The sequence below is a fragment of the Pseudomonas sp. GW821-FHT11G12 genome (genome assembly GCF_058808055.1).
In genome coordinates this window covers 1-57,671 of sequence record NZ_JBXARH010000006.1, presented here as the reverse complement: position 1 = coordinate 57,671, position 57,671 = coordinate 1, and the positions used below count along the sequence as shown (strand labels likewise).

Sequence of the window (57,671 nt, the reverse complement as noted above, 5' to 3'; positions counted from 1 at the left end):
CTGGATGACGAGTTCTGAAACGCAATTACACACGGTTGGTCATGGGTGTTTAAGGACACGCGGTGATACGTCCCGAAGCCCACAAAACCTTGCGCCGTTGCCTACGGCTACGCCAGAATCCGCCGGCTTGTGCGCCTTGGTCTGGCTGCGTAGTTTGATTGCGTCACTGATTTCCAGTGACCGGGCTTAGCGGCTCGGCAAGCATTTCACGGTTGTACAAGTACGATCCAGTCAGGCACTCGCCTGCACTTGATGGTGGCTGTGCGCATGGCATCTTCGGATGCGCCGGGTTGAGATGCTTACCGGACCGCTAACTTGCGCACAGCTGCCTCCCTTTTGCTTAGCGGTAAAATGGACGCGGCCTCATCCGAGGTAAGCATCAATGTTCAAGGTAACGCCAAACCCACCGCTCACCGAACCCACAATCATCCCTGATCCGGCATCCCCCTACGAATGCCCCGGCTCGAAACGCTTCAACGAAGCCGCCGAACGCGCCCTCGATTATCACCTGGGCCCACTCAGCGCCCACATCATGGCCGCGCCCTACAGACCCAACACCCTCTATCAGGCTCACCCCGAAGCCGACACCGAATCCCTGCTGGTGGACGCCAGCGAATCCCTCGGCTCCGCCACCGTCATGCTCAACAATCATGTGGCACTGGTCGAGGGCAGCCACCGCAAAACCCTGCAAGGCATCGCCCAAATCGTGATGATCGCTGAAATGGCCGTTAACCGAGCGCTGGACAAGGTCGTGCCGACGGACTGATGCGGGAGGTGGCGAGTGCGGTGCACTCGCCATTTTTTTGCTGATCCGAAAACCATCCCTCCCTCTTCCACAGTGTGGTGAGGGAAGGAAATGCAGCTAGGTCAAATCACTCACCGCGTCCCCCGCTGCCGCAACGCCGACGGCATGAAATACGAATCCTCCGGCACCGGTTGCGAGAAGTCGACGGTCGAGGCCTCTTCGTTATCCAGGTTCTGCACGTAGTACCGACGGGCCTGCAAGTCGTGGAAGACGTCGAGTGCGCTCCAGGTGGTTGGCAAGTCGTAGAAGTTTTTCAGGTAGGCCATCGACACGCGCCACAGCTCTCCTCGCCCGTCGTATTGATCCACCAGGGCGGCGCCCCAGCTGTCTTCGTCGAGGAACAGCACGCGTTTGGAATAGATATGCCGAGCCCCTGGCTTGAGTGTGCCTTCGACCACCCAGACCCGGTGCAGCTCGTAGCGGGTGTATTGCGGGTTGAGGTGGCCGGGGGTGAGCAGTTGGGCGTATTTCACGTCGGGGCTGCCGACTTTGTAGTTGTTGTAGGGGATGTAGATTTCCTGTTTGCCTTTGAGCTTCCAGTCGAAGCGGTCCGGTGAGCCGTTGAACAGGTCGGTGTCGTCTGCGGTGCGCAGGCCATCGGAGGAGGCGATCGGCGTGTCGTAGGCGAGGTTCGGTGCGCGGCGGACGCGGCGTTGGCCGGCGTCATAGATCCAGGCCTGGCGGGCGTCCTTGAGCTGGTCCAGTGTCTCGTGCACCAGCGCGGCACCACCGGCGAGGCGCGCCGGGCTTTTCACGAAGGCGAGGTAGTAGAACAGGATGTTTTTCAGGTCGGCGAACTGGCCGCCCGGGCGGTAGTAGTTGAAGAAACCTTCCTGCTGCGAAGTCACCAGCGCGAAGCTGCCGTTGCGCTGCACCGGCGCTTCGGAGGCGCGGCGGACCACGTAGATGCCGCGATAGCGGGTGATGTGATTCCACAGCACTTCGACCCCGTCCTTGGGCACCGGAAACGGCACGCCGCCGTAGGCATCAGCGAACCCGCTGCCGCCCTCCAGCAGTTTGGCCGAGGTCGCATTCTTCAGGGTGTTGTCATACAGCCACTGCGGAGCCGAACCGGATCGGCGCGAGGGGTAGACCGGCATCTGGAAGGTGTCAGGGTAGCTGTTGAACAGGGCGATCTGACCGGGGCTGAGATGCGCCTTGTACTGGTCGAGGTTGGCCTTGGTGATGGTGAACAGCGGTTTGTCCGCCGCGTACGGATCGGGGTGATGCTGGCCGGGCTTGTAGCCGGTCGGCGCCTGGGTGATGCCGCCAGTCCAGGCCGGGATGGTGCCGGCAGCGTTGCCGGCGCGCTCGGCGCCCATGGGGGTCAGCGAGGTTTTCAGTTGTTCGGCTTGCTGGGGCGAGATGGCGGCCAGCGTACTTGCAGCGGTCAAACTCAAAAGCAACGCCAGTGTGGTCTTGGTCAGTCGTGATGCAGGAAACATGTTCGTTCTCCGAATTCAAAAACCTGTGGGCTCACAAGAAATACTTGAGGTTGAAACCGACGTTGTCGCGGTCGCGAATACCGTTGTTCTGCCCGCCGCCCCAGAACTCGGTGTATTGCAGTTCGGCTTCGAGCTTGTTCTGGTAGTTGGCCTTGACCCCCAGCGTGTAGGCCTTGCGACCCTCGATGGCATTGCCGGCCTGGTAGCTGTTGCCCTTGAAGTCGTCCTTGTAGACGACGTAGGGCGAGACGTTGATCCCGGCGTACACGTCGTTCCAGGTACCGTTGAACATCACCGTGTAGCTGTAGGAATTGCGGTTGACCTGATCGTCGCGATCACCGCCGGACACGTACGAAGTGTTGCCGGTGCCGGCGTAGTAACGGGTGCTGCCGTCGTAGGCGGTGTATTGCAGGCTGCTGCCGCGCAGGTGCTCGGAGGCCAGTTCGAAGATGCCGAACATCGAGTCGAACGACAGCGTCGGACCGAAGTTGTAGATGCTGCCCAGCGAGGTGTTGAACGCTTCCACCCGCTCGGCGTTGTTGATCTGGCTGTCGAGGGTGACCATTTGCCCGCCGACGTTGATGGTCTTGCCGGACACTGCTGCGGCAGCACCGTTGGCCAGATCGCCGATCAGGTCGTTGGTGGCTGCGACGCCGATGGGCAGGTTCGGTCGATAGGCCACTTCACCGAACACCGAGGCATTGCCCAGCGTGGTGTTGAAGCTGAAACCGTACATGCGGATATCTTCGGCATACCGCCGATGGGCCTGGATGTTGCCCATCACATCGGCAGTTGCCAGCCCGTTGGCGAGGGCCCCGGCCTGACTGCCGGCGACGCTGGAGAGCATGTTGGTCAGGGCATTCATGTCGATGCCCTTGTAGCCACCGAGGTCGGCGGCGATGGTCGGTTCCTTGGCGTGGTAGTTGACCATGTACAAGCCGAATTCGGTGCTGTTGAGCTCTTCGGCGATGTAGCGAAAGGCGAAGCCGAACTGACCGTCGTTGCGCGCGTTGTAGTCCTTGCCGATCGACGCCACCTTGAGGGTGTTGCCGTAGGCCGGGGTCACGCCGTTGGCGTAGAGGCCGGTGGACTTCAGCGCCGGGCCGAGCAACGGGTTGTTGCCCAGTGCGCTGTAGAGGCCGATGACGTTTCCGAACCCCGGCACCGGCGTATCGAGGGCGGTGCCGCTGAAGTTGTTGTAGGCCGTGTTGCCGCCGTCGGCGAACAGGTCGGTCTGCGAATAGAACGTGCCGACCGGATCGATGCGGGTTTCTTTCCAGTTGGTCTGGTAGAAGCTCTCCATCGTCAGGCTGTCGGTCAGGCCGATGTTGAAGCTGACCGCCTCTACGGGCATCAGCACTTCCTTGACCTCGGCGCCGGGCAAGCGGTACTTGGCGGCGTCCACCGGGTTGGTGGTGTTGATCCCGCCGCGATAGAAAATCCCCTCGCCCCAGTTGAATACCTGACGCCCCACCCGCGCCGTGACAGGCATTTGCGCAACGTCCCAACTGCCGTGGACATAGGCGTCGAGCATCTCGATCCGGCTGCCGGCGATGTCGCGGGTCTGGCTGGTGAAACGGTCGTCCTGGGGATAACTCTGGCTCGGCTGCGACGGGCTGTTGTTGTGGTAGTAGTCGTTGCGCTTGTCCATCAACTGGGTGTCGTAGAACGCGGTGCCGCGCAGGAACATCCCGTAGTTCTGGTAGTTGGCTTCCAGCTCCGAGGTGATCTTGTACACCTCGGAAACCAGCCCGGTGTCGAAGTTGCGATTGCCGTCGTTGGTGTTGACGTCATCGTTGTTCTTGTCCCGGCCCTGCACCCGCCACAAGCGGCCATAGGACAAGGTCGTGTCGAGCGAGCCGGTGACCTGATTGTCCAGCACGCTGAACTCGGCGGCCTGCACCGCGTCGACTGCGCAGAGTTGCAGCAGCCCTGCCAAACCGACACCGGGGAGCGCTACGCCAGACAGGCGCAATCGAGTGTTGATCATCTGTTCCTCCTTCCCTGTTCTTATTGTTGTGTGTTGCCGCGATGCTTATGGCGCCAGCCCCGCACGGACATAAATCCGGCTGTGGGCGCCGAAATGGCCGAGCAATTTGAGCAATTGCCGATTGAGTTCCGGGTGCTCGAAGGTCTCGCGCTGCAACTGATTGCCCGCGCTGAAATCGCTGGTGACCGGCGCCGTTTCCAGCCACTGGCCGATGGCTTCATCGAAGGCGGCGGAGTCGTCGACGGACTCGGCACTCACCACTTCACGCAGATAGTCCACGGAGTACGGCGGGTAATGCGCGTCCCCGGTGGCATCGGCGTAGGCGTCGAGCATCGGATGTGGCTGACCGGCACGCAGCACGCGGCGCAGCCAGGTCGACTGGTATTTCTCGACTTCCATGTGGCGGGTCGCGACCCGTTCGATGGACGCCTGTTTGTCGTCTGTAAAACCCGCCAGCGCCTTGCCCTCCAGCAGCAGAAGACTTGGCAGCTCGACGCCGGGCAGCGGCTTGGCGTGATACGGCTGGGTCAGGTCCTGAACGTGGTGCAGGCCCCAACCGAGAAAGCGATAACCCCAGTAAGGATGGCCGCTGGCAAACGCCAGTCGCGCCAGCCCCATGTATTGATACGCGCGCCAGTCCGGCCAGCTGCGCTCAAGAAATCCGGCAGCCGCATACACCACTGGGCTCTCATGAAAAAAGCCCATGTGGAACGGTGCCTGGGAGCTGTACTGGAAGCGCGCATCGCCAAACGGCTGCGGGCCGAAGCCGTACAACGCGGCGACTTCACCGGGGTTGTCGCTGAACAGATTGATGTCGTGCCCGTAATCCGGCTCATCGGCGGCACTGGCCAGCACGGCCAGGGGTGCGACTTTTTCGTGATCGGCCACGCGAATGAAACGCTGGCGATTCCACGGTGAAAGCGTCTGCTCGACCATGACCTGATCGGCCTGCAGATGCTCGCGCTCCGGCAGGTCTTTGCCCGGCAGCGGCTGGATGACCATCGCCAGATGAATCTGCGGATTGATCCGCAGCGCGGTGAGGAAGTCGTGGCGCAGATTGTCGCTCGGCTCGACGGGCAACTTGAGGTTGTCGGGGCGCGGCGGGTATTGCTTGAAGTGTTCGCGGGCGAAGCCTTCCTGCTCATCGAGCAACGCGACGATGGCCGGGTATTGCTCGGAGAGAAACTGCTCCAGCGGTTCAACCTCGACGGGCGGCGCATCGCGCAACGCCGGCAGGTCCTGCAACGCCAGGTAGCTGCCTACCGTATGATTCGACCAGCCCCACGCCGTCGGGGCTATTGCGCAAAGCAGCAGGAGGGAGATCAGCTTCATTGCTTCTGGTTCTTGTTATGTGTGCCGTGGGGATCGAGCCTAACAACCGACCCCGCCCCTGACACTGTCCGATCTCACCAGAAAAGTTCTCCGATAGCGCCACATGCGCTGTTCTTTCAGGCCGGGTAACCGGTGATCTTGCGGATGCTCTGGTACAACGGTTTGAGCTGCCGATACATGCGCAGATAAACGTCCTTGTACAGTCGCTCGTAGACCTGCTGCGCCTCGGGTTGCGGCTGGAACACCGCGCCGACCCGGGTCATCGCCGCTATTGCCGTGGGGAAATCCGCGTGCAGCCCCAGCCCCACCGCGCAGCAAATCGCCGCGCCCAGACCGGACGCTTCATAGACGTGCGGACGCTCCGCCGGCAGGCCGAAGATGTTCGCCGTGAGTTGCATCGCCGCATCACTTTGCGAGCCACCGCCGGCGACTCGCAGACGCGTGACAGAGATCTTCGAGCGCTTCTCGATTTTCTCCATGCCCTGACGCAACGCATACGCAAGACCTTCAAGGATCGCCCGGTAAATGTGCGCACGGGTATGCACGTCGCCGAAGCCGATCATCGCGCCTTTGGCCTCCACACCCGGCTCGCGAATCCCCGGCGACCAGTACGGTTGCAGCATCAACCCCATCGAGCCCGGCGGCACCGCATCGACCAGCGCATCGAACAGTTGTTCAGGCTCGATACCCTGCTCCTTGGCCTGCTGCATTTCCCGCAGGCCGAACTCGTTCTTGAACCAGCTGACCATCCAGTAGCCGCGATAAATCATCACCTCGCAGTTGTACTGATCCGGCACCGCCGACGGGTACGGCGGAATCAACGGGACGATTTCCAGATAGCGCGAGCGGGTGCTGGTGATCGTCGCCGTGGTGCCGTAGGACAGGCACACCGTGCCCGAATCGACGACTCCGGAACCGAGCACTTCACAGGCCTTGTCGGCCCCCGCCGCGATCAGCGGAATGCCTTCGGGAATGCCGGTGTGGCGACTCGCTTCGGCGCTGATATGGCCGAGGGTTTCACCGGGTTTGTGCAAGGTCGGCAACTGCTCGGGACGCACCGCCAGCGCCTGCCATTTCCAGTCACGCGGCGCGGCCCAGCGCAGGCGTTTGAAGTCGAACGGCAGGTAACCGACGCAACAGCCCACCGAGTCGACGAAGCGCCCGCACAGGCGATGCGTGAGAAACCCCGAGAGCAGCAGAAACTTGTCGGTCGCCGCCCACACGTCAGGCTGATGGCGAGCGATCCAGTTGGCTTCGGCCTGGGCGCGAAAGTAATCCACGGTGGCCTGCGCGCCGGCCAGTTTGAACAGCCAGCCCCACGGTCCCTTGATCCCGCCTTCGACTTCGCTCTGGCGCTGATCGAGCCAGAGAATCGCCGGGCGCAACGGTTTGCCCTGGGCATCGACGTTGATCACCGTGCCGCGCTGGGTGGTCAGGGAAACGCCGGCAATCTGCGAACGATCGATGCCGGTTTGCGCCCACACCTGCTGGCAGGCCTCGCCCATTTTCGCCCAGTAATAATCCGGATCCTGCTCGGCCCAGCCCGGCTGCGTCGAGTAATAGGCCTGCAATTCAACCTTGCCCTTGCCGAGCAGGTTGCCCTGCAAATCGAAGAGCAGCGCGCGCACGCTCTGGGTGCCATTGTCGATGGCCAGCAGGTAACGCTTGTTCGGGTGGTTATCCATGGAGCTCTCTTCGAGGGGCATCACTGCGCGATTTCCGGCAGGCCGTGATGGCGTTGCCATAACGCCTGGTAGCGTTGCTGTTCCTGTTGCCAGTGTTCGTCGTCCCAGCCCAGTCGCGGCTGGCAGAGTTGGCGAATGACCGGGAAATACTCCGCGCCGCCACGGGGCAGCAACAGGCCCAGACGGGTTCGGCGCAGCAGCAGGTCATCCAGGTGCAGGACCATTTCCGCTTCGCAGGCGAAGGCCAGTTCCGCCCACAAGGTGTCGGTGGCGCCGACGGTGTCGTGGCCCAGTTCGGCGAGCTGTTGCGCCAGCCTCGGCAAATCACGGCCATGTCGCCCGGCCAGACGTCGCCACTGACCGGGGCTGAGGCCGGGGATTGTCAGTGGCGGCACGGCGGCAAATACCGGCGCGGCATCGTCATCGAAGGAACGGCCGAGCATGTCGGCGCACGCCTTGAGCACTTCGATGGCTTGCGGGCGGAACGTCGTGAGTTTGCCACCGGCCAACGTGACGCAGCCTGGCTCCTGCCACAGCACATGTTCACGGGTTTCGTTCGACGGTTTGTCTTGATGCTCACCCGCCGCACTGCCCACCACCGGGCGCACGCCCGACCAGGTTGAAAGTACGTCGGCCGCTGTCACCTCAGCGCCGGGAAACTGCTGTCGGCAGGCGGCCAGCAGATAGTCCAGTTCTTCGCCGCTGATGCTCGCGCTCTGATCCAGATTCTCGCGATGATCGAGGTCCGTGGTGCCGACCACCGTGGCACCCTCCCACGGGAAAACGAACACAGGACGCCGATCCTGCTCGTGCATAAACGTAAAGGCCTGCGCCACCGGCAAGCGCCAGCCCGGCAGCAACAGATGACTGCCGCGCAACGGGCGCAACTGGCGCGGTGCTTCGGGTGGACGCAAGCGTTCGGCCCAGGCGCCAGTGGCCACCGCCAGCACACCACATCGTAATTGCAGCGACGAGCCGGCCTCGCAATCTTCGACCTGAACCCCGCACACCCGCCCGTTTTCACGCAGCACATGTTCGACACGCACGCCGTTGAGCACCACCGCGCCGTCGGCCCGTGCTTCGCTCAACACGCGCATTACCAGCCGCGCGTCATCGGTCAGCGCATCGACAAAACAGGTGCCGCCGAGCAGGTCATTTTCTTTTACTCCCGGAGCCAGATAACGCAGTTGCTGCGCGTCATGGAAACGATGATCTCGGCGCCCGGCCAATGCGTCATAAATCGACAACAGACCACCCAGTACCCGAGGCCCGGGAAAACCACCGCGATAGTGCGGCATCATGAAGCTCATCGGCTCCACCAGCCCCGGCGCTTCGTCGAGCAGACGCTGGCGTTCGCGCACCGAATCGCGTGTCAGTCGCCACTGACCCTTGGCGATATAACGCAAACCGCCATGGACCATTTTCGAGGATCGGCTGGAGGTGCCCCAGGCGAAATCACGCTGCTCCAGCAGCAGGCAACGCCAGCCACGGCGCGCGGCTTCACGCAGGATTCCGGCACCGCTGATGCCGCCGCCGATCACGATCAGGTCCCAGGTTTCACCCGCCAGTGTCGGCAGGACCTGCTGGCGCCATTCGGCGTTCCAGTCCGCGCTCATGGCGGTCACTCCTGCAACAGCGTGCCGGGGTTCAGGCGCCCGGCCGGGTCGAAGTGCCGGCTCAGCGCCTGCAAGGTGTCCATCGCCAGCTCGCCCTTTTCGCGCAGCAGGTACGGCGCGTGATCCTTGCCCACGCCGTGCTGGTGGCTGATGGTGCCGTGGTTGTCGACGATGGTCTGGCTGGCCGCGTGCTTGAGGGCCTTCCAGCGGGCCAGCGTCGCGGGATAGTCCGCCGCCGGGCGAAACACGTAGGTGGTGTAGATGCTCGAGCCTTCGCCGTAGACGTGGGACAGATGCGTGAACACATGCACCCGCTCTCCTTCAGCCGCGAGAGCATCGCGCAGGCTGTTTTCGATCAGGTTGAGCAGGTTGTCGACGTTGCTCCAGTCGGTGGCGGTTTCGAGAGTGTCGACCACATAACCGGCGTTCCACAGGTTCTCTCGCAGATACGGAAAACGGAAGCGGTTCTGCGCCCACTTCTTGCCGAGCAGTGTGCCGGTGAACACACCGCCAAATGCCTTCAGATGCTGACGGGCCTGGCTCAGGGACAGCGCATTCTGCCGGCGATTGCCGGTCACCCCGAAGGTCAGCAGGCACTTGCCCTGCCCCGCACCGCGCAGGTTCAGATACTTTTCCAGCCAGGCGATCTGCTGCGGATGGCCGGCCAGCGCCAGTTGGGTTTCGGTCTCCACCGCGTTGGAAAGACGCAGCATCGACAGCGGCACCCGCGCTTGCGCCAGTTGCTGAATGGCTTGCAGCGCCTTGCTCCAGCTGGGCAGAAACACGCCGTAGAAACGCTCATCGGCCGGCAGCGCACTGACCCGCACCTTGACTTCGGAAATGATCCCGAAACGCCCCTCGCAACCCAACACCACTTCGCGCAGATCAGGGCCAGCAGCCGAGGCCGGGAAGGTCGGGATTTGCAGGGGCCCGGCAAAGGTTTCCAGCGTCCCGCCGGCAAACAGTTGCTCGATCCGCCCATAACGCAGCGATTGCTGACCACTGGAACGACTGGCCACCCAGCCGCCCAGCGTCGACAACTCCCACGACTGCGGGAAATGCCCCAGCGTGTAGCCACGGGCGCGCAGCTGACTTTCCACCTGTGGGCCACTGGCGCCGGGGCCGAAAGTCGCCAACAGGCTTTGTTCATCGAGGTCGAGCAGGCGATTCATCCGCGCCAGAGACACCGTCACCACGGGCCGCGCAGAGTCGGGCGGATTGATGTGCCCGGCCACCGACGTGCCGCCGCCGTAGGGGATCAGGCACAGGTCCTGTGCCTGGGCGAGCGCCAGCAACTGGCGGATGTGTTCAGCGGTTTCCGGGAACGCCACGGCGTCGGGATAGTTACCCAACGCCCCTTCGCGCAATGCCAGCCAGTCCGGCAGGCTCTGCCCCCGGGCGTGCAGCAGACGGTCATGGGCATCGATGCTGTACAGCGCGTGTTCCGCCAGCCGCGACACCGGTACGCGGGCCAGCGCCGCTTCAAGCGTTGCATCGGGCAGCGCTCGGCCCTCCCCCAGTCGCTCATTGAGAAAACTTGCGCCCTGGGCCGGCAGTTCGACCACCGTGGTTGCATCTCCCCAGCCGTTCCAGCGTCGCATGCGTGTGTCCTTCTGTGCAGTCTGATCAGTGAGATTTCAGGCCCTCATACTAGTCAGCCGGCCGAAAGTGTCACGGTCGCATCCGGCCAGTTCGAGTAGCCAATTGAGTCAAACGTCGCGCAAGCGTCAGCCATTTACTTTAGTCGTGGATTCAAATTACCTTTCAGGGCGCTCATCCGCCCACGGCGGCCTCGATCAAGGGAATACGGTCATGCAATCGCTCGGCTTTACCTCCGTTCCGCCGCTGCTCAAGTACCTGCGCCATGCCGAACACCTGGGCATGGCCATCGAGCCTGCGTTGGCGGCGGCCGGGTTGCAGGCGCAACAGTTGAGCGACAACAGCCTGCGCCTGCCGGGTGAAACCCATGAGCGATTGCTCGATTACTTTTGCGAACACTCGGGCGATCCGCTGTTCGGCCTCAACGCCGCGAATTTCGTGCTGCCCAACTCCTGGAGCGTGCTGGGCTACATCACCATGAACTGCGCGACACTGGGCGACGCCATGAGCCGCATCATGCCGTTCGAAAAACTGGTGGGCGACATGGGCGTCAGCCGCGCCGAGGTGCAGGACAGCCACGTGCACCTGATCTGGAGCTGCCGCTTTGAGCGCCCGCGGATTCGCCGGCACCTGGTGGAAAACGTGCTCGGCTCCTGGCTGCAATATGCACGCTGGATCGCTGACACCCAATTGTCGCCGGCCGCTGTGTGGCTGGAGCACTCAATCCCGGCGGACACAACGCTGGCGCAGTACAAGCAGTTTTTCGAATGCCCGGTGCTGTTCGATCAGCCCTATTCCGCGCTGATCGTGCCGCTACCGTATTTGCAGTTGCCGTTGCGTCAGGCCGATGCGCATTTGCTGCGCACGCTGGAAGAGCACGCGCAGAGCCTGATGGCGACGCTGGAGGATGCGTCGCTTGAGCAACGGGTCAAAAGCATCCTGCGCCAGTTGCTCAAGGAAGGCCTGCCGCGCAAGGAACAGGTGGCCGAGCATCTCGCCGTGTCCGTGCGCACGCTGCAACGCCAGTTGCATCAGGCCGGCACCTCGTATCAGCAGATCCTCGATGACTTGCGCCAGGAACTGGCCGAGCATTATCTGTTGAACAGTACGTTGCCGATTCAGGACATCGCCCAGTATCTGGGCTTCACCGAACCGCGCTCCTTTCACCGCACATTCAAGAGCCGACGCGGGATGCCGCCCGGCGAGTTTCGCCAGACTCACCGGGTATCGAACGACAGTTAGAGACTGATCGCGTTGGTGAACACCAGGCGATTGCCGAACGGATCGGCGATGGTCATGTCCTGACTGCCCCACGGCATGGCCTGAATGTCTGGGTGCGAGAACTTGTAGTTTTTGGCCAGCAGTTGCTGCTGGAACGCCTCAAGTTCATCGGTCTCAATCCGCAGGGCCGAACCCGGTGTTGCATCGCCGTGATGTTCGGACAGGTGCAGCACACACTCGCCCCGGGAGACTTGCAGGTACAACGGGAAACCGGGTTCGAAACGATGCTGCCAATCGATCTTGAAACCGAGGAAGTCGACATAGAACTCCAAGGCCTTGGCTTCATCGAAAATCCGCAGGATCGGGGTGGTTTTGCCGAAGCTCATGGGGTGCTCCCTGACTGATTGGCCCCAGAGTGTAGCCGGGGTGGATGTCAGCAATTCGGCTTGGAGGTGGCTTTCTTTAATTGCAATGTGCCATCACCGTGACACAGTCAGCAAAATTCAACGAAAGCCGTCGCGCAGATCGCCTTGGCGTGCCAGAAAACGCCCCTCGCGTCGGCCATTCGCCTGACCGTCCTTGTAGCTCAGCACGCCGTTGATCCACACGCCATCGATGCCTTGCGCGGCACGTTGCGGGTCGGTGAAGTCCGCCACGTCATGCACGGTTGCCGGATCGAACAACACCAGATCCGCCCAGTGTCCTTCGCGAATCTCGCCCCGCTCCTTCAAGCCGAAGCGCGCCGCCGAAAGACCGGTCATCTTGTGCACGGCGGTGTGCAGCGGAAACAGGCCTACATCACGACTGAAATGCCCGAGCACCCGAGGGAAAGCGCCCCACAGGCGCGGATGGGGGAACGGGTCTTCCGGCAGGCCGTCGGAACCGACCATCGACAGCGGATGGGCGAGGATCCGGCGCACGTCGTTCTCGTCCATGCCGTAATACACTGCGCCCGCCGGTTGCAGGCGTTTGGCGGCGTCGAGCAATGGCAGGTTCCATTCGGCGGCGATATCCATGAGATCACGGCCGCCCATGTCCGGATGCGGTGTCGACCAGGTAATGGTGATGCGGTGGGCATCGGTGACCTGCTTCAGATCCAGCGTCGAAGAACTCGCCGCATACGGGTAGCAATCACAGCCGACCGGGTGGGTTTTCGCCGCTTCTTCCAGCGACGCGAGCAACTGCGGGCTGCGTCCCCAGTTGCCTACGCCGGCACACTTGAGGTGGGAAACGATCACCGGCGAACGGGCGTGGCGGCCGATGCGAAAGGCTTCGTCCATGGCCTCCAGCACCGGTTCGAACTCACTGCGCAGATGAGTGGTGTACACGGCGCCGAACGCGTTCAATTCTTCAGTCAGTTGCATGACTTCATCGGTGGATGCCGAAAACGCACTGGCGTAGGCCAGACCTGTGGATAAACCAAGGGCGCCCGCCTCCAGGCTTTCACGCAACTGCTCGCGCATGGCGCTGATTTCATCGTCAGTCGCGGTGCGAAACAGATCATCGAGGTGATTGCTGCGCAGCGCCGTGTGCCCGACCAGTGCCGCGACGTTCAGCGTGGTATTGGCCGCTTCGACCGCCACGCGGTAATCGCTGAAACGTGGATAGACGAATGCGGCGGCAGTGCCGAGCAGGTTCATCGGATCCGGTGGATCGCCCTTGAGACTGACCGGTGCTGCGCTGATGCCGCAGTTGCCGACAATCACCGTGGTCACGCCCTGGCTGAGCTTGGGCAGCATCTGCGGCTGGCGGATCACCACGGTGTCGTCGTGGGTGTGCACGTCGATGAAGCCCGGCGCCAGCACTCGGCCGGCGGCGTCGATTTCATCGGTGGCGCTCACATCGCGCAAGTCACCGATGCGCGCGATGCGGCCATCGAGGATTGCCACGTCAGCGGTATAGCCGGGGCTGTTGCTGCCGTCGATGACCAGGGCGTTGCGAATCAGTGTGTCGTACAGCATGTCAGTCTCCGGCGGCAGCTCGGCGTCAGTGTCTGCCTTTGATCAAATGGTGATCGAATCCTTGTTCGATCAGGTAGCGCCAGGCTACCTCGACTTCCTCGGGAATCACCTGCTCGACCTGAAAGCCCAGCGAAGGGTAAACCATGATCCGGTGCACATCCCCGACCATTTCGTCGATCAGCCCCAGAACCCCGATCAGGTTGCTGACCTCCCCCGGAAAACTGAAGGACGGCGCATCCACCCAAGCCTCAAGCCCTGGCCATTGAACGGGCAAGGTCAACGCCACGCGCCGGATCGAATTCGGTTTGGTCAGGAACGTCGCCCGGCGCACGTCCGGGAACAACGCTCGGGCAAACGCGATGTTCTCGGCGAAGTTGGTGGCACGGGATTCGAGGGTGAACTGGTCCGCCGAAACGCCTTGCACCATGGCCCGTTGCGCAAAAATATCGGCTTCGGTCCGTTCCCACAAATGCTTCGTCCAGTTACCGGTGTTGCCGGTAAACAACAGATGCGGGGCGACGCCTTTTTTCAGCAACTGACAGGCGTAATCGCAGACTCGAAGGTCGTAGGAGCCGCACACCACGATCAGCTCACAATCGCTGTGTTGGCGCCCCGCCCCCAGGAAATTCCACAGGACGGTCGCGTGTCGCAAAGTCGGTGTCATGAGCGTGCGAACCTCTGGGCAAGCTGCCCGCTGATAAACAACCCACCGTCGGCATAGAGGTGTGTATCCACCCCGCCCTGCGAGACCGGGAGCGCCGTGAAATCCGCGTACGTCCGCAGTGCCCCGTGAGCGCTCAGCGTCGGATCGTCGCCGATACCGATGCACAGCGCGCCGCTGCTGACCGCCGACTGCACGCCGCTGACGGAATCTTCGAAGACCAGGCATTCATCGCTCTGACGCTCCAGTCGGGCGGCGGCCAGGCGATAAGGATCGGGAGCCGGTTTGCCACTGCGCACATCGTCGCGGCAGATGATGCAGTCGAAAACCGACGTCAGGTCGTGTTGCTGCAAGACGTGGTCGACTCGCGCTCGCCAACTGCTGGTCACCAGCGCCAGCGGCACGCGCCCATTCAATTGGGCGATGAACGCAGCGACGCCCGGCACCAGCGAACAGATCGAAACCTCTTCGATGGCGTCGACTTCTTGCTTGATGGCCACGCGCGTCTGTTCGTCAAACCGGCCAAACAGGGCCTGCAGGGTGTAACCGCCCGGGCGGCCGTGAATATGGTCGTCGATGAAGGCCTGATCGACTGTCACACCGTAGTTGCGCGCCACCGTGGTCCAGGCGAACTCGATGACCTCGCGAGACTGGATAAGCACGCCGTCCATATCAAAGCAGACGGCTGTAAACGTTCGTTGTGTCATCGGTTGCACTTCGCATTTTCTGGTGAGCAATGAATGCCAGCACGGTTCCCATCAGGGCAAACAGCGCCATGACATACCAGGACCATTGTGGCTGCGTCTCGTACAGATACCCGGCAAAGGGTGTGGCCAGCCCCATGGGCAAGGCAACCGCCAGCGAGTAATAGACACCCTGGGTAAACACCTGGATATCTGGCGGGGCGTGATCGCGAATGCAGCGCATGATCGCCGAGTGATACGCCGCGAAACTCAAGGCGTGCAGGCATTGCCCCAGCAGGATCACCGGCACCGCATCGCTGTCGGAAAACAACGCCCAGCGCGCCGCCGCACAGACACTGGAAAACATCACGATGGGCAACGGCGAACAGAACGACAGGACCTTGTTGGAGAACGCGAAATAAGTGATTTCCGCGATCACCGCCACTGACCAGAACACCCCGATGGCGGTTGAAGAATAGCCCTTCACGCCCCAGCCAATCGACGCCGTGGAAAAGTACAGGGTGTGACTCAGTTGAATGAAGCTGGCGGCGGCAATCGCGATCAGCAGACTTTTTTGCGCGAACAGCGCTTTCCAGTCCGGTCGTTCAAGGGTGCGACTGACCGGTTCCAGATGGGCACGGGAGACCTGACGCTTCAGCCACAGGCACGCCAGCGCGGTGAGCAACATGCACGCGGCAATCACCACCGGCACCCATGACTGGCTGTACTGCGCAAACAACAGGCCGCCGAGGGTCGAAGTCAGGATAAATGCTGAAGAGCCCACCGCACGGACCCAGCCGTAGTTCTGCAGGGCTTGCTTGTCACGCTTGAGCAGATAGGACTCGGACAGCGGCAACACCACCATCCACAGCCCGCCAAACAGGATGCTCAGGCACACGAATCCCCACAGGTGCACCGGCATGAAATAGAACAGCAACGTACACAACGCTGCCGAGAAACCGAGAAACGCCGCGAGCCGCAATTGGTCCACGCGCCAATCGGCCACGTAAGTGATCAACACTCCGGTCACGACTTGGGGCCAATAGACCGCCGCGATCAGCAGGCCAATCTGGCTGGCGCTGAAACCCAGCGAATTCAGCCAGGTCGGCCAGAACGGATAGATGATCCCTTCTGCCGCAAAGAACCCGAAAAAGATCAGATACATGGGTCAACCATACGCTCGATACTCCTGAGCAGGGCTCCAGCGGAGCCCTGTAACCATCCATCCATTATTCGAAGCGTTGTTGGGTGAAGCTGTTTTTGCCTTTGCGCCAGACAATCAGTGATTCACTCATCACCACCAGATCGACCATCCCTTCTTTCAACGCATCCAGTGCATCCTGAGGCGAACACACGATCGGCTCTTCGTGCCGGTTGAACGACGTGTTGATCAACGCTGCCTGACCGGTCCGCTCATGCCAGGCATTCAACAGACGATGCATGAACGCATCGCGCTCCGGGCGAATGATCTGCGGCCGCGCCGTGCCGTCGATGTGCACCACCGCCGGGCTCGCTTCGCTGAACTGCGGATGACAATCGTAGGTCATGGTCATGGTGTCTGCCGCCACTTGATCCTCGTCCCAGCCGATGTAACAGGCCGCCGCCTGTTCGATGGCGGTGACCGGGCCGAAGGGCATGAACTCCGTGCGGTGCATGCGTTTGTTCAGCCAGTCGTTCACTTCGCCATCCTGCGCGTGATAGACGATGCTTCGGTTGCACAGTGAGCGCGGGCCGAACTCCATCTTGCCCTTGAACATGCCCAGCACCTGATTTTCCATCAGTGCGTCGGTCAACACGTCGATGATGTTCGACGGGGTGTGGTAACCGAGTTCAGGGTAGTCGCGATGGATCAGGTTGATGTTCTGCGAAACGCTGCGCGATTCCGGCCCGAGGGTCATCGCCGGGTTCTTGAAGCGGGTGCCGTTCTCCAGGTACGCCGCCCCGACAGCCGCCGCGAGCGCCAGCCCGCCATCGCCCATGCACGGCAGCACATAGACGTTTTTCACGCCGGGAATCTCGCGCAGGCGCTGGTTGAGTTTGACGTTGCCAAATACACCGCCGGCCAGGCACAGGTTGGTACTGCCGCGTTGTTCCAGGTGATGTTTGACGATCGCCACCAGCAAGTCTTCGGAGTGACGCTGCACGGCGGCGGCGATGTCCTCTGGGGTTTCCCGGGAGAAAAGGGTTTCCAGTGATTCGCTGTAGTTGTTGTAGGACGGCACGAACAGGTCGCCGCAACGGGCCTTGATGCGTCCGTCTTCAAAACGGATCATCTGCTGCATCACCCCCAGCAACTTCTGCGGATCGCCAAAAGCAGCCAGGCCCGTGACCTTGCCTTCATGCCGGTTCGGTTTGTAGCCCAGCAAATGGGTGATCCGGCCGTAGAAATAACCCAGGCTGTCGATGCTGGTTTCGCGCTGCAGCACCGTGGTTTCGGTCGGGCTGTACCAGGTCACGGTCAGCGACTGGAAGTCGCCGCGCCCGTCACAGGTCAGGGTCAAGGCTTCATCGAACGGCGAGCAGACATAAGCACCGAGGGCGTGGCATTCATGGTGGTCGATGTAATACGCCTTGCCGGCCAAGCCATTGGCGACAATGTATTGATCGAATTCGGCGCGCTTCTCTCTGTCGTTTCGGACTTCATCGGTGACACGCTGGCGGAACTGCGCCAGGCCTTCGGGGTTGTTCCGGACTTCCTCGACGATTCGGTCGAAATACAACTCAAGGTGTTTATCTGCGTTGAAACCGGCATTCCATCCGTAAGCCACGTAGTCGATATCTTCCAGTGACACGCCAGCCTGGCTCAACACAAACTCGATGGACTTGGCGGGCCAGATCTTGTGGTCCTTGATGCGGGTGAAACGCTCTTCGCTGACCGCCGAGAGAATCTGACCATCGCGTACCAGGCAAGCGCCCGACAAATCGTTATTGGTAATGCCCAAAATGACCATAACTACTCCTTGTTCTTGCCAATTTCGCGGATGAGTGTGCCCACGACCGAAGAGCGCAATGCTCCGGCCAAGGCGCTTGGCGCCGTGTCATGAACCGTGAGGAGGCGAAATCGTCTGGTTCGCCCGGGATATGCCTTTACGTGCAGGCAGCAGAGGTGCGTATTGCCATCGCAAATTCCTTTTGCAAAAAAATTCCACGGGCGTTACCCACCGACCTGGCCTCATGGCCAGACAACCAGTGGGTGCCCGCTATCCTACAAACCGGCCAGCTGCGTTGGCCATGCCTGTGCGGGGATCAGACTAGTAGGAAATTTCTGAACGTCTCGATAAACAGCCGCCTAAAAATCAGATCCCACGTTCATGTCCTGAATTTCCGGGGCACAAAAAAACCTGTGGGAGCACGATGCTCCCACAGGTTTGGCAAGGCCCGGATGCGCGGATGGGCTCACACCATTTCGTTGCGAATCCACTCGACCACTGACGTGCGCTTCGGTACCCAGCCCAGCAGCTCACGGGCGTGTTTGCCGCGTACCCGGCTGTTGGAGCCCAGGCCGTAGTTGGCCATTTCGTAGCCCCACTCTGCTTCGGCGTCTTTCAGCGGCCAGTCTTGTGGCTGGCCCAGATTCAGGGCTTCGGCCATGGCGGTGGTCATGTCGATGAACGACGCTTCGCCGCTTTCGACGAAGTAGAACGTGCCCGGGACGTTTTTGGTCAGCGCCAGCAGGTACAGAGACACCACGTCTTCGATGTGCACGTTGGACCAGATGTTCTGGCCAGTGCCGACGTGACGCACCACGCCGCTTTTGCGCGCCTGTTTCAGCAGGCGCGGCAGTTGCACGCTGTCGCGATTGACGCCCAGGCTGTGGCCGTAGATCAGGGTGTTGCAGATGACGGCCGAGTTCACGCCGTCCTTCGCTGCCGCGAGGATCAGGTTGTCGATGGCCACCCGTGCGGCTTTGTCGACAGTCGGCTCCGGCAGGTTGTCTTCGAAGTAGATGACATCGCTGGATTTGCCGCCCGACGCATCGCCGACGATGCTCGAACCGCTGGTGTGCAGGAACACTTTGTTCGAGCCGCGCAGGGCATCGAGCAAGGCTTCGACCGCGCCGCGATGATCGCTGCTGGCGGCGTTGATCACAGCGTCGGCGGCGCGGGCCTGTTCGGCCAGCAGTGCCTTGTCGTCGAGGGTGCCGATCACCGGGGTAATGCCCAGTGCTTTCAACTCATCGGCCTGCTCGGCACTGCGTACAAGACCGGTGACGGTGTGCCCGGCCTTGACCAGACCGGTAGCGATGGAGCCGCCGATAAAACCGGCAGCGCCGGTGACGAATACGTTCATGGAGAAACTCCCTGCGTGAATAAGTGATGCAACGAGTATCGACCGGCGAGTCCGGTGGAAAAACCCGCCCTCAGCCAATTCACTCTTGCGCAGGAGTCACGAATCAGCCTTTGAAATCGGCGCTGGCGTAAGCCGCCAGTTTGCTCTGGATGAAGTCCAGGAAGCACTGGATCCGCAGCGCCAGTTGCGAGTTGCGGTAGTACACCGCGTTGATCGGTTGGCGATAACCGCTGTTGAATTCCGCCAGCAACACCTTGAGGCGCCCGGCGCGAATGTCGTCGATGGTCATGAAATGCGAAAGGCAGGCAATGCCCTGGCCTTCCAGCGCCAGATGCCGAACCGTCTCGCCGCTGGAGGCGCTGATCGCCGGGGTGATCGGCCAGCGATCACCGTGTACGTAACGCAGCGGCCACTGGTTGAGGCCTTCGTTCTGGGTGAAGCCGAGCAAGGTGTGTTCGCTGAGGTCGGCCACTTCCAGCGGCGCGCCGTGTTTTTCCAGATAGGCGGGACTGGCAACGATCAACAGCGGACTGCAACCGAGCGAGCGGGCATGCAACGTCGAATCGGCGAGGGTGCCGATGCGGATGGCGACGTCGGTGCTTTGTTCCAGCAGGTCAATGATCAAGTCATTGCTGTTGAGTTCGAGCTGGATGTCCGGGTACAGCCGCCGGAATTCGTCGATGTACGGCACGATGGTGTGGAGCATGAACGGCGATGCGGAGTTGATTCGCAGCCGACCGGACGGCGTCTGTTGGCGCGAAGAAAGGCGCTCCTCGAGCTGATCCATCTGGTCGAGGATCAGCTTGGCCTGCTCGAAGAAATACTTGCCCTCCTCGGTCAGGTCCATGCGTCGGGTCGTGCGGTTGATCAGCGTGGTGTCGAGCTTGGCTTCCAGCCGCGACAGCGTGCGGCTGACGGCCGACGGCGTCTGTCCGACCTGCTCGGCGGCGGCGGAGATTGAACCGCATTCGATCACGCAGACGAAAATCTGCAACTCATCGGATCTGGCTTTCACGGGTGTCCTCGAATCGAAAGGCCTGCTGCGCAAGCTCAGGCCTTCGATAGTAGCCGAGCGTCAGGCCTTGAGGCCAAACACCTCGGTCAGATGCTGCTCGTAACGCGCCACATCCGCTTCGATGTTCGGGCGTTTCATCACGTCCACGCAGAGGAAGGTCGGCAGGCCGGTCATGCCGAGAAACTGGTTGGCCTTGTGAAACGGGAAGTAAACCGCGTCCACGCCTTTGGCTTCGAAGAAGTCGGTCGGGTCATCGAACGCCTGCTGCGGCGCGTTCCAGGTCAGCGACAGCATGTATTGCTTGCCGTGGATCAGACCGCCGCTGCCGTACTTCTGCGAGGAGTCGGAACGGGTGCGACCGTCACTGGCGTAGAGGCTGCCGTGGCCTTCGGTGAAGACTTCGTCGAGGTACTTTTTCACGGTCCATGGCGCGCCCATCCACCAGCCCGGCATCTGATAAATGATCACGTCGGCCCAGAGAAATTTGGCGACTTCTTCGGCGATGTCGTAACCCTCGTCGATGAAGGTGGTCTTGACGTCGACACCGCCGCGATCCAGCACGCTCAGCGCCGCTTCGTGCAGGGTGGCGTTGTAGCGACCGTCGGAGTGGGCGAATTTTTTACCGCCGTTGAGCAACAGCACTTTTTTCATGGGACAGCCTCGATCGGATTCCGATGCGCAGCGCAGAGCGCTGGATGGAGAAGGGGAAAAATTGAATGGCGGCAGATTAACGATGCGCCTCGCGCGGAATAAGCCGCGGTTGCGCAAAATTCATTTGAGTAAAACGCACGAATCGAATGCCGATTGTTGCCTTAGGATTGGCCGCCATCTGAATCTGAGGAGTTTTTTACGATGAGCGAACGCCAGGGTTTCATCCTGCACGCCAAGACCCGCCCGGAAAAAGCAGAGGCCTTCGAAGCGTTTTTCCGCGCCTACGTCGAGCCGAGCCGCGCCGAACCGGGCTGCATCGAGTACCACATGCTGCGCGACAAGGAAGATCCGAGCCTGTTCATTTTCTACGAAATCTGGGAAACCCAGGCGCACCTGGACGTGCACTCGAATCTGCCGCACATGCAGCAGTTTCTCGCTCAGCGCATGGAGTATCTGGAGCGGGATTTCGACATCCGTCCGATCGACATGCTCAGCGATTCGTCCGCTAGCCGCTGATCAACAGATGGGCGCCGAGCGCGCCCAGACCGATGAAGAACACTCGCTTGAACAGCACGGCGCTGATGCGCTGGCGCAGCCATTGGCCGAACAGCATGCCGAGCACCGCCGGGATCAGCGCCAGCAACGAGGCGCTCAATTCTGCGCCGCCGAGCGACCCGCGCCAGAGCAATCCACCGGCCAGCGCCAGGGTCGACACGGTGAAGGACAGGCCCAGCGCCTGTACCAGTTCGTCGCGGTTCAAACCCAGTGCCTGCATGTAGGGGACGGCGGGAATCACGAACACGCCGGTGGCCGAAGTGATGACGCCGGTGACCACGCCACACAGCGGTCCCAGCCACGGTTCATGGCGGCGACTGACACTCAGCGTCGGCAGGAACAATCCACTCAGCGCATAGAGCAACAGCGCCGCGCCAAGTCCGCGCACCACCCAATGCCCACCCTCCATGCCGATCCACAAGGTGCCGATCGCCGTGCCGAGGAAGATCGCCAGCAGCATCGGCCACAAGCGTTTCACCAGCCCCTGCAAATGCCCGCCGAACGCCAGTTGCCAGACGTTGGTGAGGGTCGCCGGAATGATCAGCAACGCCGCAGCCTGCGACGGCGCCATAGCCAGACCGAGCAGGCCCATGGCGACAGTGGGCAGGCCGAGACCGATCACACCCTTGATCAGGCCGGCGACGACGAAGGTCGCAATCACCAGCAATGACAGGGCCAGACCGAGGTTTTGATAAAAATCTGCGAGTGCGTTCATAGCGATACTGTGCGCCTGCGCGGATGAGCTGAAAATCTGTCATACACTGAGGCAGCCTCTCTCTCAGCAAGAGCCACGCGTCATGCACTTCGACCTCACCGACCTGCGCCTGTACCTGCACATCCTCGACAGCGGCAACATCACCGCCGGCGCCGCGCGCAGTCATCTGTCGCTGGCGGCGGCCAGTGCGCGGATCCGGGCGATGGAGGCTTCGTTGGGCACCGAGTTTCTTGAGCGCGGGCGCCGTGGTGTCACGCCGACGCCGGCCGGCAAAGCTCTGGCGCAACATGCGCGGGTGTTGCTGCAACAGGCCGACCGCCTGCAGCAGGATCTGGCCGAATACGCCCAAGGCGTCAAAGGCCAGGTGCGTCTGTTGTGCAACACCACGGCGCTCAGCGAATACCTGCCGGAGGTACTGGCGGATTTCCTGCGCGAGCACCCCAACCTCGACATCGATTTGCAGGAGTTGCCCAGCGCTCGCATCACCCATGCCTTGCGCCAGGGCGCGGCGGATCTGGGCATTGTGTCCGACGCGATCGACACCTCCGACTTGCAGACCCGAGCCTTTCGCGATGATCCGCTGGTGCTGATTCTGCCTCTGGAACATCCACTGTCTGATGCGACCGAAGTCAGTTTCAGCGACGCCCTGCGCCATGACTTCGTCGGCCTGCATGCCGACAGCGCACTGGCGGTGTACCTGGAAGAACAGGCCCTGCACAGCGGCTCACGGATGCAGATGCGCATCCGCGCCGATGGTTTCGACGGCGTGATGCGCATGGTGGCCCGGGGCGCCGGCATCGGCATCGTGCCGCTGGCGGCGGTCCAGCGTGCCGCACCGCAGGCCTTCAAGTCCCTGCCGATGAATGAAGCGTGGGCCAGGCGCAAACTGTTGCTGTGCGCCCGGGATTTCTCCACGTTGCCGGCCTATGCCACAGCCTTGCTGCAAGCCTTGGCACTCCCCTGAGATTTATCTTTTCATCTGCAAAATAAGCACAAGGAATAGCTTGCAAGGTACGGATACATACGTACTATATCGCCAGAGCGAACGTGTTGCCCGATACCCGTTTTCGCACAACGACAACGGACAAGGAAGAACGGATCGGCTCCATTAAACCTACATGGAATGAGGTGACGCGATGGTTGATTCAACGGAGTTTCGTAATGCAATGGCGATGCTGGGGAGTGCCGTCACCATCGTCACGACCGATGGCCCTGCGGGGCGTTTCGGCTTTACCGCGTCGGCGGTGTGCAGCGTGACGGATTCACCGCCCACGCTGCTGGTGTGCGTCAATCGCTCGTCGTCCAATCACGAGCATTTCAAGACCAATGGCGTGCTGTGCGTGAACGTCCTGACCGGCGACCACCAGTCGACCTCCGGGGCGTTCGCCAATCGGCAGTTGAGCATGCAGGAGCGTTTTTCCAGCGTGAATTGCCAGACGCTCAAGACCGGATCGCCGGTGATCGAAGAGGCGCTGGTCAGCCTCGATTGCCGGGTCAGCAAGGTCGACGAGGTCGGCACTCACAGCATCTTCTACTGTGAAATCCTCGAGCTGCAGCAACACAGCGAGGCCACGGAAGGCCTGGTCTATTTCAACCGCAGTTACTACCGTCTGAACGACGAACTGCGCCTGGCACCCGAGCAGTGATCCAGACACCCGCCGGCATCGCAGATTGCTAGCCGGCGGGTCATGACAGGGATGTAACCATGCTATTCAATGAAGACAACTTCGCGGATATCGACCTGAACCTGATCATCATTTTCCTGGTGCTGTTCCGCGAACGCAGCGTGTCACGCACGGCCGAACGCCTGCACGTCAAACAACCCGCCATCAGCGGATCGCTGGCACGACTGCGCAAGCGGTTCGATGATCCTCTGTTTCTGCGCTCATCCAGAACCATGCGCCCGACCTCGAAAGCCGAGGAACTGGCGCAGGCCCTGACGCCGGCAATCAAGCAGATCGAAGCGGTCATCCGGCTCTGAACAACTTGCGAAAAAAAACCTGCGGGAGTTCGCTCCCGCAGGTTTCATTTTGTCAGGCCGACTTGAGCGCCTGAGCGTACTCGACCCGTGCCCAGAACGCCGGCAGGAAGCACTCGCAGACCAGCAGCGCAGAACCATTGCGGGTAAAACGCGAACGTCGGGCCAACAACCGTTTGGCCTGCGGCGCGTAGCGATAGGACAGCGCCGCCAACGGTGCGCCGGGGGACAGCAAGGCGCATTGGAAGGGTTCGCGCAGGGTCTGGTCCGACGTGTAGAGAATCTCGGCCAGCGGCCGGCGACCATAGCCGTTCAGATCCGCCCAGTCGCCGTTCAGCGCCGGCATGCTGGTCAGGCTGCGCGCGGTGACGCAGGCCTCGCCATCCAGTTTCATCACCACCTCGCGCACCCAGCCGATGGTCATCGGCGGTACGTTCAGCGCTTGCGCTTCTTCAGGATTGAGCGGGCCATGGGACTGCTCGACCACTTCGATTGAATAGTCGCCCATGGCTTTCAGACGCGGGGTCAGTGCCCCGGGCAAAAACAGCCAGTGATGCTCGGAGCCGGTCAATTCCGACAGGGGTCGCGACGACCAGTAATGACTTGTATCCATACCCGCACACACCTTCCTGGTGATGGTGAATTGATTGGTTGCCGTGGAAGGCCAACCCTTCACCGGCGGTGTCTGTCACTCGGCTCCGTTTTCTTCGGTCACTTCGTGTTTGCTGATCACGCTGATGGTCTGTTCATCGGTCTTGACCGCCGACAGCAGCGAGTCGAGAAGCCCCGGGAAACGCACGTCCATGTCTTCACGACGCAAGGACAGCAGATTTTCCCGGCCGTAGGGGCGTTGCCAAATCAGACCGCTGTCGCGCAGGACCCGCCAGTGGTGAGTCATGGTCGACTTCGATGCGCCCTTGAGGATCCGGCCGCATGGATGTTCCTGGCCATCGGACAACACTTTCAACACGGTCAGGCGTAGCGGGCTTCCCAATGCGTTCAGCACATTTTCCAGAAGGATCTGATCCTGATTGGGATGATTCGGGACGTTCATAGGTAGGTACCCTTGATGATATAGGCGGGAATAATCCGGCTTGTATTCGTCTATACGAGAACAGTAAGACTATACACAAGATGCCTTTTTCCCGCGACAGCCGCCCCGAAGGCGGCGTCCCGAAAAACACTACAGAGCACTGCTCTGTGCCGTCTCCAGCGCGGGGGCCTGGAACCCGCCGCCCAGCGCCGCCATCAACGAAACCGAACTGTCGATGTGCTTGCTGTTGAGGAAGGCCAGACGCATTTCGTCCTGAATCAATTGTTGCTCGATATTCAGGGCATCGAGGAACGTGTCCTCCCCGGCCTTGTAGCGCGACTGCGACAGATCGTAGGACGACTGCGCAATCGAACAGGCATCGCGCTGCACGACGATTTGCTGTTCGAAAGAACGCAACTGCGTCACCGAAATCGCCACCTCATGCAACGCCGAATTCAGCACCCGGTTGTATTGCGCGATAGAGCTGTCGAGTTCAGCGTTGCCGGCCTTCAGATCGGAGCGCAGACGCCCGGCATCGAAGATCGGTAGCGACACCGTCGGCGCCACATTCCAGAACTTGCTGACCCCGGCGAACATCGCATCACCGATCAAGGCATGCGAACCCGCCGCCGCCACCAGGTTGATGTTCGGGTAGAACGTGGTCTTCACCGCCTCGACGTTCTTGGTCTCGGCCTCCACTCGCCAGCGCGCCGCAACGATGTCCGGGCGACGACCGAGCAACTGGGCCGGCAACTGCGCCGGCAATGCCACCACGCTGGCCTGCAGATTCGATGGCCGCTCGAGCGTGTGCGCGCGGTCGACGCCCTTGCCGATCAGCGCCGACAATTGCAGCCGAGCGATTTCGATGTCTTCGTTGGCGCCGATCAGGGTTGATTCCGAACGTGCCTTGAGGCTCTGCACCTGCTTGAGTTGCGACAGGTTGTCGAGCCCCGAGCCGTAGCGCGAATCCGTCAGCTCCACCAATTTGCTCAAGCGTTCCAGATCGCGCTGGTTGAGCTCCGACACCTGCCAGGCGTATGCCAACTGGTTGTAGGCCTTGACCACGTTGGTCGCCAGAATCAGCCGCGACGATTGCAGGTCGACTTCCGCAGCTCGTGCGCTGTTGAGCGCCGATTCCCAGGCGGCACGCTGGCCGCCCCAGAGGTCGAAGGTGTAGCTGAAGTTCACCGCCAGATTGCGTGCGGTGAAGTACTTTTCACCCTCGCCGCTGTAGTCCTCGAAGCGCGACAGCCGACCGCGAGTGACACCCGCCGACGCATCCATTTCCGGGTAACGCTCGGCATCGCGCAGGTCGAGAAATGCGTTGGCCTTGGCGACCCGGGCAGCGACTTCCTGCAAGTCCGGGTTGCTGGCATACGCCTCTTCGATCAACGCGCCCAGACGCGGATCACCCAGCGACGTCCACCAGTCCGCACGCGGCCACTGGGCCGGTGGCAACTTGTCTTTCAGGCTGTCGGACGGCGCATCGCCAACCGCCAGCAATTTGCCCTGATGATCGATCCCGGCGTAGTTCACACAACCCGCCGCCAACAGGATGGCCGCCGCCAGGGGCGCCAGCATCAAACGTGTAATCGAATACATGTCACGTCCTCACAGGATGGGTTGCGGCACACCGGCCGGTTCGGCTTCGGGTGCGTGGCTCGGTTGCTTGATCGAACTGAGCAGCGTGTACACCGACGGCAGAATGAACAGCGTGAACAAGGTACCGATCAGCATCCCCACCACAATCACCAGGCCCAGGCCGAAGCGGCTGTTGGCGCCGGCACCGCTGGCGAACAACAGGGGCGCGAGGCCGACCACCATGGCAGCGGTGGTCATCAGGATCGGCCGCAGACGCACCTGCGCGGCGTGCTGGATCGCTTGCACGCGGTCCATGCCTTGCTGGCGCTGCAACTCATTGGCGAACGCGACCATCAGGATCCCGTGCTTACTGATCAGACCGATCAGCGTGATCAGGCCGATCTGGGTGTAGATGTTCATCGAGGTCATGCCCAGCGCCAGCGGCACCAGGGCCCCGCAGATCGACAGCGGCACGCTGATCAGAATGATGAACGGGTCGCGGAAGCTCTCGTACTGCACGCTCAGCACCAGATAGATGATCACCAGGGCGAGGCCGAAGGTGAACGCCAGGCTGTTGCCTTCCTGCACGTATTGGCGGGCATCGGACTGCCAGTCGAAACTGAAGCCGGCCGGGAAATTTTCCGATTGTTTCTGCAGGAAGCCCACCGCATCACCCAACGTCACGCCCGGCGCCGGAATGGCCTGGAACGTGGCGGAGTTCTGCTGGTTGAACTGGGTCAGGCGATTCGGCTCGACCTTGACGCTGAGGGTGGCCAGCGTCGACAGCGGCACCGGATTGCCCTTCTGATCCTTCACGTAATACAGCTTCAGGGTTTCCGGGGTCAGGCGATCCGCCGACACCGACTGCGGGATCACATCGTAGGAACGACCGTGGAACGAGAACCGGTTGACGTACTTCTCGCCGATCAGGCTGTTGAGCGTCTCGCCGATATCCTGCATGCGGATGCCCAGGGCGTTGGCCTTGGCGCGGTCAACCTGGATTTCCACCACCGGGTTGTTGAAGTCCAGATCGCTGTCGACCACCGCGAACAGACCACTGGCCTGCGCCGCTTTCTTGAGCTGATCCATCACGTTGTACAGCGCCAGATAATCCTGATCGCTGCGGATCACCATCTGCACCGGCAGACCACCGGTGGAGCCCGGCAGCGGCGGCATCTGGAACACGAAAATGCTCGTGCCTTCGATCTGGTTCACCCGTGCCTGCAAGTCAGGCTGGATGGTGTTGGCATCGCGGCCACGCTTTTCCCAGTCCACCAGGTTGATCCCGCCGACGCTGTTGGACAGACCGTCGGAACCGTTCGCCACCCAGTTGCTGTAGCCCTCGGGGATTTCGTTGAAGGTCTTGTACAGCTCGTGTGCGTAGGCTTCGAGGTAATTCAGGTTGGCGTGCTGCGGCGCCTTGATCGCGGTCAGCAGGATGTTCTGGTCTTCCAGCGGCGCCAGTTCGGTCTGCGCCGAGCGATAGAGGAACGGCAGGCTGAAGAAGATCACCAGCGCCACGCTCAGGCTGATCCAGCGACGTGCCAGCGAACCGCCGAGCAGCGCGCCATAACGACGGGACAGGTACTGGAAGAAACGGTCCGCCTTGACCGCCATGAAGCCTTCGCTGGTTTTCGCGTCCAGCAGACGGGTACTCATGATCGGCGACAGGGTCAGGGCGACGATGCCGGAAATCACCACGGCGCCCGCCAGGGTCAGAGCGAACTCCTTGAACAGCGTGCCGGTGAGGCCGCCCATCAGGCCGATCGGCGCGTACACCGCCGCCAGGGTGAAGGTCATCGCCACCACTGGCCCGGCCACTTCACGAGCGCCGATCAGTGCGGCGTCGAACGGCGTCTTGCCCTCTTCGATGTGACGGTGGACGTTTTCCACCACGACGATGGCGTCGTCCACCACCAACCCGATGGCGAGCACCATGGCAAGCAAGGTCAGCAGGTTGAGGCTGAAGCCGAACATCTGCATCAGCATCGCCGCACCGAGCATCGACAGCGGAATGGTCACCAGCGGAATCAGCACGGTGCGGAACGTACCCAGGCACAGGTAGATCACCAGCACCACGATCACCAGCGCCTCGAGCAGGGTGTAGCTCACCTCGTCGATCGACGACTGAATGAAGTGCGCCACTTCGAACGGGATCTGCACGGTCACGCCCGGTGGCAGGGTTTCCTGAATCTGCGGCAGCAATTCGCGCACACGTTTGACGATGACCAGCGGGTTGCCGGTCGGCGCGGCGTCCAGACCGAGGAACAGCGCCGGTACGTCGCTCATTGCACCACTGGTGTCGGTGGAGGCTGCGTTCAGTTCCACAGTGCCGACGTCACGCACACGGATGATGTGGCCATTGTCGTTGCGCAGCACCATGTCGCGGAAGTCTTCAACGCTGTTCAGGTCAGTGTTGACCCGCAGGTTGCTGACCACGTACAGGCCTTTGACCTGGCCTGGTGCTGCCTGGAAGTTGTTGCCTTCGATGGCGGCCGAAACGTCCTGCCCGGTCATGCCGTAGCCGGCCAGACGCTGCGGATCGAGCCACAGGCGCATGGACAGTTTCTGCTCGCCCATGATGTTGATCTTGGCCACGCCTTCGATGCCGGCGAACATCGGCTCGACGACACGGGAGATGTAATCCGACATCTCCGGAATGGTCAGGTTGGAACTGGCGAACGCGACGTAAGCCACGCTGGTGAAACCGCCGGAAGTACGTTCAACCACAGGGTCGTAGGCGTCCTTCGGCAAGCGATATTTGATCTGGTTGACCTTGGCCATGACCTCGGTCAGCGCCGCGATGGAATCACTGTTCAGTGCCATGCGGATCGTCACCTGGCTGCGCCCCTGGGTCGAGGCCGACGACAGATAGTCGATGCCTTCGACCGAGGCCACGGCCTGGCTGATCGGTTGGGTGACGAAGCCTTGCATCAGTTCCGAAGAGGCGCCGGGATACTGGGTCGTGACCGTGATGGTCGACGTTTCCAGCATCGGGTACTGACGGATCGGCAGGTTCATCAGCGCACGCACCCCAAACAGCAGGATCAACGTGCTGACCACCACGGCCAGCACCGGGCGGCGAAGAAAGAGGTCGGTGAAATTCATTTTTCCAGCCCACTGAGTTTAAGAGCAATCGTGTCCGGGACGCCTTCCACCGCCACGCCATCGTGGAGTTTGAGCTGACCGGAAGTCACCACCTGCACACCTTCGATCAAGCCCTTGTCGACCACCGCCCAGCCGTTGCGACGCTCGCCGACTTTGATCGACTCACGCTTGACCTTCTGCACGCCGGTCTCGTCGGTGTAGACCGAGAACACGCTCTCGCCGTAGGCGTTGTAGGTGATCGCGGTTTCCGGAATCAGCAACTCGGCGGTCTGTGGCAGGGTCACCGAGACCCGTGCATACATGCCGGGACGCAGGCGTTTTTGCGTGTCGGTAATGACCGCTTGAACGTTGATGGTGTGGGACTGGTTGATCTGCGGGTCGACCGCAACGATCTTGCCGGCGAAGGTCGCGTCACCCCAGGCATCGACCTTGGCCTGCACGGTCTGGCCCAGTTGTACTTGCGAGCCATCGCGTTCGGCGAGGGTGAAGTTGACGCGCAGCAGGCCCGGATCCGTCAGGGTCGCTACCGCGCTGCCGGCTTGCAGGTACTGGCCCAGATGCGCCTGGCGAATGCCGAGGGTGCCGCCGAACGGCGCACGAATGTGCCGTTGAGCGATCTGCGCCTGCATGCGTTCCATGTCGCCCTTGGCCGCGTCGTATTGAGCGTGGGCACTGTCGAAGGCGCGACGGCTTTCGGCGCCGGTCTTGGCCAGTTCCTGGACACGGGCAAACTGCGCCTTGGCGGATTCGTACTCGCCTTTCAGGCGAACCAGTTCACCTTGCTCGGGTGCGTCGTTGAGCTTGAGCAGCACCTGCCCCGCCTTCACTTCATCACCGGACTCGAAATCGATGTCCACCACTTTGCCGCTGACTTCGGCCGACACCAGCACCTGACGCTGCGCTTCGAGTTTGCCGATGGCTTCGAGGTAGTAGGTGTACGGTTGTTTCTTGACCACGGCCAGACCGACCCGGGTGCTGGGAATCCGTTGCTCGGCCGCGGCCGGTTGCGGCGACCAGAAACGCCAGCCCAGCGCGGCGGACAGCACCACGACCAGAATAATAAACACCAGCGACTTAATAATATTTCGAGCAAGCATGTGGCACTCCCTTGACTCTTTACTGCGAGCACAAAAGTTTGAGATTTAAGAAAATAAAGGTGCAACTTGAAACGGGCGCGCTATTGATCCCTGTGAACATTCACTGATAACGCGCCCGTTTTATTTATCCGCTATTACGCCGCGGCCAGTACGTTGGTTTTATCCAGGTAATACTTGCCGATACCGTGCAAGTTCAAAGGCGACAGAGTGAAGTGCTTCGAACCGGTATGAATATCGCGGAAGCAACGCTCCAGGAAGTGCGACTTGTAGACGGCTTTGGAACCGGCCATCGAGTAGATCTGGTTGACGGCGTTGACCGAGTTTTCAGTCAACACCGACGCTGCCAGACCGACGCGGGCGCTGACCGGTTCGCCGATGGTTTCACCGCGGTTGATCACCTGATGGATGGCATCTTCAAGCAACAATTGCGCGGTGTGTACCGAGGAGATGGCGCGGCCGGTCTTCTCGAAGATCACCCCTTCCAGGCCCGGGTCGGTGTTGATCGCACGGTCGTTGCGGAAGTGATCCACGGCGGCCCGGGCCACGCCCAGCACGGTGGACATTGCTGCCAGAGTGCCGAACTCGTAGTAGCCGGTGGCGTAGGCACGGGAGCTGCGCGCTTCGGGAGATTTTTTCAGAGTTTCGACGTCCAGCGAGAACGCTTTGTTGACGATGACGTTGGAGCACTGGAAGTGATGGCTGCCGGTGCCGCGCATGCCCAGGGTGTCCCAGGTCGACAGAATGGTGCACTGGCTGGCGGGTACGAAGAACATCCGCACTTCCGGGGTGGTGTTGTTTTCGGTGCCTTTGACGGTGGCGGTGCAGACCAGCCAGTCGGCGTGGGCCGAGCCGCTGGCGAAGGCCCACTTGCCGCTCAGCAGGTAATCGTCACCCATTGGCAGCGCTTCGCCACCGGAGTGGATGGCGCCGATCACGAAACCGTCGCAGTGGTTGTAGATCGCTTCGGAAGTGGCTTCCGGCAGGTAATCCGAGAGGCGCCCCATCGCCACTTGTACCGCCAGCTGCCAGGACAGCGAGGCATCATGCCGGGCAAATTCCAGCACCAGCGCGGAAGTGGTCTGGATATCGACCTGGGAGCCGCCGAACGCCCGGGAGACCGACGTACGGCCAAAACCTTCCTTGAAGAAGCGGGACATCACATCCTTGTGAGTCGCATTGGTCTGCTCGCTGTACTCGCGGTGCTGAACAATCAGCGGATTCAGTGCACGCACCTTCTCGAGCCATTCATTGGATTCGGAGGGAAGGCTGTTCCATTGCATTAGATTTTTCATAACGGCTCCTAGCTATTATTTATTTACGATCAGCAGACGAAAAAACAGACGAACTTTTATTGTTGTTAAACCCCGATAAAAATGTACGTCTACAGTCGTACATTTGACAAGCATTATTCTCAGACTTCTTTCACTTTTCAGTAAAAGGCAAATAGCTGTCCGACAATAATTAACAGCGCAAGATTCCAACCGAACTAGCAAGGCAAGTTACGGCGTTTAAATCCGATTGATTACTTCACGCCGGCACGCCGGTCACTGACCCGCGACAGCGATGCCCAGTCCTGATCGGACTGACCATGGGCCATGCCGTCCAGCAAGTTGTCCTTCAACACGCTGGCAAACGGCAACGGCACCTGGGCAGCCTCCCCGGCCTCCAGCACCAGGCGCACATCCTTGAGGCCCAGCGACAATTTGAAGCCGGCCGGCTCGAATGTCTCATCGGCCATCTGCTTGCCGTAACCCTGATAGACCGGAACGGGAAACAACGTCGAAGTGATCATGTCGATGAACGCCGCACGGCTGATGCCGTAGCCACCGGCCAGGGTCGAGGCTTCGGCCAGGGACTCGATCGCCGAGGCGACCATCAGGTTGGCCGACAGTTTGGCGGCGCACGCCACGTCGGCGGCTTCACCGAAGTGCCAGGTCTTGCGCCCCAGCACATCGAACAGCGGCTGCACCCGGACCAGTGCTTCGGCAGGCCCGGAGGCGAGAATATTCAGATTGCCGGCCGCCGCCACATCGACCCGCCCCAGCACCGGTGCCGACACGTAACCGACGCCGCGCGCCTCGTGCAGGGCCGCCAACTCTTTGGCCAGCGCCACGGACACCGTGGACATGTTGACGTGAACGCTGCCGGCCTGCAGACCGTCCAGCGCCTTGGCGTCGAGGAACACCGAGCGGATCGCCGTGTCATCGCCAAGCATTGAAATCAGCACGTCGGCCTGCGCTGCCAGCGTGGGGGTGTCGACAGGTTCGGCGCCAGCCCTGGCCAGCTCTTCCAGCGGTGCCGACGAGCGATTCCACACGCGGACCCGATGCCCGGCCTTCAGCAGGTTCAGCACCATCGGCGCACCCATCGTGCCCAGACCGATAAATCCCAGTTCCATGTCGTGTTCCTCTCTCGATGAGGTCTTCAAATCCGTTTGTACAATGCCCCACGATTGCGATTGTACGTGTACAGGCGTACATTTCAAGTGCCACGTTGATTCATTCTTCGCGGCAAGGGTTTCAAACACACCTTTACCCAAGGCAAGGAGGCTTTATGCAATTCGGGATCTACACCGTTGGCGACGTCACACAGGACCCTACCAACGCCCGTACCCCCAGTGAATCCGAGCGCATCCAGGCCACCCTGCAAATTGCGCAGAAGGCCGAAGACATCGGACTGGACGTGTTCGCCACCGGCGAGCACCACAATCCCCCGTTCATCACCTCCTCTCCCACCACGCTGCTGGCGTACATCGCAGCGAAGACCCAACGCATCATTCTTTCGACGTCCACCACCCTGATCAGCACCAACGATCCGGTGCGGCTGGCCGAAGAGTATTCGCTGTTGCAAAACCTCTGCGGCGGACGCATGGACCTGATGCTCGGCCGTGGCAACACCGCGCCGGTCTATCCCTGGTTCGGCAAGAGCATCGCTGACGCCCTGCCGCTGGCGATGGAAAACTATCGCCTGCTGCACCGGCTCTGGCGCGAGGAAGACATCAACTGGAGCGGACGCTTTCGCACACCGCTGAACCACTTCACGTCGATCCCGCGACCGCTGGACGACCTGCCGCCCTTCGTCTGGCACGGCTCGATCCGTACTCCGGAAATCGCCGAACAGGCGGCTTATTACGGCGACGGCTTTTTTGCCAGCCACATCCTCTGGCCCCGGGAACATTTCATGGCGCTGGTCGAGTTTTACCGCACACGGTTTGCCCACTATGGCCATGGCACGCCGGAGCAGGCAATCGTCGGTCTCGGCGGACACATCTTCATGCGTCGCAACTCCCAGGATGCACGTCGGGAGTTCCGTCCTTACTTCGATAACGCGCCGGTGTACGGCCACGGTCCATCCCTGGAAGAGTTCATGGAAATGACCCCGCTGGCCGTCGGCAGCCCTCAGGAAATCATCGACAAGACCCTGACCTTCCGCGAGCACTTCGGCGACTATCAGCGCCAGTTGTTCCTGTTCGACCACGGCGGTATTCCGCTGAAGACCGTGCTGGAACAACTCGACATGTTCGGCAAGGAAGTGTTGCCGGTGCTGCGTGAAGAAACCCGCAAACGCCGCTCGCCACTGGCGGCCGAAGCGCCGACTCACGCCAATCGCCTGGCCCGTTTGCAGTCCCTGCAACCGTCGCCAGCCGAACCACGCCCGGGCGTCAAAACCCCGCAACATGACAGTGTGACCGGCCACTGAGACCGTGGGAGCATCCGTGCTCCCACATTGATCTCGCAACGGTCAGGCAGCGCCTTTCAGCGGGCGCTGCGCGTCCATCGAAACCACCACATCATCGTTGATCAGCCGCGCCAGATACTGACCGTAACCGGTCTTGCTCATGCTGCCCGCGTGCACCAGCAACTGCGCGTCGTCGATCCAGCCCTTGTTATAGGCGATCTCTTCGAGGCAGGCGATTTTCAGGCCCTGGCGTTTCTCGATGGCCTGCACAAAGTTGCCGGCCTCCATCAACGCATCGTGGGTCCCGGTGTCGAGCCAGGCCATGCCACGGCCCATCACCGACACATTCAACTTGCCGCGTTGCAGGTAGACGTTGTTGACGTCGGTAATCTCCAGCTCACCGCGCGGCGACGGCTTGATGTCGGCGGCAATCTGCAGCACTTCGTTATCGTAGAAATACAGGCCGGTGACCGCGTAGTTGGACTTCGGATCGCTCGGTTTTTCGCAGATGCTCAGGGCCTTGCCGGCGGCATCGAATTCCACCACGCCAAAGCGCTCGGGATCGGCCACGTAGTAGCCGAACACCGTGGCGCCCTCATCGCGAGACGCGGCTTGCAGCAAGGTCTCACCGAAACCGGCACCGTAGAAAATGTTATCGCCGAGCACCAGGCAGACGTTGTCTTCACCGACGAATTCACGACCGATGATGAACGCCTGGGCGAGGCCGTCCGGGCTCGGTTGTACCGCGTAACTGAGGCTCAGGCCCAACTGGCTGCCGTCGCCGAGCATGCGCTGGAAGCCCGGCAGATCTTCCGGGGTGGAGATGATCAGGATCTCGCGGATTTCCGCCAGCATCAGCACCGACAGCGGGTAGTAGATCATCGGTTTGTCATACACCGGCAGCGACTGTTTCGAGACGCCCAGGGTGATCGGGTGCAGACGCGAACCGGCGCCGCCTGCCAGCAGAATTCCTTTGTACTTGGCCATGCTTTTTTCCTTTCAAGCAGTGAGATTTGAATGACTGTGTGTTCAGGCCACGAGGGCTTCGTTGCGTTGCTCGCCGAGACGCTCCAGCGCGTAGGCACCGGACATCACCCGGACCCACCAGGCGCGGTTGTCGAGGTACCAGTCGACGGTTTTCTTCATACCGCTTTCGAAGGTTTCCTGCGGCGTCCAGCCCAGCGTCGCGTGGATTTTCCCGGCATCGACGGCGTAGCGTTTGTCGTGGCCCGGACGATCCTTGACGAAGGTGATCAGGTCGCGGAAGTGCGCGACGCCCGCCGGTTTTTCCGCCCCGCGCGCTTCGAGCAGATCGCACAGGGTTTGCACGACTTCAAGGTTGGTCTTCTCGTTGTGGCCGCCGATGTTGTAGGTCTGCCCGACCTCACCGCGCGTGACCACCGTATACAGGGCGCGGGCGTGATCCTCGACGAACAGCCAGTCGCGGATCTGCGCGCCATCGCCGTACACCGGCAACGGCTTGCCTTGCAGTGCATTGAGAATGACGTGAGGAATCAGTTTTTCCGGGAAGTGATAAGGCCCGTAATTGTTCGAGCAGTTACTCATCACTACCGGCAAGCCATACGTGCGATGCCAGGCGCGAACCAGATGATCGGAGCCGGCCTTGGTCGCCGAATACGGCGAGCTTGGCGCATACGGCGTACGCTCGGTGAACGCCGGATCTTCGGGTTCCAGGTCGCCATACACTTCATCGGTGGAAATATGATGGAAACGGAACGCCGACTGACGCGCCGCGTCCAGCCGGTTCCAGTAACCGCGCGCCGCTTCGAGCATCGTGTAAGTGCCGACGATGTTGGTTTCGATGAAGGCTTGCGGGCCATCGATCGAGCGGTCCACGTGGGACTCGGCGGCCAGGTGCATCACCGCATCCGGTTGCAGCCGTGCGAACAATTCGTCCAGCGCCGGCTTGTCGCAGATGTCCACCTGACAGAACCGATAACGCGGCGAGTCGGACACATCGGCCAGCGACTCGAGATTGCCGGCGTAGGTCAGTTTGTCGACGTTGATCACTTCACATTCGGTCTCTTCAATCAGAAACCGCACCACGGCCGAGCCAATGAAGCCCGCCCCCCCTGTCACTAAAATTTTCATCAGCGCCTCCCCTGGCAAAATGATGATTTAACGTCCTTCGATGCAGCCCGCCGTCATGTGCGGGTCAGTTCAACAATGCCACCCAGTATTGCGACAGACCTTGCTCGAGAATCAGCAGTGTCTGGATGCAGACGAAGCTTTCATCGGTGGTCGCCGAGGTCGCATTGAGCGGGCCAAAACCACCGTCCTGTTTCTGATGGGAAGCGATCCAGTCCTTCGATTCCTGCAAATACGTCGGCTGGGCGTCGAGCAGAAACATCGCCGCGATGGCCATGTAAGTCCCCACCAGACTGACCGCTTTGCCCGGCCGATAGTGGAACGAACCGTTGGCCAGTTGCAGGCTCTGCAGCCAGGCGACGGTCTGTTCGGCATCGACGATGCGTCGGTTGAGAATGAACAGCGTCGACACCACGCGGTACACCGAAAAGGCGTCCGGCGGATACCCAGGCTTATTGGCGAAACCGCCATCGGCCGAGCGGCAGCGCAAGGCAAACGCCATCACGCCCTGCTCGTCCGGCGCCTTGGCTTCCAGCGCATGCAGCGACAACACCGCCAGGTTGGTGTGCCAGATGTCCGAGCCGAAACCCGGTACATCGCCGAACCCGCCATCGGGGTTCTGACATGCTTGCAGGTAACGCACACAGCCGCCGATATCGTTCGGCAACGCGCCCAGCACCCGCAGCGACAACACCGCGCAGTAGGTGGCGAACACATCGCTCAGGTGCCCCGGCTGCTCGGCAAATCCACCGTCGGTGTTCTGCGAGGCCCTGATGCAGTCGATCAGGCTGGCCTTGTTTTCGATTTGCAGGCCCAGGGCGTGCAAGTCCGAAATCACGTGCAACCCGGAAAACACCTGCCAGGTTTTGTCGGCACGAAAACCCAGCGGCGCGGTTTCAGCGGTCAGCCCGTAAGGGGTTTCATTCGACGCCCGGGCCTTGGCCAGCCACGCGAGATAACGCTGCAGATCGACATTGATGATCGGCACGCCATTCGGGTGAATGCGCTGCACATCGCCACCGCCATCGATCACTTGCAGCTCACGGTTTACCAACGCCGCATCGTCATGATGAGCCACGGCAGCGGCCGGCTCGATGGCCTGCAAGGCGTGGGCGGCGGCGAGCTGGGTTTTCAGGCTCTTCAAGTGCAACGGCAGGTACGTCAGGTTGCCGATGCTGAAAATCCCCGGCTGACGCGGCGGCGCCCAGAACTGCCGAATGAACGGCACGGTCGGGTCATCAGGCGTCGACCAGAAGTAGCCCTTGCCCATGAACAGTCCGCCATTGCGGGCGTCATGGAACTCCAGCAAGGCGGCGGTCACCGAAGAGCGGTCAGCGTCGCTGGCACCGGAAGGCAAGGCCTGAATGGCCTGCAACAGCAACGCCACGTCGTAGGCGGTTTTGATCGGGAATGGCGACTCGTGGTTCTTGTACGAGGTGTGCCAGTCGCAACGCACTTTGCCGTTGATGCCCACCCGGTCCCAGTACCCGCCGTAGGCCGGGTCGCGGAACAGTGACAGGGTTTGCAGCAGGAACGAACGGGCCAGATTCGACAGCGCGTTGTCGTCCCGCACATCGGCCAGACGCGCCAGCACCAGGCTGACCTGAGCGCGCACGGCGCAGCGGGTCAGGGACACATCGACACAGGATGCACTGTCACTGCCGGCCACGCGGCCGATCAGGTTTTCTGCGTGAATCTGCAAGTGCCCGACCAGCCCCAGACCCAACGGCTCGTTGCCGATGCGCGCCAGCAAGGCCGTGGCGCTGATGTCCAGATCGATTGAGGTCGCCAGCTCCAGCGGCGTCGACCAGTCGCTGCTGTACAGGCCGGCAACCGTGGAACGGGCGTAAAGCGCTTCGACTTTTTCCAGCATCCCGTGGATCACGGCATCGTTCGCCGCGTCCAGCGGCACTCGACGCTGATAGGCAATCAGCGCAGCCAATGCGTCCAGTTGCAGCGCCAGCGTTCGGCAACGCCCCGAACCATGCGGCGTCCAGTAGCGGTCAGCGAGCTCGTGAAAACCAGCGTTCGGCGCATCGTACAAACGCATCAACCCGTCGTGGGCAAAACGCAGTTGAACATCGTCACCGTGGTCGGCTTGGTAGAGCGTGGCCGCGACCTGATCCTGCAACTGCTTGTCAGTGGAAATCGCGACTTCGCCACTGGCATCGGTGACAGCAAAAAAACCGCCGTACTCAATGTCCTTGAGGCCTTGATCAAATACAAACTGCGGATGCAGCGGCATGGTAAATCCCTCTTCCTTGAGGTTAAGCGGCTTTGCTTTCAGTCAGCGACACAACGCTGCCCTGACACAATTCGATGATGCGCATGGCGGCACGGGCAGCACCTTCGCCGTCCGGCGCGGCCACTTGACGATGAGGCGCGTAGTAGGCGCAAGCGCGAGTGTCTTTCTCCAGTTCGCCCTGAATCAGCTCGACGATGGCATCGCGATCGTGACCCAGATGCGTCGGGAAACCGAGCAGCTCCAGGCGGCGCAGCGCTTCGAGTTCGTGGTATTCGGATTTGGACGGCAGCACGAACAGGGTCGGAATCTGCAGCGCGGCGATTTCCGTCACGGTGATCCAGCCCGGCGCCGAAATCAGCAGACTGGCTTCGCGCAGCAGGCCCATCCAGTCCGGGTAATACGGTACGCAAACCACGCCGTCCTGGGCCTGGATATCCTGACGGCCGAGCAACACCAGTTTCAGTTCCGGATTGCGTTCGCGCAGGACCTTGAAGCTGTCGAGGTAAGCGGCGAGCAGCGCGTCCTTGTTCTGCGCAAACATCGTGGTGCCGCTGATCGAGGCAACAACGAACGGCGCATCGCCCAGGTTCAATTGCTCGCGAACGTTCAAACCGCTCTGGACATTGATGTCGCGGATCATCGGCCCGACAAAATGCGCTTTGCCGCTGATCAGCGCTTCGGCGACCGGCGTGCCCTGATCGAGGGAAGCCACGTACGGCTTGTCGGTCAGCACCAGTTGGCTCTGATTGATCATCCAGTTGAACTGGCTGTGCAGCGCGGTACGGGCCCGGGCCATTTCCAGCGCATTGACTTCGAAACCACCGTCGGCCAGGTCGTGATCCTGGAGCTGGCAGAGTGTGAAGTCATAACGCTCGGTCACGAACACCAGCGGCGTGCCGCTGAAAATCGCGGCCAGGCAGGCGGCCATGTTGTAGTCAGACACCAGGGCGGTCGGCTTGTACTCGGCGATCAGGGCCAGGTAAGACAGAATCCGCTCACCGGACAAGAAGGTATTGGCGATATAACCGCCGATGTAATTATTCCAGTCGAGTTCCTTCGACAAGTTGCTCTTTTTCGAGTAATCGACCAAACGACCGGCAATATCCACCACTTCAACGCCGGACTTTTCGAACATCGGCGTAAAGGTGGGCTGCAAAGAAGCCAGCGCCACGGTCAATGGCATATCCGGACGTTGCTTTTTAATCGCCTGAGCGATCGAAAGCGCGCGCATGTTGTGGCCTGAACCGGTCGGATTGGGGGCAAATAAAATCATTCTTGAATCTCCATTAGTTGAACAACGCCATGAACCACAGTGTTTTCCAATACATCCCTTATCACCACTGAGTACGGCTTGATAACTGCACCGTCACCGATATTCAGTGGACCTACCAAGATGGCGCCCTCGCCAATTACGCAACGACTTCCAATGCGCACAGGTGCCTCCTCCCAAGGCAGTGAGCGGAACGAATGATCATGAGTAGACGCAACAATCGTGACGCCTTCGGCCAGCTCGCTGAAGGCACCGATGGTCACGCCACCGGCCGCTTCGATAACCACGCCCGGCGCCAGTCGAGCGCCAGTGCCCAGTTCGATGCCGCCCAGTTGCGACATGCCGCCCTGGCGGCTGCTGCGTCCGATCAGAATGCAGTCCCGGGCGATTTCCACCGAAGCCCCGCCGCGCAATTCGGCATCAATCAAGGCTTCGTCGCTGATGTCCCAGGTCGCGGTGTCGGGGTTCAACGCCTTGAGCCGCGGCACCGACTGCGTCGACCGATCGAGCATCGACGGCAAGCCCTGGCGCGCACGATCCCGGACTTTCGCCAGCACCGGCGCCGGGCTCGGCAGGCCGTCCTCGACCACCGTGCGCAGGGCAATGACTCGCGCCGGGCGGCCGACCACGATGGCATCGGCCGGTACATCAGCAGTCACCAGCGCTCCGGCAGCGATCACCGCTCCCGCGCCGATGGAAACGCCCGCGGTCACGGTGGCCTTGGCGCCCAGCCAGACATTGTCGGCAATGTGTACCGGTGATTGCGCAGTGCCCAGGCACCGTGCACCGGTGGCCAGCATGCTGGACGCGCCGATGGAGGCGAACTGCAAATCACACTTGAACCCAATGAAACAATCATCGGCGACCTGAACGTTTTGCAGGCGGCTGCCAGCACGAATCCAGACATGCCGGCCCAACTCACTCGCGTCATTCACGGTCGTCGAAACTTCAATTACGTTTATGTCGTCCACAATAAAGCCTCATTCCATTGATGCCGGGCACATATAAATTCGAAAGGCGTGCGTATCCCGCAGATATAATTCCGCCGATGCACAAATAATAATTAACTGTTTATTTAGGGCTTCTATTCAAAGCACGCACAACATTGCGTCTGCGCAACTTATTAACTGACCGGTTCATTCAATTGTCGTTATTCATTAACAACAGATAGAAGTTCACGCTTGCGCCGATGGCCAAGTCAGTTTTATGTGAAGAAAAGCCGATTCAAGTCTGTCCGTGACTCTGGTGTAGCTCCATTAGGGTGGGATTGTCCTTTAGTACGAATGTTATAGTACAGACGATTTTGTTTTGCAATAGGTGCCCGGATGGTTATCTCGTTTTGGTCTAAAAATTTATTGAACTTTTATGGTGCGCGCTTGTATTAAAACCGTCATATATGCACAGCATTGGTGCAAGTGGCCGGTTTCAGGGGGGATCCCCTCCAGCGCTAACAGGCATCTGGAGGTCGACCCCAGACATTCCGACGGCGCTGACCAACGTTAGGGTGGCGACTCAAACTGCCTTTGGCCTGGAGCCGTCATGCCCGCACCTATCACCGTTCTGCGCGACACCCACCCGCTGCCAGTACTCGACGCCTGCAAATGGGAGAAGCTCGAGGGCGACCCGCACACCGTCAACCTCAACGCCTACACCAGCGAAGACGGCAGCAAGATCATGGGCACCTGGATCTGCACGCCAGGCAAGTGGCGGGTGGATTACGTGAAATGGGAGTACTGCCATTTCCAGGAGGGCTACTGCATCATCACCCCGGACGGCATGGAGCCGATCCACCTGCGCGCCGGCGACATCTTCGTGGTCGAGCCAGGCATGAAGGGCACCTGGGAAGTGGTCGAGACCGTGCGCAAATATTTCGTGTTCGCCTGATACAAAAAAGCCGGGAAACCACCCGACGCGATTTCCCGGCAACACCTACTGCATTGGATGCGCAGGCCTGTGACGAACACAGGCCTGACGACGATTACTGCGGCTTGCGATAGCTGTTGATGATCGCCGAGAAGTCCTTGCCACCTTCCCCGCGCTGACTCATCGCCTGATACAACTGCTGCGCCACGGCGCCCAGCACCACCGGTTGATGCGCCTGACGCGCCGCCTCGGTGGCCAGCCCCAGATCCTTGAGCATCAGCTCGGCGCCAAAACCACCGGTGTAACCACGCGAGGCCGGCGCCGTTTCGACGATGCCCGGCCACGGGTTGTACATTTCCGAGCTCCAGCAACGGCCGGTCGAGCTGTTGATAATCCCGGCGAGCACGCCAGTGTCGATCCCCAGCGCATCGCCGAGGGCCATCGCCTCGCTGACGCCGACCATCGAAATGGCGAGCAACAGGTTGTTGCAGATCTTGGCGATCTGCCCGGTGCCGACTTCACCGCAATGCACGATGTTGCGGCCCATTTGCGCCAGCACCGGTTGCAGAGTGGCGAACAGTTCCGGGGTGGCGCCGACCATGAAGGTCAACGTACCTGCGGTGGCGCCGCCGGTGCCGCCGGAAACTGGCGCATCGGCCATGGCCACGCCTTGTTTGGCAGCCGCCGCTGCCACGTCGCGAGCAGTCTGCGGATCGATGGTGCTGCAATCCACTGCCGGCACACCTTTGCCGATCCCGGCGAGCACACCGTCTTCACCGAGCCAGACGCTGCGCACATGCACGGCGGCCGGCAGCATGGTGATCACCAGTTCCGCGTCCTGTGCGGCTTCGCGAGCCGAGGCGCGGATGGTGCCGCCCAGTTGCTCGAGTTCCGCCAGCACGGTTTTGTTCAGGTCCACCAGGTTCAGCGAATGCCCGGCCTTGATCAGGTTGCGCGCCATCGGCGCGCCCATGTTGCCCAGACCGATAAATGCGATTTTCATGGCCATTCCTCAGCGCAGGTTAATGGTGGTGTTCACGCCGTCGTTGACGCTGTCGTCATCGAACCAGCGCGCCGTGACCGTTTTGGTCTGGGTGTAGAACTGCACCACTTGCTTGCCGTACGGGCCGAGGTCGCCGAGTTTCGAACCGCGCGAACCGGTAAAGCTGAAGAACGGCACCGGCACTGGAATCGGGATGTTGATGCCGACCTGACCGACGTCGATTTCATTCTGGAATTTACGCGCCGCCGCGCCGCTCTGGGTGAACAGGCCCGTGCCGTTGCCGAACGGGTTGGCGTTGACCAGCGCAATGGCCTGATCGAGGGTGTCGACTTCCAGCACCACCAGTACCGGGCCGAAAATTTCCTGGGTGTAGATCTGCATGTCGGTGGTCACCCCGGAGAACAGGGTCGGGCCGACGAAGTTGCCTTTCTCGTAGCCCGGCACGCTGATGTCGCGACCGTCCAGCTCGAGTTTGGCGCCTTCCTTGATACCGCTTTCGATCAGATCGAGAATCCGCGCCTTGGCCTTTTTCGAAATGACCGGACCAACATCGGTGCCCGGCTCGCTGCCGGCGTTGACCTTGAGTTTCTGCGCCAGCGCTTTCAGATCCGGCAACCATTGTTTGGCGGCCCCCACCAGCACCACCACCGACGTGGCCATGCAACGCTGACCGGCCGCACCGAAACCGGCGCCGACCAGGGCATTGAGCGCTTGCTCGCGATTGGCGTCCGGCAGCACCACGGCGTGGTTCTTCGCGCCCATCATCGATTGCACGCGCTTGCCGTGTTTACCGGCCAGGTCATAAACGTGGGTGCCGACGGCGGTCGAACCGACGAACGAAATCGTCTTGATGTCCTTGTGGGTGCACAGGCCATCGACCACGTCCTTGCCACCGTGCACGACGTTGAGCACACCCGCCGGAACGCCGGCCTCAATCGCCAGTTCCACCAGCAGCATGGTCGACAGCGGATCCTGTTCGGACGGCTTGAGCACGAAGGTGTTGCCGCAGGCGATGGCCATCGGGAACATCCACAGCGGAATCATTGCCGGGAAGTTGAACGGCGTAATGCCGGCGCAGACGCCGATCGGCTGGCGCAGGGTGTAAGTGTCGACGCCGCCGGCAACGTTTTCGGCGAACTCGCCCATTTGCAGGCTGCCGATGGAGCACGCGTGCTCGACCACTTCCAGGCCACGGAAAATATCGCCTTCAGCATCGGCAATGGTCTTGCCCTGTTCGGCGCTCAGCACCACGGCGATGCGTTTGGAGTGTTCGCGGATCAACGCTTGCAGCTTGAGCATAATGCGCATGCGCGCGCCGATCGGGGTCAGCTTCCAGGTCTGGAAGGCACGCTGGGCAGCACTGACGGCAGCGTCGACTTCAGCGGCAGTGGCAAACGGGACTTTGGCCAGCACCTGCTGGGTCGCCGGGTTGACGATGTCATGCCACTCGGCGGTCTGCGACTCGACCCACTCGCCGTCGATCAGCAGTTTGACCTTCTGGATCGTGGTTTCGTTGGGCGTAAGCGATGCGTTCATGCTGGTCTCCAGAACTTGTTTTTATCTTAGGAGCCAAGGCGAAGGGTTCGCCTTGAGATGAGGCGTGTGTCACGAATTGGTTGTCGGACTGTTTTTGGAGTATAGATGTGCAAACTTCTAATAAGAACGCACATATAAGCCCGTCCATCATGCAAAAAAACATCACGTCGTTAGGCTCGCTGAACTGGGACGACCTCAAGTTTTTCCTCGAAGTCGCCCGTACCCGCAAGGCCAGCACTGCGGCCAAACGCCTGGCGGTGGACTACACAACGGTGTCGCGGCGAATCAGTTCGCTGGAGGCGGCGTTGGGCACATTGCTGTTCGAAAAGTCCCGCACCAGCGGTTTCGTGCTGACCGCCGAAGGCCAGCGTCTGCTGAGCTACGCCGAGTCGATCGAAAGCACACTGCACATGGCCTGCGAACAGGTGTCCGGCTCCGGTGTCGCACTTTCCGGGCATGTGCGGATGGGCTGCACTGAAGGTTTCGGCAGTTTCTTTATCACGCCGCAACTGAGCCACTTCGTCGACGCCTACCCGGCAATTTCGGTGGACATCCTGCCGCTGCCGCACTTCATCAGCCTGTCCAAACGCGAGGCCGACATCGTCATCGCCCTCGAACGCCCGGAACACGGGCCGTATGTATGCTGCAAACTCTGCGACTACCGCTTGCAGCTCTACGCGACCCAGGAATACCTCGACAAACACCCGCCGATCCGCCGCCCCGCGGACCTGGGCAAGCATCAATTCATCAGTTACGTGGATGACCTGGCGTTCAGCTCGGAGCTGCTGTATCTGGCGAACGTGGTGCCCGGCGCCAGCGCCAATTTGCGCAGCACCAGCGTGATCGCACAATTCGTGGCGGCGCAGCAGGGGCGCTCGCTGGCGATTCTGCCGTGTTTCCTCGCGGCCCAGGACCCACGCCTGTTACCGGTGCTGCCGGAGGAAATCGACATCACCCGGCAGTTCTGGATGTACTGCCGGGAGGACTTGCGCAAGCTCAAGCGGATCACCCTGTTGTGGGATTACATCCGCGAAGTGACCGAGCGCAATCAGGCGCTGTTGATGGGGCAGACCCGGGAGATGCAGTTCGCCGATTAATCGGCGCTGACCACGATCGATACCCGGCGGTTTTCGGTGCGGCCGGCAACGGTGTCGTTGGAGGCCACCGGTTCGCGGCTGCCGAGGCCTTGCAGCTGAATGTTCTCTTCCTTCATGCCGACCGTGGTCAGCACTTTACCGACGCTTTTCGCTCGGCGCAGCGACAGCTGCTGGTTGTAGCTTTCCTTGCCCGAGGCATCGGTGTGACCATCCACTCGCACCCGTTCGATGCCGACACTCAACAAGGCTTTGCCGATACGCTCGACGATTTCGGTACTTTGCTTGTTCAGGCTTTCGATGTCGCTGCCAAACAGCACTTTGCCCGACAGGCCGAATTCCCAGCCATCGTCGGTCAGCTCAAAGCCTTGCTGTTTGAGCACGGCAATCTGCGCTGGCGTCAGGCCTTTTTGCGGGGCGGTCTGGCATCCGGTCAGGGCCAACATGGCCATCAACATCAGTGTGGAAAACAGTCGAACGGAAAGTGAGAACACGGGCATTAGCTCCTGGTTTGAACGGGATCGACCGGGTGCTCCGACCCGGCCGTGAATTGGGCGCCACGCGACAGGCGCTTGGCTTGATACATGGCGGCGTCAGCCGCATCAAGCAAGGTGCCGGGCGTGGCGCCATGATCGGGGTAAACCGCAATGCCGATACTGAGCGAGGTCACCACACTGGTGTCGCCCGGCAATGCAATCGGGGTGTCCATGCTGGCGAGGATCTTGTCGGCAATGCGCTCGGCGTCTTCGGTCTTGTGCAACGGCGTCAGCAAAACGGCAAACTCATCGCCGCCCAGACGCGCCACCAGATCCTCTTCGCGTAACTGCGCCCGAATCCGGTTAGCCACCGCCACCAGCACCGCATCGCCGGCGGCATGACCGAAACTGTCGTTGATGCCCTTGAAACGGTCACTGTCGAGAAACAGCACCGCCATCCGCTCGTTGAGTTTGCTGGCGCTGCGTAGTGCGCGGATCAGACGGCCTTCGAAGAACGCGCGATTGGGCAATCCGGTGAGGCTGTCGTGGCTGGCCTGATGGGCGAGGGTTTCGTTCTCGCTTTGCAGGTGGGTCTGCCAGGACTCCAGCTCATCGAGCAGGGCATTGAAGTCATTACCGAGGTTGTCGAGTTCGGCGATTTTCGCCGGAGGTACGCGCCGGTCGAGCGCCCGCTCACTGCGGGCGGCGTGGGCGACTCCCGCCAGGCTGTGCAGCGGGCCGATGATCCCGCGCAACTGACGGCGCGCCAGATAGAGCGCCACCCAGGCGCTGATCGCGGTGCAGAGAATGATGCCCGCCAGACCGCTCAACAGAAACTGCATCAAGCTGCCGCCGTGCCCCGTCAGCAGGATCCGACCGATCTCGCGATCCTGATGCAGGATCGGCAGGCTGATCGGTTTTTCCAGAACGACCCGCGTTATCTGCATTTCCAGCCCGGAAAACAAGCCGTTCTCCGGACGCTGCCAACGCGCAAGCTCCTGGCCCTGGCTGTCCAGCACCTGCGCGTCCGCCACCTCTTCGGTCGAGGCGATCAACGCCAGCGCTTCCGTCGCGGCAGGCTTGTCGTTGAACACCACCGCCGCTTCCACGGTGTAACTGATCGAACGAGCGATCAGGTGCAGGTTGTGATCGGCATAGACCCGCAGCGCCAGCACGCCGAGCAGGGTCAGGGACACACTGGCCATTCCCACGGCAACCAGCGCGACAATCAAATGCCCGCGACCGATGACCGAACCCAGGGTCGGACGCCCTGTGGATTTGTTGCGTCTCATGGGGCCGCCGGCTTGCGGCGCGACAACTGCAGCACGCTCGGATGAATGCGCACGCCGCTGCGGGCGACGGAGTCGAGATTGACCTCGAACGACACCTGCTCATCACCGACTCGCAGACAGAACAGACTGCCGACCGTGCACTGATCGCCGCCCTCGCTGATGCTCAATACCGGGTGGCCAATCAGCGAAGCGAACAGTCGGCTGCGCTCATCGGCGGTGAGTTTGCCGATGTACACCGCATCGCACTCGCTGACGATAGACGGGTTGTCGGCCAGCAGGCGACGCACCGTGACAGGTCGGCCCGTGGCCTGGGTCGTGCCTTTCACCAGGTCGTCGGTGTATTCGGTGGGACCGACGATGCACAGGCGCAATTGTGCAGGTTCAACCGGCCAGCGGGCATAACTGAGAATGCCGAGGACCACCTGAGTAACGGATTTTGCCCGTTGCTCGGCCATACCGACCGGTGTTTGCGGCTGGGCAGCAGCCACACCCGTGAGCAAACAGAGCAGACCGGCAAGCAACACTTGCTTGCTGCCAACTACGCGCTCTGTCGCCCAGACAGCCAGCTTCATGCAGGGATTCTCTTGGATCGTAACGAGATGATGCCGCAACGATAGCACAGCGTTGGAACGCCAGCGATACAGCACCCTCTGACCGGCTGGTCAGATAACGCCGGGATCCGTCAGCATTTTCATTATCGAGGTCCCACACCCTCCTCCAGTTCCAGCATCAGACCGCTCAAGCGCTTGACCTTGCGCTGCACCGCCTCTTCAAACACCCCGGCTCGCGGTTCGATCAAGGTGAACCAGTGCTTGGCTCGGGTAATGCCGGTGTAGATCAGCTCTTTGGTCAACACCGGATTCAAGGCGTCCGGAAGGATCAGCGCGGTATGGGCAAACTCCGAGCCTTGCGACTTGTGCACCGTCATCGCATACACGGTTTCCACATCATTGAGCCGGCTCGGCAACACGAACCGTACTCCGCCGCGCCCGTCGTTACGCGGGAACGCCACCCGAAGGACCGCTTCACCGGCGTTCGGCCCATCACGCTCGGGCAGCTTGAGAGCAATGCCGATGTCACCGTTCATCAGCCCCAAGCCATAGTCATTGCGGGTCATCAGCACCGGGCGACCTTCATACCATTGCTGGTCGCTGTCGATCAGCCGCGCCTTGAGCAGCGCGTCGGTGATGCGCTGGTTCAACCCCTCGACGCCCCACGGCCCTTTACGCACCGCGCACAGCAGCTGAAAAGTATCGAACGCCTGCAAGACCTCACGCGCCCAATCGAGCCAACCTGGATGCTCAAGGGGAGCTCCGGCAGGCGGACGCTGATTGCGCAGAACGCTCAGGTAATGCCGATACCCGTGGGGGCCATCGCCATGCCCTTCCAGAACAAGCCGCTCCAGTGCGTGGTCCTGCTCACCTTTGAGCGCCAGTGAATACACGTCGTCATGGCTTCGCCCAGCCAACAGCTGGCGAGCCTCATCCGGCAATTGCTGATTCACCCGACGCGCGAGCTGGCCGATGCCACTGCCCTCGCCGAAACGCCGCGAGTGACGCAACATCACCACTTGCTGCGCCAACGGGTGTGTACCGTCGATGTCCTCATGCAAACCGCTGTCCTGCAAGGACTCACCGCTAACGGACTCCAGCCACTGGCGGGTCTGCGGACTGTACCAACCCGCCTCGGCGTCGCGGCACAGATCCCCCAGCACCGCACCGGCCTCGACGGAGGCCAGTTGATCCTTGTCGCCCAGCAACACCAGACGAGCGTGCGACGGCAACGCATCAAGGAGGTTGGCCATCATTTCCAGATCGATCATGGACGCTTCGTCGACCACCAACACATCCAGCGGCAGACGGTTCCCGGCATGGTGACGGAAGTGTCGGGTGCCGGGACGGCTGCCGAGCAAACGGTGAACAGTGGTGACCTCGGAAGGAATCTTTTCCCGAACGGCGTCGGCGACTTTCAGCGATTGCACTTGCTGGCTGATGGACTCGGTCAACCGCGCAGCCGCCTTACCCGTGGGGGCGGCCAGGCGAATGCGCAGAGGCTGGCCGGCTTCGACCGCCGGGGCCTGAAGCAACGCCAGCAAACGTACCACCGTAGTGGTTTTGCCGGTGCCCGGCCCGCCCGTGACGATGCTGAAGGCACCTCGGGTCGCCAGTGCGCAGGCGAGTTTCTGCCAGTCGATGGCGTCGGCATTCTTTGCCGATCCGAACAACTCGTCCAGCCGCTGCGACAGATCGCCCGGCGTCGGCTCATGCTCCGCCAAGCGCTGACGCAGAGCAGTGTCGATGCGTCGCTCATAGGCCCAGTACCGCCGCAAGTACAGGCGCTTACCGGACAGCACCAGAGGACATTGCCGTGCAGACTCATTGTCGTCGGCAGCCAGCGCCACCAGCGAGCTGCCAGCCAGCACCCTGCACCAGTGCGCCCCTTCCAGGGTTTCAAGCAATTGCGATGGCAGCAACAACACACCCGATTGCACGTCACCCTCCGGCGGCAGGGACAGGGCGAAGTCCGGGGCCTTGAGGGTTTCGAACAAATCCAGACACACATGACCGTGGCCGAGTTGATGACTGGTCAACGCGGCGGCAAGTAATACCAACGGATCAACGTCAGGCGCCAACTCGTAAAGAAATGCCACGAATGCCTTGTCCAGCGCCCGCAGCCATCCACGCTCGACCCAGAGGTTCAGTAGCTGCAACAGGTCATGGGCTCGCGTCAGAGGGGTGAGCTGCGCGAGGCCGTCGGCATCCAGTGAAACCGGCGGAAAATCCGCGATGGTGCGGCTCATAGCAATTCTCCCTGTTCCCACGCGGGCTCGGCTTTCGGTTCCGGTTTGCCCTGGAACATCCGATCCAGACGCTCGATCAGTTCTCGCGGCGGCCGCACGAAATACACACCACCGCTGTCAGCACGAGAGCCCCGCAGGAACAGATACAGCGCACCGCCAACATGCCGGTCGTAATCATAATCGGCGAGGCGAGCCTTGAGCTGACGATGCAGTGCCAGCAGATACAGCACGTATTGCAGGTCGTAACGGTTTTCCAGAATCGACTGTTCCATGGCCTGGTCGGTGTAGGCGGCGTCATCGACGCCCAGCCAGTTGGATTTGTAGTCCGCCACATAGTAACGACCGTCAAGTTCAAAGGTCAGGTCGATGAAACCTTTGAACATGCCGTTGAGTTGCACCGCTTCGGCGGCGACCCGGGCAACACCGTTGTGGGTGAACTTGCGTACCTGCTCGTCGAGTCTGACGACATCGACTTTGTGGCTGGCGAACCAGAACTCCATCTCGACCCGATACTGTTTCAATTGCTCCAACACGACCGGTAGTCGACCGGTGCCTGCGGGCATCGGTGATTTGAGCAGGTGCTGCAGCCAGTCGCTGAGGGTCGTGATCCAGCCTTCCCAGCCGCGTCGATTGCAGCGTCGAGCGATCGCGTCTTCCAGTGCCTCACGTGAAACCGCGAACCCTTCATCACCTGCCCATTCGAGCAGTCCGTGGAGGAACGTCCCCGGATTCGGTCCTCGGGGGAAGCGGTGAATCTCGGCCCCTCCCGGAATGATCTCGCGAGGGGCATCGGGCTCAAGGCGCTCGTCGTCGAACAGTTTCTGCGCTTGCGGGCTGTCCGGTGCTTCATCACTGCCCACGCTCAACACGTCACTGATGCGCAAGGCACTGTAAGAGGCGATCCACCAGTTTTCGCTGGCCTTGCGTTTGGGGATCAACGTGGCACTTGGGATCGCTTCGTTGCGTGGCGGCTGGTAGCTTTCGCTGGTTGCCAGGGGCATTTCAACGATGCTCAGCGCAGGGCAATGTTGCTGCAGATCGTCGAGCCAGCGAGTCAGACCGCTGGACTCACTCAATGACGCGCCACCACCCACCAGATAACCAAGTGCTGAAAGATGCAGGACCGAGCTGCTGTTATTGCCGCGCTTGAGGTCCGTCACGCCAAGCCAGCAGGCATGTTGTGCCCGGGTCAGAGCGACGTAGAGCAAACGCAGGTCCTCCGCCAGCCGCTCATTGTCGGCCAGGGCAATCAGCTCGGCATCAGGTTTGAGACTGACCTGAGCCTTGCCGGATGCATCGTGGTAATGCAACGGCAGCCGGCTGCCGTCCACGGGTTTGGCCGAGCAGATAAAAGGCAGAAACACCAACGGATACTCAAGCCCCTTGGACTTGTGGATCGTCACGACCTTGACCAGTTGCTCGTCGCTTTCAAGGCGCAGGATCTGCTCCTCACCCGCTTGACCGGACAACGCAAGGTGCTCGGCCAAATGCCGGATCAGCGCCTGTTCGCCATCGAGTTCGGAGGCCGCCTGCTGCATCAGCTCCGACAGGTGCAACAGGTTAGTCAGCACCCGCTCACCATCACTGCGCGCGATCAAGGTTTGCGGCAGATGGAAGTCATGCAGAAAACGCCGCAACATCGGCAGCACGCCTTGTTTGCGCCAGATCTCGCGATAGGCTCGGAACTGCATGACGCGTGCTTCCCAGACCAGTTCGTCCTGATTCAGGCGCTCCAGCTCAGTCAACGGCAGGTTCAATGTGGTGCAGGCCAGGGCTGCCTTCAACGAGCGCTCGACATCCGGTTCGGCACAGGCCTTGAGCCAGGCCAGCAGATCATGGGCCTCTTGAGCCGCGAAGACAGAATCCTTGTCCGACAGGTAAACACTGCGCACCCCTCGGGCAGCAAGCTCACCGCGTATCGCTTGGGCCTCTTTGCCGTCACGCACAAGAATTGCGATGTCCGCCGGTTGCACCCCGCGAAAATCCTTGCCGTCCTGCGCGAAACCAGCGCTGCCGGCTTGTCCGCCATTGAGCAGGGCAGTGATTTCACTGGCGCAGGCCGCCGCCATCTGCTGGCGATAGACCACACCAGAGACTGGTTGCTCGGTGGATAAATGCCAGATATTCAGCGCCGGGACGTCTTGCCCGGAAATCTGCAAATACTCCTTGCGCCCCTGAGAATCCACGGGCTGAAACGGCACCGGGTTGTCACCGTTTTTCTCTCGAAACAGAAACGCGCCGCGTCCCTGTTCACGGGATTCCGCGCGCTCGAACACCTGGTTCACCGCACGGACCATTCCATGACTGGAGCGGAAGTTTGTGCCCAACGTATGTAGCCGCCCGGTGGTGGCTATTCGCGCGCGCAGGTAGGTGTAGATGTCTGCGCCACGGAAGGCATAGATCGCCTGCTTCGGATCACCGATCAGGAACAGACCGGTCTCAGGATTGTTTTCCTCGATGCGATAGATGTTCTCGAAGATCCGGTACTGCACCGGATCCGTATCCTGAAATTCATCGATCAGGGCGACCGGAAACTGCTCGCGAATAAGCGTGGCGAGGCGCTCGCCGCCTTCGGATTGCAAGGCTGCGTCGAGTCGCAGCAGCATGTCGTCGAAACCCATTTCGGCACGTCGACGCTTTTCTTCTTCAAAGCGCTCGCCCACCCATTTGGCGGCGTGCTGCAGCACCGCTGCGTCGGGGGTTGGCAGCTCATCGAGGCTTGATTTGAGTGCCTGCATGGCGTCCAGTCCCGGATGGCTCGGTGGCTCGCCTTTCCAGGCCTCGGCCATGCCGTCAGGCGTGAGCCGGGTAAATCCGGTACCGATATCCAGTTGCTCCAGTGACTCGTCTTCAGCCCAGGCCTTGAGTTTCTCGAACCAGGGCTCGAAGTAGCGAGCCTGCATCTTGCGCCCGTCGACTGTCTTGCTGGCGACGCCCTGATGACAAATGGCGAGCAGCTCATCCGCCCACCGCTGCCAGGGCTTTTTCAATTCAACCAATGCTGCTCGACGTTCTTGCAGGCATTCTTCGATCAATTCGGCCGGAGATCTGCCTTCTGCTCCATTACGTTCGGTACCGAAGAGAGCACGTACGCGAGGCAACAAAGCGGCCGGACCACCCCAGTGACTGCGAACCCAATTCAGTACATCCCCCTGCATCGGATAGCAGAACAGGCGCCAGTAATCGCGGAGCACTTCGCCCAACAGATCGCTGTGATCGGTTTCGAGGGTCTGGGTAAACAGACTACCGCTGTCGAATGCGTGTTCGCGCAGCATTCGCTGACACCAGCTGTGGATCGTCGAGACGGCAGCCTCGTCCATCCATTGCGCGGCGATGTCCAGACGATTGGCGCAACCGGGCCATTGCTGAGGGTCGAACTGCGCGCGCAACTCATCAATCAACGTATCGGGAGGCGGCGTCTCGTCACGGAAGAAGCGTGCGGCCTCGGCCAGGCGTGTGCGAATACGTTCGCGCAACTCCTTGGTCGCCGCATCGGTGAAGGTCACCACAAGAATCTGCGGTGGCAGCAGCTCGCGACCGAAGCCACTCGCATCACCTCCGTGACCAAGGATCAGGCGCAGATACAACGCGGAGATTGTAAATGTCTTGCCAGTACCCGCACTGGCCTCGATCAGTTGACTGCCCTTTAACGGAAACGCCAGGGCAAGAGGCTGCTTTGCGCTCATGAACGTCCCCCCGCGCTGGCCAAGGATTGCCAAGGGGCTTCGAGCACTGGGCGGTATAAAGCGTTGCACCAATCGGGGAATGTCTCTTCGGCCAACAATGCATCGTAATCCGGGAATTGACGGGCCAATGCGGGGCTTTCGCGTCGCTCACCTTCGCTGGTCTGGCCATCACCTTCATAGGCTTTACGGGCAGCGGCTTCAGCCTTCAGCGGGTCATTCTGGCCCAGCCATGCAAAAGCGGTTTTCACCGCCACCGGGAGCGGTTGACGCATTCCTGACTGCCAGGCGAGCAGCAGGTCTTCGAGTATTCTCCAGGCCCGATCCTGCTCCATTGGTTCAAGCAAAAGGGTGTCGTCACTGGCGACCAGCGCCGTAGTCAGAGAAAGCCCACTCGCACAAGCGACCAGATGATTGACCCATGATTTGGTCAGACGGTGCCATTTGCGGTTCTTGATCGAACCGATACTGTTGGGGATCGTCGTCACCGACAGCACACCGCCATCGGCGCGTTGATGCAGACCACCAAGCCATCCTTCCAGGCGTAATCCCTGACATTCATGATTGATCGGGATCGCGCTGGTCAACGGAGTCGGCCAAAGCGTCAGTAGCTGCTGATAGCGTTGCAGCAAATCAGGAAGCGGTTCGATCAACTCTCGCTGCAGGCACTCACCAAATCCCGCCATGGGCAGCAGCCCGCTGTTTTGCAGGCGCCGAGCCTGAGCCTCAAGCGCCTGATCAACACTCTCCGGATGTCTCAGGGCCGCTTCGAGCAAACTGTCGCTGAGGGTATATCGCTGCAACGCATCCAGGACAAAGGGTTCTTCATCGGCTTGAGGTACTTGTGCCACTTCAAAGTAAACCTTCAATCGCTGAGTGAAAAAGTGTCGCACCGGATTGCGCAGGAAATCCTGCAGCAGTGCGAGACTCAACGGCTCCTCCTGGACATGGGGTTCAAGTATTCCTTTCACATCAACAGGCTCATGACGTAGATGCAGCATCTGCCATTCGCTGGCGTAGCTGAACAGTTCATTTCCCTCATGGAAGTAACGTGAACTGAATGGCTGCAGCGGATGTTCCTGAGTCATGGCATGCAAAAGATCCGCACTTTCGTCAGTCGTGCACCAACCGTTGGCGAGATGATCGCGCAACTGACCGATCAGCACCGAGGGTGGCCGCTCACTGTTGTCACGAATACTGCGTCCAACCCAACTGATGTAGAGCTGATGACGCGCGGACAACAGTGCTTCGAGCAACAGATAGCGATCATCCTCACGGCGGGAGCGATCTCCTGGCCGGTAATCGCTGCCCATGAGGTCGAAGTCCAGCGGTGGTTGTGCCCGGGGATAATCGCCATCGTTCATGCCCAGAAGGCAAACCAGCTTGAATGGAATTGCCCGCATCGGCATCAGGGTACAGAAGTTCACCGCTCCGGCCAGAAAGCGTTGAGAAAGGCGCCCCTGATCCAGTCCAGCCAGCCAGGCCTCGCGAACAACGGTCAGCGGCAACTCGTCTTCCAGTCCGACAGACTCGCAGGTTTCCAGCCATGTTTCACGCAGCTCTTCAAGCTGGGTCAGCAAGTAGTCGTCATGCTCATTGCTCGCTTTGAAAAACACCTGCATCAGTACCTGTAACCGGCTCCCCCACTCTTGAGGTTTCGCAGGCTTCAGCAACTGCTGGTGCGAGTACTCCAAGGCATCCAGCAAGGCAACCAGAGGACCGATCAATGCGGCATCGAGACCGCCAATTTCATCGTAGGGCTCAATACCCGCGCAGGCACTTGAGTCGCCAACCGCATACCCGAGGAGCATCCGCCTCAGGCCGAAACGCCAGCTGTTCTGCTCCAGTTCATTTGGCAATCCCAGTCCGGCGCGCTGATCAGCGTCCATCCCCCAACGCACACCGGCGCCTTCGATCCAGCGATGCAGAGTCGGCAAGTCCCGCTCCTCCACTCCGAACCGTGCGCGTAACGCTGGAACATCGAGCAAGTCGAGGATTTCGCTGACGGGGAAACGACTGTCTGGCAGCTTGAGCAAATGTTCGACTGCGATCAGTAATGGATCGCGACCGCGTTGCCCCTGGTCTGCCAGTGTGAAAGGAATGAACCGTGGATCATGACGATCCAGCTGCCCGAACACCGCACGGACATGCGGTGCATAGCTGTCGATATCAGGCACCATCACGATCACATCGCGCGGGCGCAGTTCGGGATTGGCGCTGAAGCGGGCCAGAAGCTGATCGTGGAGAATCTCCACTTCACGCTGGGCACTATGGGCAATGTGGAATCGAATCGACTGGTCCTGCTTCAGATCGACGTCGGGCCAGAGCTCACGCGTCTCGTCGAGTGGGCGCAGCTCCAGAATGTCATCTTGCAGTTGATTGAGCATATTTTGCGGGACTGATTCGCTGAACAGATCGATACGACCATTGCGAAATGCCGCGCGATAGCTGCCGGGGTCGTCATAGCTGTCGAGCAGATTGATGTAGTCACGACCTTGCTTGCCCCAGGCTGCCAGTAGCGGGTGGGCATGTTGATGCAGTGATTCAGAATCCAGAACCACGGGCATGCCGTTCTTGCGAGCCTGACGTTTGTATTGATGGCGCAACAGATCCTTGTCGGCAACGATATCGGCCCAATGATAACGGCAAGGGTTGTGGACACAGAGCAGGACCTGGCTGAAACGGGCCAGCCCTGCCAATGCTTCGAGTACTTGCGCAGGCAGTGAGGAAATTCCGAAAACGATTACTCGTGAAGGCAAACCTGTCGGTGCTTTTTCAAGGTTGTTGATGCACTCGATGAATCGCTGGTGCACGCCCGCACGGCTTTGAGCCATACCTTGTTCACCGACATCCTCAAGCAATGCGCGCCACAGCTCCGCCTGCCAGCAACTGGTGATGGGCAGCGGTTTTATTTCACCTCTGACATTTCGTAGTTGATGACGCCCCTCGGCCCAATCCTCGAGCCAGTCGGCACGGTACACCTGATACTGATCGAATAGATCAGCCAGACGCTCGGACAGCTGGTAGCGCTTGCGTAAGTCGGTGTCATGGGTCAGGAATCGTTGCAGCGGTTCGAAATGCGGCAGGTCGATGACCTGCGGCAACAAGCGCATCAACCGCCAGGTCAGAGGTGCCTTGTCGAGCAGGGACTTTGCCGGGATCTCATCTCGCCCCAGGACCATTCGGTAAAGCTGCCACATGAAACTGCCCGGCAACTGCACATCAATTGCGGCGGCAATACCGCAGCCGCCAAGGTCATCCTCTTCAGGATCCTCGGCTAATGCCAGCTTGAGCCATTGAGCGATGCCGTTGCTCTGCACGAGCGCAATTTCGTTCTCCAGGGGAGCCAGCGGATAGCGCCGCATTATGCTGATCACAAGGCTGCGCAGTTCGTCCAGGCTGTTGCTCTGAACCACCATGAATGCAGCGTTGAGGGACTGAGTGTCCGGCATGAAGGCTTCCTTGGAAAAGTACAAAAGTTAGGGCTGAACCTTAGCATTGTCGGCAGGCGAGGACAGCCGCAGGGCGTCCGAGAATGTCGTACGAACTTTCCTGCGGGCAAAACAAAACCCCAACTGCTTTCGCAATTGGGGTTTCGGAA

General features: G+C 60.9%; 45 protein-coding genes. 9 read left to right on the top strand and 36 right to left on the bottom strand.

Translation table 11 applies throughout. From position 1 onward, the window contains the following. The first annotated feature begins 382 nt into the window (after nucleotides 1-382). A complete protein-coding gene (locus AC1RR7_RS18770; protein ID WP_493158146.1) occupies nucleotides 383-766 on the top strand; it encodes a DUF6124 family protein in 384 nt (127 codons plus the stop codon). A gap of 110 nt (nucleotides 767-876) precedes the next feature. On the opposite strand, the gene AC1RR7_RS18765 is transcribed toward AC1RR7_RS18770, so the two are convergent. The 6 genes from AC1RR7_RS18765 to AC1RR7_RS18740 form a co-directional block, all read right to left on the bottom strand. Then, on the bottom strand, nucleotides 877-2,250 hold the full coding sequence (locus AC1RR7_RS18765) for a DUF1329 domain-containing protein (RefSeq protein WP_493158145.1): 1,374 nt from the start codon (nucleotides 2,248-2,250) through the stop codon (nucleotides 877-879). A 31-nt stretch (nucleotides 2,251-2,281) separates the two neighbouring features. Further along, on the bottom strand, nucleotides 2,282-4,240 hold the full coding sequence (locus AC1RR7_RS18760; RefSeq protein ID WP_493158144.1) for a DUF1302 domain-containing protein: 1,959 nt from the start codon (nucleotides 4,238-4,240) through the stop codon (nucleotides 2,282-2,284). Nucleotides 4,241-4,285: 45 nt separating this feature from the next. Continuing rightward, nucleotides 4,286-5,572 carry a phospholipase gene (locus tag AC1RR7_RS18755; protein WP_493158143.1) on the bottom strand — a complete coding sequence of 429 codons (1,287 nt, stop codon included), beginning with the start codon at nucleotides 5,570-5,572 and terminating at the stop codon, nucleotides 4,286-4,288. 116 nt (nucleotides 5,573-5,688) lie between these two features. After that, a complete protein-coding gene (locus tag AC1RR7_RS18750; protein ID WP_493158142.1) occupies nucleotides 5,689-7,257 on the bottom strand; it encodes an FGGY-family carbohydrate kinase in 1,569 nt (522 codons plus the stop codon). Between the two features lie 20 nt (nucleotides 7,258-7,277). Continuing rightward, on the bottom strand, nucleotides 7,278-8,873 hold the full coding sequence (locus AC1RR7_RS18745; protein ID WP_493158141.1) for a glycerol-3-phosphate dehydrogenase/oxidase: 1,596 nt from the start codon (nucleotides 8,871-8,873) through the stop codon (nucleotides 7,278-7,280). 5 nt (nucleotides 8,874-8,878) lie between these two features. Continuing rightward, nucleotides 8,879-10,474, bottom strand: a complete 1,596-nt coding sequence (locus tag AC1RR7_RS18740; RefSeq protein WP_493158140.1) for an FAD-binding oxidoreductase — start codon at nucleotides 10,472-10,474, stop codon at nucleotides 8,879-8,881. Between the two features lie 211 nt (nucleotides 10,475-10,685). Between AC1RR7_RS18740 and gliR the strand changes: the two genes are divergently transcribed. Further along, a complete protein-coding gene (gliR, locus tag AC1RR7_RS18735) occupies nucleotides 10,686-11,714 on the top strand; it encodes an AraC family transcriptional regulator GliR (protein ID WP_493158139.1) in 1,029 nt (342 codons plus the stop codon). Here the strand turns inward: gliR and AC1RR7_RS18730 are convergent. From AC1RR7_RS18730 to mdaB, 9 genes are all read right to left on the bottom strand, one after another. Next, the gene (locus AC1RR7_RS18730; protein ID WP_493158138.1) at nucleotides 11,711-12,079 is read right to left on the bottom strand and encodes a glyoxalase superfamily protein; all 369 of its coding nucleotides are present in this window, start codon (nucleotides 12,077-12,079) and stop codon (nucleotides 11,711-11,713) included. The two genes, gliR and AC1RR7_RS18730, sit on opposite strands and share 4 nt — an antisense overlap. Before the next feature lie 117 nt (nucleotides 12,080-12,196). Further along, complete coding sequence (locus AC1RR7_RS18725) at nucleotides 12,197-13,654, bottom strand: D-aminoacylase (RefSeq protein ID WP_493158137.1); 1,458 nt, start codon at nucleotides 13,652-13,654, stop codon at nucleotides 12,197-12,199. A 25-nt stretch (nucleotides 13,655-13,679) separates the two neighbouring features. Further along, nucleotides 13,680-14,318: a YdcF family protein gene (locus AC1RR7_RS18720; protein ID WP_192559719.1), complete on the bottom strand. Its 639-nt coding sequence runs from the start codon at nucleotides 14,316-14,318 to the stop codon at nucleotides 13,680-13,682. Next, a complete protein-coding gene (locus AC1RR7_RS18715; protein ID WP_493158136.1) occupies nucleotides 14,315-14,986 on the bottom strand; it encodes an HAD family hydrolase in 672 nt (223 codons plus the stop codon). The genes AC1RR7_RS18720 and AC1RR7_RS18715 overlap by 4 nt, the downstream gene beginning before the upstream one ends. Before the next feature lies 1 nt (nucleotide 14,987). Then, the gene (locus tag AC1RR7_RS18710) at nucleotides 14,988-16,163 is read right to left on the bottom strand and encodes an MFS transporter (protein ID WP_493158135.1); all 1,176 of its coding nucleotides are present in this window, start codon (nucleotides 16,161-16,163) and stop codon (nucleotides 14,988-14,990) included. Nucleotides 16,164-16,227: 64 nt separating this feature from the next. Then, on the bottom strand, nucleotides 16,228-17,949 hold the full coding sequence (locus AC1RR7_RS18705) for a carbamoyltransferase C-terminal domain-containing protein (protein WP_273538216.1): 1,722 nt from the start codon (nucleotides 17,947-17,949) through the stop codon (nucleotides 16,228-16,230). Between the two features lie 445 nt (nucleotides 17,950-18,394). Next, nucleotides 18,395-19,288, bottom strand: a complete 894-nt coding sequence (locus AC1RR7_RS18700; RefSeq protein ID WP_493158134.1) for an NAD-dependent epimerase/dehydratase family protein — start codon at nucleotides 19,286-19,288, stop codon at nucleotides 18,395-18,397. A gap of 103 nt (nucleotides 19,289-19,391) precedes the next feature. Next, on the bottom strand, nucleotides 19,392-20,303 hold the full coding sequence (locus AC1RR7_RS18695; protein WP_493158133.1) for a LysR substrate-binding domain-containing protein: 912 nt from the start codon (nucleotides 20,301-20,303) through the stop codon (nucleotides 19,392-19,394). 60 nt (nucleotides 20,304-20,363) lie between these two features. Then, nucleotides 20,364-20,954, bottom strand: a complete 591-nt coding sequence (gene mdaB, locus AC1RR7_RS18690; protein ID WP_493158132.1) for an NADPH:quinone oxidoreductase MdaB — start codon at nucleotides 20,952-20,954, stop codon at nucleotides 20,364-20,366. A gap of 201 nt (nucleotides 20,955-21,155) precedes the next feature. Here mdaB and AC1RR7_RS18685 point away from each other — a divergent pair, with 201 nt between their 5' ends. Then, nucleotides 21,156-21,470, top strand: coding sequence for a putative quinol monooxygenase (locus AC1RR7_RS18685; RefSeq protein ID WP_096818720.1), 315 nt, complete (start codon nucleotides 21,156-21,158; stop codon nucleotides 21,468-21,470). Here the strand turns inward: AC1RR7_RS18685 and AC1RR7_RS18680 are convergent. Further along, nucleotides 21,460-22,224, bottom strand: coding sequence for a sulfite exporter TauE/SafE family protein (locus tag AC1RR7_RS18680; RefSeq protein WP_493158131.1), 765 nt, complete (start codon nucleotides 22,222-22,224; stop codon nucleotides 21,460-21,462). The genes AC1RR7_RS18685 and AC1RR7_RS18680 overlap by 11 nt on opposite strands. A gap of 82 nt (nucleotides 22,225-22,306) precedes the next feature. Between AC1RR7_RS18680 and AC1RR7_RS18675 the strand changes: the two genes are divergently transcribed. From AC1RR7_RS18675 to AC1RR7_RS18665, 3 genes are all read left to right on the top strand, one after another. After that, nucleotides 22,307-23,188 carry a LysR family transcriptional regulator gene (locus AC1RR7_RS18675; protein ID WP_493158130.1) on the top strand — a complete coding sequence of 294 codons (882 nt, stop codon included), beginning with the start codon at nucleotides 22,307-22,309 and terminating at the stop codon, nucleotides 23,186-23,188. A 172-nt stretch (nucleotides 23,189-23,360) separates the two neighbouring features. Further along, nucleotides 23,361-23,870 (top strand): flavin reductase, encoded by a 510-nt coding sequence (locus AC1RR7_RS18670; protein ID WP_007953834.1) that lies wholly within the window; start codon nucleotides 23,361-23,363, stop codon nucleotides 23,868-23,870. A gap of 59 nt (nucleotides 23,871-23,929) precedes the next feature. Beyond that, a complete protein-coding gene (locus tag AC1RR7_RS18665; RefSeq protein WP_085713206.1) occupies nucleotides 23,930-24,205 on the top strand; it encodes a helix-turn-helix domain-containing protein in 276 nt (91 codons plus the stop codon). A 52-nt stretch (nucleotides 24,206-24,257) separates the two neighbouring features. Here the strand turns inward: AC1RR7_RS18665 and AC1RR7_RS18660 are convergent, their stop codons facing one another. From AC1RR7_RS18660 to AC1RR7_RS18630, 7 genes are all read right to left on the bottom strand, one after another. After that, nucleotides 24,258-24,815, bottom strand: coding sequence for a chorismate--pyruvate lyase family protein (locus AC1RR7_RS18660; RefSeq protein WP_493158129.1), 558 nt, complete (start codon nucleotides 24,813-24,815; stop codon nucleotides 24,258-24,260). Nucleotides 24,816-24,890: 75 nt separating this feature from the next. Further along, complete coding sequence (locus tag AC1RR7_RS18655) at nucleotides 24,891-25,256, bottom strand: ArsR/SmtB family transcription factor (protein ID WP_007953843.1); 366 nt, start codon at nucleotides 25,254-25,256, stop codon at nucleotides 24,891-24,893. Nucleotides 25,257-25,385: 129 nt separating this feature from the next. Continuing rightward, nucleotides 25,386-26,837, bottom strand: a complete 1,452-nt coding sequence (locus tag AC1RR7_RS18650) for an efflux transporter outer membrane subunit (protein WP_273538200.1) — start codon at nucleotides 26,835-26,837, stop codon at nucleotides 25,386-25,388. 9 nt (nucleotides 26,838-26,846) lie between these two features. Further along, nucleotides 26,847-29,924: a MexW/MexI family multidrug efflux RND transporter permease subunit gene (locus AC1RR7_RS18645; protein ID WP_096818710.1), complete on the bottom strand. Its 3,078-nt coding sequence runs from the start codon at nucleotides 29,922-29,924 to the stop codon at nucleotides 26,847-26,849. After that, nucleotides 29,921-31,021, bottom strand: coding sequence for an efflux RND transporter periplasmic adaptor subunit (locus AC1RR7_RS18640; RefSeq protein ID WP_493158128.1), 1,101 nt, complete (start codon nucleotides 31,019-31,021; stop codon nucleotides 29,921-29,923). Before AC1RR7_RS18640 ends, AC1RR7_RS18645 begins: the two co-directional genes overlap by 4 nt. Before the next feature lie 134 nt (nucleotides 31,022-31,155). Beyond that, a complete protein-coding gene (locus AC1RR7_RS18635; RefSeq protein ID WP_493158127.1) occupies nucleotides 31,156-32,313 on the bottom strand; it encodes an acyl-CoA dehydrogenase family protein in 1,158 nt (385 codons plus the stop codon). 230 nt (nucleotides 32,314-32,543) lie between these two features. Beyond that, on the bottom strand, nucleotides 32,544-33,548 hold the full coding sequence (locus AC1RR7_RS18630) for an NAD(P)-dependent oxidoreductase (RefSeq protein ID WP_493158126.1): 1,005 nt from the start codon (nucleotides 33,546-33,548) through the stop codon (nucleotides 32,544-32,546). Nucleotides 33,549-33,574: 26 nt separating this feature from the next. Here AC1RR7_RS18630 and AC1RR7_RS18625 point away from each other — a divergent pair, with 26 nt between their 5' ends. After that, the gene (locus AC1RR7_RS18625) at nucleotides 33,575-34,720 is read left to right on the top strand and encodes an LLM class flavin-dependent oxidoreductase (RefSeq protein WP_096818702.1); all 1,146 of its coding nucleotides are present in this window, start codon (nucleotides 33,575-33,577) and stop codon (nucleotides 34,718-34,720) included. 42 nt (nucleotides 34,721-34,762) lie between these two features. On the opposite strand, the gene rfbA is transcribed toward AC1RR7_RS18625, so the two are convergent. The 5 genes from rfbA to AC1RR7_RS18600 form a co-directional block, all read right to left on the bottom strand. Then, nucleotides 34,763-35,686 carry a glucose-1-phosphate thymidylyltransferase RfbA gene (gene rfbA / locus AC1RR7_RS18620; protein WP_085734075.1) on the bottom strand — a complete coding sequence of 308 codons (924 nt, stop codon included), beginning with the start codon at nucleotides 35,684-35,686 and terminating at the stop codon, nucleotides 34,763-34,765. Nucleotides 35,687-35,728: 42 nt separating this feature from the next. Further along, nucleotides 35,729-36,811, bottom strand: coding sequence for a dTDP-glucose 4,6-dehydratase (gene rfbB, locus AC1RR7_RS18615; RefSeq protein ID WP_493158125.1), 1,083 nt, complete (start codon nucleotides 36,809-36,811; stop codon nucleotides 35,729-35,731). A 64-nt stretch (nucleotides 36,812-36,875) separates the two neighbouring features. After that, nucleotides 36,876-39,053 (bottom strand): prenyltransferase/squalene oxidase repeat-containing protein, encoded by a 2,178-nt coding sequence (locus AC1RR7_RS18610; protein WP_493158124.1) that lies wholly within the window; start codon nucleotides 39,051-39,053, stop codon nucleotides 36,876-36,878. Between the two features lie 22 nt (nucleotides 39,054-39,075). Then, nucleotides 39,076-40,326: a glycosyltransferase family 28 protein gene (locus AC1RR7_RS18605; protein ID WP_102619359.1), complete on the bottom strand. Its 1,251-nt coding sequence runs from the start codon at nucleotides 40,324-40,326 to the stop codon at nucleotides 39,076-39,078. After that, on the bottom strand, nucleotides 40,323-41,258 hold the full coding sequence (locus tag AC1RR7_RS18600) for an acyltransferase (protein ID WP_493158123.1): 936 nt from the start codon (nucleotides 41,256-41,258) through the stop codon (nucleotides 40,323-40,325). Before AC1RR7_RS18600 ends, AC1RR7_RS18605 begins: the two co-directional genes overlap by 4 nt. A 604-nt stretch (nucleotides 41,259-41,862) precedes the next feature. Here AC1RR7_RS18600 and AC1RR7_RS18595 point away from each other — a divergent pair. Beyond that, on the top strand, nucleotides 41,863-42,207 hold the full coding sequence (locus AC1RR7_RS18595; protein WP_493158122.1) for a cupin domain-containing protein: 345 nt from the start codon (nucleotides 41,863-41,865) through the stop codon (nucleotides 42,205-42,207). 94 nt (nucleotides 42,208-42,301) lie between these two features. Here AC1RR7_RS18595 and mmsB read toward each other — a convergent pair whose 3' ends face one another. Both mmsB and AC1RR7_RS18585 read right to left on the bottom strand, forming a co-directional pair. Beyond that, a complete protein-coding gene (gene mmsB, locus AC1RR7_RS18590) occupies nucleotides 42,302-43,189 on the bottom strand; it encodes a 3-hydroxyisobutyrate dehydrogenase (RefSeq protein WP_192559705.1) in 888 nt (295 codons plus the stop codon). 9 nt (nucleotides 43,190-43,198) lie between these two features. Further along, the gene (locus AC1RR7_RS18585; RefSeq protein WP_493158121.1) at nucleotides 43,199-44,725 is read right to left on the bottom strand and encodes a CoA-acylating methylmalonate-semialdehyde dehydrogenase; all 1,527 of its coding nucleotides are present in this window, start codon (nucleotides 44,723-44,725) and stop codon (nucleotides 43,199-43,201) included. 149 nt (nucleotides 44,726-44,874) lie between these two features. Here AC1RR7_RS18585 and AC1RR7_RS18580 point away from each other — a divergent pair, with 149 nt between their 5' ends. Next, nucleotides 44,875-45,822 (top strand): LysR family transcriptional regulator, encoded by a 948-nt coding sequence (locus AC1RR7_RS18580; protein ID WP_114881330.1) that lies wholly within the window; start codon nucleotides 44,875-44,877, stop codon nucleotides 45,820-45,822. Here the strand turns inward: AC1RR7_RS18580 and yfiB are convergent. The 6 genes from yfiB to recC all read right to left on the bottom strand — a co-directional run bounded on the left by yfiB (nucleotide 45,819) and on the right by recC (nucleotide 57,522). After that, the gene (gene yfiB / locus AC1RR7_RS18575; protein ID WP_173861315.1) at nucleotides 45,819-46,319 is read right to left on the bottom strand and encodes an outer membrane lipoprotein YfiB; all 501 of its coding nucleotides are present in this window, start codon (nucleotides 46,317-46,319) and stop codon (nucleotides 45,819-45,821) included. The genes AC1RR7_RS18580 and yfiB overlap by 4 nt on opposite strands. Next, nucleotides 46,319-47,587 carry a diguanylate cyclase DgcN/YfiN gene (dgcN, locus tag AC1RR7_RS18570; RefSeq protein WP_096818682.1) on the bottom strand — a complete coding sequence of 423 codons (1,269 nt, stop codon included), beginning with the start codon at nucleotides 47,585-47,587 and terminating at the stop codon, nucleotides 46,319-46,321. Before dgcN ends, yfiB begins: the two co-directional genes overlap by 1 nt. Then, nucleotides 47,584-48,159, bottom strand: a complete 576-nt coding sequence (gene yfiR, locus AC1RR7_RS18565) for a regulatory sequestration protein YfiR (protein ID WP_096818680.1) — start codon at nucleotides 48,157-48,159, stop codon at nucleotides 47,584-47,586. The genes dgcN and yfiR overlap by 4 nt, the downstream gene beginning before the upstream one ends. 122 nt (nucleotides 48,160-48,281) lie before the next feature. Further along, entirely contained in the window at nucleotides 48,282-50,387 is a 2,106-nt protein-coding gene (gene recD / locus AC1RR7_RS18560) for an exodeoxyribonuclease V subunit alpha (protein WP_273538867.1), read from the bottom strand. Then, on the bottom strand, nucleotides 50,384-54,073 hold the full coding sequence (recB, locus tag AC1RR7_RS18555; RefSeq protein ID WP_493158120.1) for an exodeoxyribonuclease V subunit beta: 3,690 nt from the start codon (nucleotides 54,071-54,073) through the stop codon (nucleotides 50,384-50,386). Before recB ends, recD begins: the two co-directional genes overlap by 4 nt. Then, nucleotides 54,070-57,522: an exodeoxyribonuclease V subunit gamma gene (recC, locus tag AC1RR7_RS18550; RefSeq protein WP_493158119.1), complete on the bottom strand. Its 3,453-nt coding sequence runs from the start codon at nucleotides 57,520-57,522 to the stop codon at nucleotides 54,070-54,072. Before recC ends, recB begins: the two co-directional genes overlap by 4 nt. Nucleotides 57,523-57,671: the final 149 nt, after the last annotated feature.

Excerpts from the sequence above, each read along its gene's own strand:
- AC1RR7_RS18770 (WP_493158146.1), top strand. The coding sequence starts at position 383 with ATGTTCAAGGTAACGCCAAACCCACCGCTCACCGAACCCACAATCATC.
- AC1RR7_RS18765 (WP_493158145.1), bottom strand. The coding sequence starts at position 2,250 with ATGTTTCCTGCATCACGACTGACCAAGACCACACTGGCGTTGCTTTTG.
- AC1RR7_RS18760 (WP_493158144.1), bottom strand. The coding sequence starts at position 4,240 with ATGATCAACACTCGATTGCGCCTGTCTGGCGTAGCGCTCCCCGGTGTC.
- AC1RR7_RS18755 (WP_493158143.1), bottom strand. The coding sequence starts at position 5,572 with ATGAAGCTGATCTCCCTCCTGCTGCTTTGCGCAATAGCCCCGACGGCG.
- AC1RR7_RS18750 (WP_493158142.1), bottom strand. The coding sequence starts at position 7,257 with ATGGATAACCACCCGAACAAGCGTTACCTGCTGGCCATCGACAATGGC.
- AC1RR7_RS18745 (WP_493158141.1), bottom strand. The coding sequence starts at position 8,873 with ATGAGCGCGGACTGGAACGCCGAATGGCGCCAGCAGGTCCTGCCGACA.
- AC1RR7_RS18740 (WP_493158140.1), bottom strand. The coding sequence starts at position 10,474 with ATGCGACGCTGGAACGGCTGGGGAGATGCAACCACGGTGGTCGAACTG.
- gliR (WP_493158139.1), top strand. The coding sequence starts at position 10,686 with ATGCAATCGCTCGGCTTTACCTCCGTTCCGCCGCTGCTCAAGTACCTG.
- AC1RR7_RS18730 (WP_493158138.1), bottom strand. The coding sequence starts at position 12,079 with ATGAGCTTCGGCAAAACCACCCCGATCCTGCGGATTTTCGATGAAGCC.
- AC1RR7_RS18725 (WP_493158137.1), bottom strand. The coding sequence starts at position 13,654 with ATGCTGTACGACACACTGATTCGCAACGCCCTGGTCATCGACGGCAGC.
- AC1RR7_RS18720 (WP_192559719.1), bottom strand. The coding sequence starts at position 14,318 with ATGACACCGACTTTGCGACACGCGACCGTCCTGTGGAATTTCCTGGGG.
- AC1RR7_RS18715 (WP_493158136.1), bottom strand. The coding sequence starts at position 14,986 with ATGGACGGCGTGCTTATCCAGTCTCGCGAGGTCATCGAGTTCGCCTGG.
- AC1RR7_RS18710 (WP_493158135.1), bottom strand. The coding sequence starts at position 16,163 with ATGTATCTGATCTTTTTCGGGTTCTTTGCGGCAGAAGGGATCATCTAT.
- AC1RR7_RS18705 (WP_273538216.1), bottom strand. The coding sequence starts at position 17,949 with ATGGTCATTTTGGGCATTACCAATAACGATTTGTCGGGCGCTTGCCTG.
- AC1RR7_RS18700 (WP_493158134.1), bottom strand. The coding sequence starts at position 19,288 with ATGAACGTATTCGTCACCGGCGCTGCCGGTTTTATCGGCGGCTCCATC.
- mdaB (WP_493158132.1), bottom strand. The coding sequence starts at position 20,954 with ATGAAAAAAGTGCTGTTGCTCAACGGCGGTAAAAAATTCGCCCACTCC.
- AC1RR7_RS18685 (WP_096818720.1), top strand. The coding sequence starts at position 21,156 with ATGAGCGAACGCCAGGGTTTCATCCTGCACGCCAAGACCCGCCCGGAA.
- AC1RR7_RS18680 (WP_493158131.1), bottom strand. The coding sequence starts at position 22,224 with ATGAACGCACTCGCAGATTTTTATCAAAACCTCGGTCTGGCCCTGTCA.
- AC1RR7_RS18675 (WP_493158130.1), top strand. The coding sequence starts at position 22,307 with ATGCACTTCGACCTCACCGACCTGCGCCTGTACCTGCACATCCTCGAC.
- AC1RR7_RS18670 (WP_007953834.1), top strand. The coding sequence starts at position 23,361 with ATGGTTGATTCAACGGAGTTTCGTAATGCAATGGCGATGCTGGGGAGT.
- AC1RR7_RS18665 (WP_085713206.1), top strand. The coding sequence starts at position 23,930 with ATGCTATTCAATGAAGACAACTTCGCGGATATCGACCTGAACCTGATC.
- AC1RR7_RS18660 (WP_493158129.1), bottom strand. The coding sequence starts at position 24,815 with ATGGATACAAGTCATTACTGGTCGTCGCGACCCCTGTCGGAATTGACC.
- AC1RR7_RS18655 (WP_007953843.1), bottom strand. The coding sequence starts at position 25,256 with ATGAACGTCCCGAATCATCCCAATCAGGATCAGATCCTTCTGGAAAAT.
- AC1RR7_RS18650 (WP_273538200.1), bottom strand. The coding sequence starts at position 26,837 with ATGTATTCGATTACACGTTTGATGCTGGCGCCCCTGGCGGCGGCCATC.
- AC1RR7_RS18645 (WP_096818710.1), bottom strand. The coding sequence starts at position 29,924 with ATGAATTTCACCGACCTCTTTCTTCGCCGCCCGGTGCTGGCCGTGGTG.
- AC1RR7_RS18640 (WP_493158128.1), bottom strand. The coding sequence starts at position 31,021 with ATGCTTGCTCGAAATATTATTAAGTCGCTGGTGTTTATTATTCTGGTC.
- AC1RR7_RS18635 (WP_493158127.1), bottom strand. The coding sequence starts at position 32,313 with ATGAAAAATCTAATGCAATGGAACAGCCTTCCCTCCGAATCCAATGAA.
- AC1RR7_RS18625 (WP_096818702.1), top strand. The coding sequence starts at position 33,575 with ATGCAATTCGGGATCTACACCGTTGGCGACGTCACACAGGACCCTACC.
- rfbA (WP_085734075.1), bottom strand. The coding sequence starts at position 35,686 with ATGGCCAAGTACAAAGGAATTCTGCTGGCAGGCGGCGCCGGTTCGCGT.
- rfbB (WP_493158125.1), bottom strand. The coding sequence starts at position 36,811 with ATGAAAATTTTAGTGACAGGGGGGGCGGGCTTCATTGGCTCGGCCGTG.
- AC1RR7_RS18610 (WP_493158124.1), bottom strand. The coding sequence starts at position 39,053 with ATGCCGCTGCATCCGCAGTTTGTATTTGATCAAGGCCTCAAGGACATT.
- AC1RR7_RS18605 (WP_102619359.1), bottom strand. The coding sequence starts at position 40,326 with ATGATTTTATTTGCCCCCAATCCGACCGGTTCAGGCCACAACATGCGC.
- AC1RR7_RS18595 (WP_493158122.1), top strand. The coding sequence starts at position 41,863 with ATGCCCGCACCTATCACCGTTCTGCGCGACACCCACCCGCTGCCAGTA.
- mmsB (WP_192559705.1), bottom strand. The coding sequence starts at position 43,189 with ATGAAAATCGCATTTATCGGTCTGGGCAACATGGGCGCGCCGATGGCG.
- AC1RR7_RS18585 (WP_493158121.1), bottom strand. The coding sequence starts at position 44,725 with ATGAACGCATCGCTTACGCCCAACGAAACCACGATCCAGAAGGTCAAA.
- AC1RR7_RS18580 (WP_114881330.1), top strand. The coding sequence starts at position 44,875 with ATGCAAAAAAACATCACGTCGTTAGGCTCGCTGAACTGGGACGACCTC.
- yfiB (WP_173861315.1), bottom strand. The coding sequence starts at position 46,319 with ATGCCCGTGTTCTCACTTTCCGTTCGACTGTTTTCCACACTGATGTTG.
- dgcN (WP_096818682.1), bottom strand. The coding sequence starts at position 47,587 with ATGAGACGCAACAAATCCACAGGGCGTCCGACCCTGGGTTCGGTCATC.
- yfiR (WP_096818680.1), bottom strand. The coding sequence starts at position 48,159 with ATGAAGCTGGCTGTCTGGGCGACAGAGCGCGTAGTTGGCAGCAAGCAA.
- recD (WP_273538867.1), bottom strand. The coding sequence starts at position 50,387 with ATGAGCCGCACCATCGCGGATTTTCCGCCGGTTTCACTGGATGCCGAC.
- recB (WP_493158120.1), bottom strand. The coding sequence starts at position 54,073 with ATGAGCGCAAAGCAGCCTCTTGCCCTGGCGTTTCCGTTAAAGGGCAGT.
- recC (WP_493158119.1), bottom strand. The coding sequence starts at position 57,522 with ATGCCGGACACTCAGTCCCTCAACGCTGCATTCATGGTGGTTCAGAGC.